Genomic DNA, 55,745 nt, shown 5'->3' on the forward strand with positions numbered 1-55,745 from the left:
CTCCGGGTACGGAGACTGGCGTCCCACCTGGGCATCCCTCCCTGGACCATCAAGATCCATTGTCAGGGTGTCCACTCCAAAGGATCAGCCTCAGTCCGGCACGATTACGCCTGGCTGGAGGAGTTCATGGGGGCTGCCTGGGACTGGGACGTGCACCAGGCCGAGTTCGCCGCTGGGATCGCGGAGTCCATCGAGAAGGACTTCTCGGCGGTCAACGAACTCTACGAAGCGGGCAGGCTTCTCCCCGAGGGGCAGGGCGGAATGTGGGAACTGCCGGTTTTCGGCGGTCACTCCGTCGATCACCCCGCCTGCACGCGGCCCCCCTTCGTCCACCTGACCCCGGCCGAGACGCGGCAGGCGTCGGCCTTCCTCACGGACGTCTCCTTCGACGCCCTCTGGGAGTCGAGCCCCGAACTCCACACCGGGTTCGGCCCGGATTGGGCGGTGGAGGACGTCAGGGACATCCATCTCCAGCACCATACCGGCCTGCGCGCCTTCTACGACCGCACTGCCACGGCCGGAAAGGCGGTCGTCAAGGCGTTCTGGTACTAGGCGAGAGCGACTGCGCTTCGTGCACGGCCGACCGGGCGTGCAGGGCGGCTGCGTAGGGTCTCCGCTCGTGAACGTTCCTGTGGACATCGTGGTGGTCTTGTCGGTCGTACTCGCCCTCGCGCTCGCCCCGCGTGTCGTACGTGCCCACGCTGCCCCCGGGGCAGGTCGCCCCATGCCGCCGCTCGCCGCGCTGGTGGTGGTGACGGGGCTGATCTACGTCAACCAGGTGCTGTTCACCGTGTACGTGCTGCGCGTGCACGGCGGTGACCCGTCCTTCATCTCCCGGTATCTGCCGACCGGGTGGTTCGACCTTGCCTCCGCGAATCCCGTGCTGCGGCGGCTGGCGTTCGACTTCCCCGCACCCTCGTTGCTCGCGCCGTCCGTCCTGCGTGTCCAGGCCTTCCTCGAACTTCCCTTTGTGCTGCTGGCGTTCGCGGCGGTCGTGCGGTGGCTCGATGCCGATCTGTGGCGGCGGATCGCCCGGTCCGCGCTGCTGCCGCTGGCGTCGGTGTCGTACACCGTCGTGTTCTGCCTGGTGGAGTGGGATCTGCGGAATCCGTACACGGTGGACGACCTCGTGGTGCGGGGTGTCTCGGCGGTCGTCACGCCGTACGTCCTCGCCCGCCTCGCCGCACGCGACACGGGTGCGTCACGCACCCCGGCCTCCGTGCCCGGACTGCTGGTGTTCATCGGCTCGTTGGGGGCACTCGGCGTGCTCGTCCTCGTCGTGTACGACACCGCGCTGCTCTACAACCTGGGGCGGCTGGGCGAGCGCCTGCCGATGGCGGTGGGGGCTGTCGGCGTGCTGATCGTGCTCCGCCGGGTCGCGGGGCGGCTCGCCGAGCCGTCAACACCCGGCCCCACGCTGGCCTTCGTACGCCATGTCCTCAGCCACTGGCTCGCGCTGTTCTTCCTCCCTGCGCTCGCGGTGCGCTACGGCGTCATGTTCGGGACACCGCAACTGGCCGCGGTGGCTGGGATGGTGATGGTCGTGATCGCCGGCGTCCTCGCCTGGCGGGATGCGACGGTCGACGCGTGGCGGCTCGGGGCGGCCGCCCTCGCGGCCGCCGTCGGGGCCTGCGCGGCCGCCTGGGTGACCCCCGAGTCGTACTACGAAGTCACCCTTCTGTCGGCGACAGCCGCGTTCCTGGTGACGGGTGTCGTGGTCGGCGGCCTGGTCGACGGCACCCCCAAGTCCGCCTAGTCCGCCGTGACTCCCCAGTAGCCGATCTGCGCCGGCTCTCCGCCGGCGTACAGCACCGTGCATCTGCCCTGCGCGCGGCCGGGAAAGTCGAGCCGTTCGGAGTTCAGGGCGTCCAGCCAGTCGGCGTGGGTGGGGCGGCCGTCGGGGGACCAGGCCCGGATCTCCGCATCCGTCAGCGGGCGCATGAAGGGGCCGTCCTCGGGGTCCTCGGGGTCTATGAGCAGGGGGAAGTCCAGGACCGAGTACGTGCCACCGGTGAAGATGTACTCGTGCCAGGCCGGGTCCCGCCACAGCTCCTCGATGGTCCGGCCGGGGAATCCGTGGTCGTCCCGCGCCAGTTCCGCGTCCTGGGCCTGCCGGAACGCCGCCGCCAGGTCACGCTGGTACGGGCCCGTGTTCAGCCAGCAGTCGCCGCCCATGCCGATGCCTCCGCTCCAAGATCTTCGGTTGGTGGGGCAGCAGCGTAGGAGACACCGCTGACATCGGCCGGGGCCGGCGGGACGGCCGGAGCTGTGACAGATCTGTGAGCATCGGCGCTGAGAAACGTGGGACGTGGGATACGCCTGTCGTGTCCCACGGCACGGATTCGCTGCTGGCGCGAACACGAGCGCGAGCTCGGTACGGACGAGGACGGTTCTTGGGCCAGGGAGGGGAACCCCGTCGCGGTCAGGCGTACGACGGGGAGCTGGGCGCGGCCGTCGCGCGGGCCCAGGAGGGCGACGAGGCAGCCTTCGCGGTCGTGTACCGGCTGGTGCAGCCCGGTCTGCTCGGCTATCTGCGCGGTCTGGTCGGCGACGACGCCGAGGACGTGGCCTCGGACGCCTGGCTGGAGATCGCCCGGGACCTGGGCAGGTTCAAGGGCGACGGGGCCGGCTTCCGCGGCTGGAGCGCGACGATCGCCCGGCACCGGGCGCTCGACCATCTGCGCCGCCAGCGGGTACGGCCCCGGGCGACGGCGCTGGAACAGGACGTACTGGAGCTGCCCGGCCGGCACAGCACCCATGAGCAGGCGCTGGAGGCCATCTCGACCGAGGACGCGCTGAGCCTGCTGCGCGAACTGCCGCGCGACCAGGCCGAGGCCGTCCTGCTGCGGGTGGTCGTCGGCCTCGACGGCCCCGCGGCGGCACGGGTCCTGGGCAAGCGCCCCGGTGCCGTGCGCACCGCCGCGTACCGGGGGCTGAAGCGGCTGGCCCGGCGGCTCGGCGCCGGGGACGAGGCGGAAGGTGTGACGGAAGACGGCTCTCGCACGCTGGGGGAGTCGACATGAACAAAAGCGGCGGCACACCGCCGGACAGGGATGGATGCGGACATGGGTGAACGGCGAAGCGGCGGCGGTCTCTCCGGCCGTCGGCGCGTGCACCCGGACGGCGCCGACCCCCGTGGGACGTTCGAGCCCGAGAACCTGGAGGTGCTCCTCGGTGCCGCCCTGCGGGCGGGTGCCGTCGACCCCGAGGCCGAGCAGCGTGCCGCGGCCGCGTTCCGGGCCGCCCGTGACGCCGGGGCGCACCGGGCGGGGACCCGGCGCCGGGACGACTGGCGGCCCCGTGAGCGTGGGCGCGGACGGCGCTCGGTGAGGACCACGGTGGCGATGGCGCTGGCGAGCCTCACCCTGGGCGGCGTCGCGGTCGCGGCCATCGGCACGGTCGCCTCCCACGGCGGGAACGACGACGGGCACCGTCCGGCACCGGCGACCGGCACCACCGACGGGCCCGCCGTCCGGCCGTCCCGCACGTCGCTCGCGCCGTCCGGCCCCGGGGCCCACGGCCGCCCGGACACCGCCAAGGACACCCTTGCCCACTGCCGTGCCTATGAGCAGGTCAAGGGCCGTGGCAAGGCGCTGGGTTCGACGACCTGGCAGCGGCTGGTGCGGGCCGCGGGCGGCGAGCAGAACGTCGCGGCGTACTGCGCCGGGCAGTTGGCGCAGGCGGACGACAAGACGGCGAACCAGTCCGGCAATCCGGGCAAGGGAAACAAGGGTGACGAGTCGGGCGATGCCGCGAAGGGCAGTCCGAACCCGAACTCCACCAAGAAGAAGTGATTCCCGCCGGGAAGAAGTGATTCGGCTCACCCTGGATTCGGCCGTGGTTTGACCGCGGGTGGCCGGATTTGTGCTGCCGAGGCAACGGCCGGAGCCGCCACCCCCCACAGGAGAGGCCCCGGCCGTCGCGCGGCACGGGCCGCGCGGCGACCCGTACTCCCTACAGCGCCATGAGTGCGTTTTCTGTCACACCTCGGTGCGTCACGAGTTAGTTGCATCTTGTACGGACATGGACGAGGAGCGGTTTCAGGTCGTAACGTGCCTTTCGCGTCGAGCGCAGATGCATGACCAGTGCATCGATCGGCGGACTCGAAGCCGCGACCATCTACTGAAGACGCGACCATCTACTGAGGAACCACGGGTGCTGGGGGACGACGCGGAGCTGACCGCCGCGGTGCGTGCGGCACAGGACGGGGACGAGACCGCTTTCCGGACTGTGTACCGCGCGGTGCATCCGCGGCTGCTCGGTTACGTACGGACGCTGGTCGGCGATCCGGACGCCGAGGACGTGACGTCCGAGGCCTGGCTGCAGATAGCCCGTGACCTGGAGCGGTTCAGCGGGGACGCGGACCGGTTCCGCGGCTGGGCGGCCCGTATCGCCCGCAACCGCGCGCTGGACCACATACGGATGCGCGGCCGCCGCCCCGCGATCGGCGGCGACGAGACCGAACTGACCGGCCGGGCAGCCGAGTCCGACACCGCGGGCGAGGCCATCGAGGCCCTGGCCACCGGCAGCACCCTCTCCCTCATCGCGCGGCTCCCGCAGGACCAGGCCGAAGCGGTCGTTCTTCGGGTGGTCGTGGGACTCGACGCCAAGACCGCGGCCGAGACGCTCGGCAAGCGCGCGGGCGCCGTACGCACGGCCGCGCACCGCGGGTTGAAGCGGCTCGCGGAGCTGCTCGGGGAGGATCCGGAATCGGCCGGAGTGCTCGACGCACTGCCCGCCCAGCGAGAACCACGCCGCCGCCCGGTGACGTCCGCCACTGTGACGCATACGCGAGCGCGGACGCAGAAGGACATGTGATGGCCGACGAGCAGTACAAGTGGCTGGACCGGGAAACGGCGGAACATCTGCTGCGCGGTGAGTCGCTGGAAGCCGTCGACGCCGCCGCCCGCGAGCAGGCCGAGCGACTCGCCAAGGCCCTCGGCGCACTCGCCCCCGACGCCACCCCGGCCGGTGCCGAACTCCCTGGTGAGGAAGCCGCGTTGGCCGCCTTCCGCAAGGCGCGCGAGGCCACGGCCGCCGAGGAGTTCGCCGTCGGCCACGGCACCGAGTCCACCACGCGCCGCACCGGCCGCTCCTCCGACGTCGGCCTGATCCGCATCGGCGGCCCGTCCCGCGCCGTCCGACGGCCGCGCTCCCGCCCGCGCTGGGCCCGCCCCGCACGCCTGGGGCTCGCCGCCGCGCTGGCCGCGGGCATGGTCGGCGGGGTCGCCGTGGCCGCCGGAACCGGAGCCCTGCCGACGCCCTTCGGCGACGAGAAGTCCGGGCCCGGGGCCTCGGTCTCGGCCGCCGCGACGCCCGACCGCCCGGCCGGCTCGCCCTCGCGGGACAGCGTGCAGGGCGGTACGTCCGGTGCGCCCACGCCCGGCGGCACGGCGGGCGGCCCACCGAGCGGCGGCTCCTCGCGCGGCACGGCGGGCAAGGACGGCGAGAACGGCAAGGACGGCAAGGACGGCAAGGGCACGGACAAGCACGGCACCCCCGGCACCGCCGACGGGACCGGCACCTGGTGGCGCAGCGTGGCCGAGGCCTGCCGCGACATCCGGGACGGCAAGACCCTGGGCTCGGACCGCAGGCGCGCCCTGGAAGGGGCGGCGGGCGGCTCCGCGCGGGTGTGGAAGTACTGCGAGGCCGTTCTGGAGGCCGCCGCCGACGCCCCCGGCGAGAACGCCGACGGCAAGGGCGACGACGGCGACGGCCACGGCGACCAGGGAGACCAGGGCGACCGGGACGGCCACGGACGGGACGGGCACGGCCGCCATCGCCGCGGCGGCAACGACCACCACCAGGACGGCGGGGTCGGCCTGCCCGCACCGACGGCCTTCGGCCCGCAGCGGCCCACCGGGCCCGACCGGACACCCCTCCCGTCGCCGAGCCCGACGTACAGCGCGCTCTGACCTCTTTGACCTCTCTCTCCGCCTCTGACCTGCGTTTTTATAACTCGCAGAAGTTTTTTCGCGCGGGGTGTGACGTTTTCAGCAGCTCGCACGCAGTAATGAGTGAGCCGACTGGTCATCGGCCGTCGCACTGAGCCGGGGTTCCCCCCGTACCTACGGCTCGTGCACCTGGCGCGGGCGGGACACGTTCCCCCGGTCCCGCCCGCGCCCCAAATCTCCCCGGTCTCGGAATCTCCCTGGTCTCACCAGTAGACGACGACCTTGTCGCCGGTCCGCACCTGCGCGAAGAGCTTCGCGATCGCCGCCTCGTCCCGCACATTGACACAGCCGTGCGAGCCGCCCGCGTAACCGCGCGCCGCGAAGTCGTACGAGAAGTGCACCGCCTGGCCGCCGCTGAAGAACATCGCGTACGGCATGGGGGAGTGATAGAGCGTCGACACATGGTGGCGCGACTTCCAGTAGATGCTGAACACGCCCTCCCGGGTCGGGGTGTACTGCGCGCCGAAGCGCACCGACATGGTCGACACCGTTCGGCCGTCCACCATCCAGCGCAATGTCCGGGTCGTCTTGCTGATGCACAGCACCCGTCCGGTCAGACAGCGCGGGTCGGGCGCGGCGGCCGGCTGACCGCCCATCAGATACAGCTCCCAGGTGCCCGGCTCGTGCGTCATCCGCAGCAGCCGCTGCCAGGTGACGATGTCGGTCTTCCCGGTCCGCGGCAGCCCGCGCTTGCCCTGGAAGCCGCTGACCGCCTTCTCCGTCAGATCGTCGTACGTACCCGTCGGCCCGTCGAAGAGCCAGGCCACCTGGCGCAGGCGGGCCTGCAGTTCACGCACGGCCGTGCCGGTGTCGCCGCGGGACCACAGCACACGGGCGGGCTGCGGGGCGGGCCGGTTCCCGGCCGGGGTCGCGGTGGGGCTGGGACTGGAGCGGGGGGTGGGATCGGCCGGCAGCTGGACGTGCACCGGCGAGCGGTGCTTGCCGTCCGCGTCCGGGACCTGCACGGTGCAGCCGCACAGCGCGGCGAGTGCGGCGGCCGAGGTGAGTGCGGCGGTTGTTCTTCCGAGGCTCCCCATGCCGGAAATGCTTCCCAGCGTGACCGCCGGCGAACTACGGGGCATCGTAAGGAGTGACGAACGTTATGCGGAGGCACAAACCATGGCGCGTGAGTCGGAGTCCGGACTGCCCATCGAACCCGTCTACGGTCCGCGGGATCTCGCGGGCCGCGACCCCGCCGAGACCCTGGGCGAGCCGGGTGCGTACCCCTTCACCCGCGGGGTGTATCCCACGATGTACACGGGCCGCCCCTGGACCATGCGGCAGTACGCCGGCTTCGGCACGGCGACCGAGTCCAACGCCCGCTACAAGCAGCTGATCGCGCACGGCACGACCGGTCTGTCCGTCGCCTTCGACCTGCCCACCCAGATGGGCCACGACTCGGACGCGCCGCTCGCCCACGGCGAGGTCGGCAAGGTCGGGGTGGCCATCGACTCCATCGACGACATGCGGGTGCTGTTCGGCGGAATCCCGCTGGACAAGGTGTCGACGTCGATGACGATCAACGCCCCGGCCGCGCTGCTGCTGCTCCTGTACCAGCTGGTGGCGGAGGAGCAGGGTGTGCCGGCGGACCGGCTGACGGGCACGATCCAGAACGACGTCCTGAAGGAGTACATCGCGCGCGGGACGTACATCTTCCCGCCCAAGCCGTCCCTCAGGCTGATCGCGGACATCTTCAAGTACTGCCGGGCCGAGATCCCGAAGTGGAACACGATCTCGATCTCCGGCTACCACATGGCGGAGGCGGGCGCGTCCCCCGCGCAGGAGATCGCCTTCACACTCGCCGACGGCATCGAATACGTCCGTACGGCGGTATCGGCGGGCATGGACGTCGACGACTTCGCGCCCCGGCTGTCGTTCTTCTTCGTCGCCCGGACCACGATCCTGGAGGAGGTCGCCAAGTTCCGCGCCGCCCGCCGGATCTGGGCGCGGGTGATGCGGGAGGAGTTCGGCGCGAGGGACCCGAAGTCCTGGATGCTGCGCTTCCACACCCAGACGGCGGGCGTCCAGCTCACGGCCCAGCAGCCCGAGGTGAACCTGGTGCGGGTGGCGGTCCAGGCGCTGGCCGCGGTGCTCGGCGGCACCCAGTCCCTGCACACCAACTCCTTCGACGAGGCGATCGCGCTGCCCACGGACAAGAGCGCGCGACTCGCCCTGCGCACCCAGCAGGTCCTGGCCCACGAGACGGATGTGACCGCGACGGTGGACCCGTTCGCCGGTTCGTACGCCGTCGAGCGGATGACGGACGACGTGGAGGCGGCGGCGCTGGACCTGATGCGCAGGGTCGAGGACCTCGGCGGCGCGGTCGCGGCGATCGAGCGCGGCTTCCAGAAGGAGGAGATCGAGCGCAACGCGTACCGCATCGCCCAGGAGACGGACGCGGGCGAACGGGTCGTGGTCGGCGTCAACCGCTTCCAGCTGCACGAGGAGGAGCCCTACGAACCCCTCCGCGTGGACCCCGCGATCGAGGCCCAGCAGGCGGAGCGGCTGGCGAGGCTGCGCGCCGAACGGGACCAGACAGCGGTGGACGCGGCACTGGTGGCCCTGAAGAAGGCGGCCGAGGGCGAGGACAACGTCCTGTACCCGATGAGGGCGGCGCTGCGGGCGCGGGCGACAGTGGGCGAGGTGTGCAACGCGCTGCGGGAGGTCTGGGGGACCTACGTGCCGTCGGACGCCTTCTGAGAGGCGGGGGCCAGGACAGCTCGTCGGCCGCGTGCGGCACGGGGGCGAGCACATCTTGATCAGTGAGTACGGCAAGCCTGCGGCGGCTCTGGTCCCGATAGAGGAACTGCAAGAACTGGAGCGCCTTCGTGATCAGGCCGACCTCGCCGAGGCGCGCGCCCGTGAGGCGGCTCCCACCGGACCGGCCATGGCACATGACGAGTGCATGACCCAGTTGGAGGCCGAGGACCGGCAGGCCGAGCGGTGAGCTACGCCGTCGTGGGGGAGCGGCCCAGGCGGTCGGCGGGCTTCTGCGCCGCGCCGCCGCTCGGACCACCGGCCACGGCCACGTCGTGCAGCGGACGGGCGCTCCGCGCCGGGGCGGACTCCGGCTGGGCGACCGCGTTCGGCGCCACGGCCAGTGCGCTGCCGACGAGGGAGACGGTCATCAGGTTCTTCGTGCTGAGCGGGAATTTCCTGAATACGGCTGTCAGGTCCTCCGGTCAGATGTGCGTCGATTGTTTGTTCGACGCAGCGGAGGGCCGAGTGCGTCAGCCGGACACGGCTTTCAGGTGGCGGAACGCTTAATTCACTTTCCGTCTGCAATGTCATGCCGTGTTCACCTGGAAGTCGTCGTCCGGTCGTGTCCGGGCGACGGAGCCGTCCCAGGATCGCGGAGATATTTCCGAAGCGAGCACGGGTGTGCACACGTGGCCAACGAACCGACCCTGTCCGTCATCGTCCCCTGCTACAACATCGAGACCTATGTCGCCGACACGGTGACCAGCCTCGTCAACAACGCACGGGACGACTTCGAGTTCCTCTTCGTCGAGGACCGGTCCACCAAGGACCGGACCTATGAAGCGCTGCTGACGCTGACGAAGAAACTGAAGAACAGCAGGGTGATACGGCACGAGCAAAACGGTGGACTGGCCACCGCGCGCAACACCGGCATCGACGCGGCCGAGGGCCGCTACCTGACCTTCCTCGACGGCGACGACTGGCTCGCCCCGGGCTATCTGGCCGACCTGGTCGACTGCGCCGAACGCTTCGACGTCGACTTCGTCCGCACCGACCACGTCCAGGTCACCGGCGTCGAGCGAGCCGTCCACCGGGCCCCGGAGGGGCGCCGGCACACCCCGCTCGACCCGCGGACCTCGATCCTCCCCGTCGACGACACCACGATGGTCGACTACCCGTACGCCTGGGCCGGTGTCTACCACCGCCGGCTGCTCGACCGCGGTCTGCTGCGCTTCCACGACGGGCTGCGCACCGCCGAGGACCGCCCCTGGATCTGGGAGCTGCACCGCAGGGCGGACTCCTATGTCGCCGCCAGCCTGCGCGGCGTCTTCTACCGCCGGGGCGTGTCGAGCTCGCTGACCCAGATCGGCGACGTCCGCCAGCTGGACTTCTTCCGCTCCTTCGACCTCGTGCTCAGCGAGCTCGCCGGCGACCCCGAGGCGGACCGGCTGCGCAAGAAGGCGCTGCGCAACTACTGCGTGGTCATCGCCCACCAGCTCCTCGACCGCGGCAGGTTCGAGCGCAGCGTCGCCGCCAAGCTGCGGCAGCTGGCCGCCGAGGCCCTGGGCCGGATGACCGAGGAGGAGCTCAACGAAGCCCTCGTCGGCATGGGCGAGGAACGAGTGCACATACTGCGGCGCATCCGCGGCGGCATGAAGGGAGTCGCCGCATGAGCGGCACGGAACCGAGCACGGGTACGAGCATGAGCACCAGCACGACGAAGACCTCCGGCGGCACGACGCAGATCTTCTTCTCGGCCACGCAGTACGCGGCCGCCACCGTCACCGCCGCCCTCCGCGCCGGGCTCTTCGGCCCCCGCGCCGCCCACCGGCGCATCCTGGTCGTCAGCAACACCGCCGCCGTCCCCGAGGTCGGCACGCCGCTGGACCGGATGGCCGGCTTCGAGAAGCTGCGCCCCGAGTTCGACGAGGTGCGCTCCTGGAACGAGTTCATCTCCCCGCACCACCCGGCCGGCTGGTCCCCGCGCGCCCAGGACGCCCTCCTGTGGGAGAAGGCCGTACGCCTCGCCTGGGACCTGGGCGACGAGCCCGTCGAGATCGCCTGCGAGTCCATCCAGGCCAACCCCTCCCGCGCGGTCGCCGAGATCTTCGCCGACAGCCCGATCCACGTGTACGCGGACGGCCTGATGAGCTACGGCCCCACCCGCAACCGGATCCCGCACGGCATGAGCAGCCGCATCGCCCGCGTCCTCCACCTGGACCTGATACCCGGGCTGCGCCCGATGCTCCTGGCCGAGTACGGCGTCGAACCCCAGCCCGTGCCGGGCGAGGCCATCGTCGACGTCCTCGCCCAGATCGGCGAGGAGGGCGCCGGCATCCTCGCCGACCGCATCCCCGTCGAGGGCCGCCCCACCGCCGTGCTCCTCGGCCAGTACCTCTCCGCCATCGACCTCATCACGCAGGACGAGGAGGAGGAGCTCCACGTCCGTATGCTGCGTGCCGCCGCGCGGGCCGGGCACCGGAGCGTGCTGTTCAAGCCCCACCCCAGCGCGCCCTCCGTCTACGGCAGGTCGCTGGAGGAGGCCGCCGAACAGCTCGGGGTGCGGCTCAGCGTCCTGAGCGAACCCGTGCTCGCCGAGACCGTGTTCGCGCATCTGAAGCCGGAGCTGGTCATCGGCTGCTTCTCCACCGCGCTGATGACCGCCGCCGCCTTCTACGACATCCCCGTCGCCCGCGTCGGCACGGAGCTGCTCCTCGAACGCATCACCCCGTACGAGAACAGCAACCGCGTCCCCCTCACCATCATCGACGCGGCCCTCCCCGACGCCGAGAGCGCCACCCTCGGCACCCCGCTCGAACTCGCCTCCCTGAGCGCCGAGCTGGGCCCGCTGGTGCGCACCGTGGGCTACTGCATGCAGTCCCGCAAGCACCCGGGCCTGCACGAGGAGGCGGCCGCCTGGCTCACCGCCCACCTCGCCGAGTACCCGCAGTACTTCAAGAAGCGCCGGCTGACCAGCCTCCGCCTGCCCGGCGGCAGCCCCATCCGGGCCGAGTCCCTGCGCCGCCACCCGGCGGTGCGGCGGGCCGTACGGCAGATACGGGCACGCCAGAGCTGACGCACGCACGCACGCGGACCCGGAGGCCGGTGGGACATCAACGTCCCACCGGCCTTGGGCCGTTCACCGCAGCGCGAGGACCCGAGGCCCGTGTGTCACCAGCGCCCTCTTCAGCCGGGGCCCGAACGGCCGCTCCACCCAGCGGTGGATCAGCCAGGCCAGGCCCAGCAGCACGGCGACCGTGACCGCGAGCGTGGGCCACGGCCCCAGCCCCAGGGCCCGGTGCAGCGCCCGGATGACGAACCAGCCCAGATGCTCGTGGATCAGATAGAAGGGGTACGTCAGCGCCCCGGCCACCGTCAGCCAGCGCCAGTTCGCCCAGCGCGTCCAGCCCAGCGCCACCGCGGCCACGGCGGCGAAGGCCAGTGTGACGACGAGCAGGATGACGTACGGATCGCGGTGGAAGGCGCCGCCCTGCGCGCCGGGGTGCCACAGCCCGGTCGTCGAGTAGCGCTGGCCCAGCAGCCAGGAGACGGCGACGATGCCCCACAGGAGCAGATCGCTGCCGTAGCGGTGGATGAGATAGAGGGCGAGGCCGCCGATGAAGAAGGGGGCGTGGTCGCGCATCACCAGCGCGTCGGTGAGCGGGTGGTCGGCGATCCGCGCGAACACTCCGGCCAGGGTCCACAGGCAGCAGAAGATCACCACCCGGCGGTAGGTGACCCCGCGCCAGACCACGAACAGGGCGAACAGCGCGTAGAAGCGCACCTCGACCCAGAGCGTCCAGCACACGCCCAGGACCCGCGGCACGCCCATCGGCTGCTGGAGCATCGTCAGATTGACCAGGAACTCGTCGAGCCGCACGGGATGGACGACCACCGGCAGCAGCAGGGAGGCGCCGGTGATCAGGAACAGCGCGGCCCAGTACGCCGGGTACAGCCGGGCGACCCGGGAGCGGAAGAACTGGCCCAGGGTCCGGCCCCAGCTGCTCATGCAGATCACGAATCCGCTGATGACGAAGAAGAACTGGACGCCGAGACAGCCGTACGTGGCCGCCTGGGAGAGCGCGGGGAAGAGACGGGCGGGGGACCCGTGCCAGGAGCCGGCGACCGGGCCGCCCTTCCCGGCGAAGTGGTAGAGGCAGACCATCAGCGCGGCCAGCAGCCGCAGGCCGTCGAGGGCGCGCAGCCGGTTGTCGGTTCTGCGCGGGGGCGGGGTGGGAGGGACAGGGTTCGGGCGGGTCGGGACCAGGGTGGGATTGGACGCGTTCATCCGGGGCTTTCTTACGGGGGAGGTGGGGAATGTGTCGCGATGTGGGGTCGCGAGGCGTCGGACGCCTACCCTCGGGTGCGCACTTCACGCAGACGCCCCCGGCCCGATGAGAGGCACGGGGGCGTGGCGGCGGTGGGCCGGGTTCAGCGCTTGGCGCTCTGCCGCAGTGCCCTGGCCCGGCGGGCCAGTCGGCGCACGGTCGCGTTGCGCGGGATGAACGACAGCTGGGCGGGTACGGCGCCCGGCAGGGCCAGCGAGGTGAGCCGGCGGCGTTTGAAGTAGCGCCAGGTGTGCGGGTTGAGATGCCGGGACAGATAGCGCTCGGCGTCCTCGCGCAGCCGCGGGTAGATCTTGGGCTGCATGGCGAAGCCGACCGCCTTGAGCAGCGCGGCCAGCTCGTCCACCCGCTCCGGCGACGGCATCGACCAGTCGGTCACCGCCTTGCGGTCGCCCAGCTCGGGCAGCAGCGCGTCGACGAGGGTGACCGGCACGCGGTTGCTGTTCTGGTACGGCGCCAGACGGGCCAGCACGGCCTCGGTGCCGATGCGGGCGACAGGCAGTCCGTACAGCCCGGCAGCGGTGAACAGGGCGGTGGAGAAACAGCCGACGACCAGGGCGGGGCGCATCAGCTGGAACGCCACCTCGGCGAGCACCGGCCGGTCCAGCACGGTGAGTTCGGCGCCGAGCCGGGCCGCCTCGTCCTCCAGGAGCCGGGACCAGCGGGCGGGGGCGACGGGATGCGGCTTGAAGACCAGCCTGCGATGACCGAGCGCCACGGCACCGCGCACCATCTTCAGATGCAGCTCCTCCTCCTCGGCGTCCCCGAGGATCTCCAGCGCCGAGAGGTACTGGCCGAGCAGCAGGGCGGGCCGCGGGTCGCCGGTGCCGGGCAGGGCGGCCTCCCCGCCGGCGAGTTCCTCCAGCACCTTGAGGAACGCCTCCGCCGGCACCAGCTCGGGCCGCACGTCGAACTCGGTGAGCAGCAGCGGGGTCAGCCCGGGGACGAGGTCGAGGTGGAGCAGGCGGCCGATGCGGGTGCCGACCAGCGGATCGATCTTGTCGCGGGTGGGGCCATAGCTTATGAGGCCGTCGGCGTAGACGTCGACGGGAGCGCCGGTGAACAGCTGGCACAGCGCGAGCGACGGGTTGACCTGCACGGACTCCACGGTCAGCCGGATCTCGTCGTCGCCGAGACCCCACAGCAGCCGTACGTACCGCTCCCACATGGGGATGTCGTCGGCGCGCGGGCCCCAGCCGCTCGGGTGGAACGGGGCGATGGTGTCGTTCCAGGACAGCACCCCGTCGAAGCGCTCGCGCACCCGGGCGAAGCCCGGCATCCGGTCGACCGGGGGCGTGGTCTCCGGGTTGGACGCGTTGTTGGTGACGAGCAGCAGCCGCCGGTCGGCCGGCTCGAACAGTCCGGCGTCGAGAGCCGCGGCCAGGGTCGCGGCTCCGTACAGCGTCGACGCACAGAAAATATGGGTGGTACGGCGCATCAGGCGGCCACCGTCCGGGCGGTCGACGGCCGCCGGCGCAGCCGCCGCAGCCTGCTCGCCCGCTGCGGGTCCATCGTGTCCATTACCTCCGTCAGCAGGTCCTGCGGCAGTCGTTTCAGGGCCGCTGAGCTGAGAGAACGCAATTTTCGAGCCACGGCGGGTTCGAACCTCTCGATCGATCCGAGGTGATGGGCCATGATTGCGCAATAGGTGCGCACTGCTTTCGGCAGCAGCTTATCGGCCTCGGGATCGCGTGAGGTTTCCTCGATTACCTGGTCGAACGCGCGAATGAAATCGAGTTGTCGCACGTCACCGATTTGAGTGAGCGAGGAGGCGACACCGCGACGGTAGTACACGCCGAGCAGACCCACCGCGGCGAAGGATTCCGCCTCCCGGTGCAGCTTCCAGATCCAGGGCCGGTCCTCCGCCGTGCGCAGCCCGTGGGTGAAGTGCAGCAGCCCGCGGTCGATCAGCCGGCGGTGGTAGACGCCCGCCCACGCGTACGCGTAGTCGACGGAGGTGGACCGGTCGGCGGGCAGGATCGCCCCGCGCGGGTCCATCACCACACCCCGGCGGCCGTGCGGCACCCGGTGGATCGCGCGTGCCCTGGCCGTGCACTGCACATGGTCCGTGCGCACGAAGTCGCAGCCCAGCTCCTCGATGGCGGCGACCAGCTGCGGATAGTAGCCGGGGGCGAGCCAGTCGTCGCCGTCCAGGAACGTCAGATACTCGCCGCGTGCCCGGTCGATCCCGGTGTTGCGCGCGGTGGCCAGCCCTCCGTTCTGCTCATGTCTGACCAGCACGGCGCCGGGCAGCTCCCGCTCCGCGCGTTCGAGAATGTCCGGCGTCCCGTCGCGCGAGCAGTCGTCGACGAGAATGAATTCGAAGTCCTCACGCGCGTTCGCACGCAGGCTCTTCAGCGTGTCCGGCGCGTATTGCTGGACGTTGTAGAACGGCACGATGACCGAGAGCTTCACCACGCGGTTGACGTTAGAGGGCGGCCCGTCATTCGTTCTGGCCGTCTCCTTGATGTCAGGTGAACTGCTGGTGGCGAAGCTGTGAACCGGGCTGTTTTGCTGTGCCTTCCCGGCCCGATTCGCCATTCGTCGATGTGCTGTTAACCGTTTGTTGCATTCGGGTTGGGCAGAACCTAGGAATGGCTTCCTAGCGTCTTCGACGTGCCAGCAAGTGCAACGAACTCCCTCAGGGTCGCCGTTCTCGCGGATTCCGACACCCGGTGGAAATGGGGCGCGCTCACCGCGCAACGCGCCATTCCCGCCGAATCGGACATCCGGCTCGACGGCTATCTCCTGCGGGGCCGTGCCACCCCGACCGCCCGCCAGCTGCAGGAAGTCGGCGTCCACGCGGACTCGCTCCGCGAGGTGACCGCCGTGGAATTCCTGCGCGCGATGCGTGCGGAGTCGTACGACGTCCTCGTCCTCGCCCTCGTCGGCGGCGCCGTACAGGCGATGCTGCACGGGCTGCGGCGGGTCTGGGACGGCGCCGCGAAGCGACCCGTCGTCGTCACCGGCTATGTCGGTGTCGTCTACGAGAAGCTCGCGGACGGGCTGCTGCTGCGCCACGGCGCGGACCTCGTCCTCGCCAACTCCCGCCAGGACGCGGACCGGTTCCGGGCCGTGTACGAGGGAGTGGGCGCCGACGCCTCCTCGGTGACCGAGGTCGCCCTGCCGTTCCTCGGCGGGGAGCCCTACACCGGCGAACACGACCCGTACACCGTCGTGTTCGCGGCTCAGCCCTCGGTCCCCGACAGCCGCAAGGACCGTACGTACCTGCTGAACCGGCTGATCGAGCACGCCCGCAAGCACCCCGAGCGCGAGGTGCTGCTCAAGCTGCGCTCCAAGCCGGGCGAGCACACCACGCACATCGAGGAGCTCCCCTACCAGAAGCTGGCGCAGGGCCAGGACCTGCCCGCCAACTTCCGTCTGGTGTACGGGCACATGGGCGAGGTCCTCGACCGCACCGACCTGCTCGTCACGGTCAGCTCGACGGCCGCGCTGGAGGCCCTGCACCGCCGGATCCCCACCGTGATCCTCACCGACCTCGGCGTCCGCGAGGTGCTCGGCAACCACCACTTCGTCGGCTCCGGCTGCCTCGCCTCCTGGGACCAGCTCGATGCCGGCCACCGGCCGGCGCCCGACGAGGAGTGGGTCGCCCGGCAGGGCGTCGCCGCCGACGGGTCGTACGGCACCGCCTTCGACCCGGCGCGCGAGCGCATCGCCGAGCTGCTCGGCCGGCCCGGCGGCCTGCCGCCCCTGAACCCCTACTACACGACCGAGACCGCGCCCGGCTATCTGCCGGGGATTCTCGCCCGCCACCACCTCGGCCCCGACGGCTCCCCGCTGCCCGGGGCGCCCGCCGCCGACAAGGCGCCGGGACCGGTCCGCCAGATCGTGCGCCGTGCGGCGCGCGGCGCCTACCGCCACGGCGTCCAGCGGGTGGCACCCGTGATCCGACGAATGGGAGAGCTGTGAGCGACCGGATCCCGCGTCAAGCGTCCGAAGGAACAGAGCCGATGTCCCACCCCGAAGCGGCCGTTGTGCGCCGTGTGCTCGCTGTGATTCCCGCGCGTGGCGGCTCCAAGGGAGTGCCCGCGAAGAACCTCGCCCCTGTCGGCGGAGTCCCGCTGGTCGCCCGCGCCGTGCGCGAGTGCCGGGCCTCCCGTCTGGTGACCGACGTCGTCGTATCCACCGACGACCAGGCGATCGCGGCGGCGGCCCGGCAGGCGGGGGCGGAGGTCGTCCTCCGTCCGGCCGCCATCGCCGGTGACACCGCCACCTCCGAGGCCGCCGTCCTGCATGCCATGGACGCCCACGAGGCGCTGCACGGCACCCCGGTCGACGTCGTCCTGCTGGTCCAGTGCACCAGCCCGTTCATCGTCCGCGAGGACATCGACGGCGTGGCCGGAGCGGTCGTCGAGAACGGTGCCGACACGGCCGTGACCGTGGCCCCCTTCCACGGCTTCATCTGGCGGGACGGGGCGGACGCGCCGGTGCCGGTTCCGGTCACCGGGGAGGCCGACGGGGTTTCCGTGGGCGGCTACGGCGTCAACCACGACAAGTCCTTCCGCCCCCGCCGCCAGGACCGCCCCCAGGACCTGCTGGAGACCGGCGCCGCCTACGCCATGGAGGCCCAGGGCTTCCGTGAGCACCAGCACCGCTTCTTCGGCCACACCGAGCTCGTACGCACCGACCCCGCGCGCGTGCTGGAGATCGACGACCCGCACGATCTCGCCCGCGCCCGCGCCCTGGCCCCGCTCTTCGACGCGGACCGCCCCGGCGCCCTCCCCACCTACGACGACATCGACGCCGTAGTCCTCGACTTCGACGGCACCCAGACCGACGACAGGGTGCTGATCGACTCCGACGGACGGGAGTTCGTCTCCGTGCACCGCGGGGACGGACTCGGCATCGCCGCGCTGCGCAAGAGCGGCCTGAAGATGCTGATCCTGTCCACGGAACAGAACCCGGTCGTCGCCGCCCGGGCCCGGAAGCTGCAGATCCCGGTGCTCCACGGCATCGACCGGAAGGACCTCGCACTCAAGCAGTGGTGCGAGGAGCAGGGCATCGCGCCCGAGCGCGTGCTCTACGTCGGCAACGACGTCAATGACCTCCCGTGCTTCGCCCTGGTGGGCTGGCCCGTGGCGGTCGCGAGCGCCCACGACGTCGTGCGCGGCGCCGCACGCGCGGTCACCACCGTCCCCGGTGGCGACGGCGCCATCCGAGAGATCGCCAGCTGGATCCTCAGCCCCTCTCTCGATTCCCTCACCAAGTAAGGACACCCCCTGTCATGAGCAACTCCCGCATCCGCCAGTTCGGTTCCCGCACTGCCGGCCCCGGCCACCCCGTCTACATCTGCGGCGAGATCGGCATCAACCACAACGGTGAGCTGGAGAACGCTTTCAAGCTGATCGACGTGGCCGCCGAGGCCGGCTGTGACGCCGTGAAGTTCCAGAAGCGCACGCCGGAGATCTGCACCCCGCGCGACCAGTGGGACATCGAGCGCGACACCCCCTGGGGCCGGATGACCTACATCGACTACCGCCACCGCGTGGAGTTCGGTGAGGACGAGTACCGCCAGATCGACGAGTACTGCAAGGAGAAGGGGATCGACTGGTTCGCCTCCCCGTGGGACACCGAGGCCGTCGCCTTCCTGGAGAAGTTCGACGTCCCCGCCCACAAGGTGGCCTCCGCCTCCCTGACGGACGACGAGCTGCTGCGCGCCCTGCGCGCCACGGGCCGCACGGTCATCCTCTCCAGCGGCATGTCCACCCCGAAGCAGATCCGCCACGCGGTCGAGGTCCTGGGCAGCGACAACATCCTTCTCTGCCACGCCACCTCGACGTACCCGGCGAAGGCCGAGGAGCTCAACCTCCGCGTCATCAACACCCTGCAGGACGAGTACCCGAACGTGCCGATCGGCTACTCCGGCCACGAGACCGGTCTGCAGACCACGCTGGCCGCCGTCGCCCTCGGCGCCACCTTCGTCGAGCGCCACATCACCCTCGACCGCGCCATGTGGGGCTCCGACCAGGCCGCCTCCGTGGAGCCGCAGGGCCTCACGCGCCTCGTCCGCGACATCCGCACCATCGAGGCCTCCCTCGGTGACGGCGTCAAGAAGGTCTACGACTCCGAGCTCGGCCCGATGAAGAAGCTGCGCCGTGTCGCCGGCGTCGTCGCCGAGGCGGAGATCGCGGCCGCGGCGGGCGAGCCGGTCGCGGTCTGAGCAACCCGAACACCGACAACGCCATACACCACGCCTTACGACGGGACGGTCCGACGGCGATGAGCCCCCGCGCCGGGAACACCGGCACCACCCCCCGCACTCTCGCGTTCGTGGAGAGCCCGGTACAGCTGCTGAACGTGCTGGAGTGGGCGCACGTCCACGCCCTGCGAGGGGCGGGAGAGGCCGGCGCGGGGTCGCTGCCGTCCGTGCCGTCCCAGGTGAGGCGGTCCGCCGACGGCGGACCGCCGCCGGCGGGCGCGGAGCTCACCGTCGTCGTGCTGTCCCCGACCGACCCCATGACCCGGGGCCAGCTGCGCCGTATGGCCGACCTGGCCCGGGACGAGGGGTACCAGGTCCGCTGGGAGGAGGCGCGGGGCGGTACGACCGCGCCCTTCCACACGATCGGCGGGCTCGCCGGGGCACTGCGCCGGGCGGACCGCATCGTCATGGGAGACCCGTTCTCCCGCTATGTACAGCTGCTGCTGACGATCACCCGGGCCAAGGACCTGGTGGTGGTCGACGACGGCACGGCGACGATGGAGTTCGTCGCCCAGCTCGCCCGTGGCGAGCGTCTGGTCCGCTGGCACCGCAAGGGCGGCCGCCCCGGCCCGCGCGACCTCCTCTTCGCCCCCGTGTCGTCCTCGGCCCGGCGCCGGCTGACCCCCAGCGGCAAGCGCCGGGTGGAGGTCTTCTCCTCGATGCCGATGGAGGAGACCCCGCAGGGCGTCACGGTCACCGCGAACGACTTCGGCTGGACCCGGGCCCGCTTCGGCCCGCCGCGCATCACCAAGGGCGCGGACATGGTGGGCACGTCCCTGGTCGAGACCGGGGTGGTGGACGGGGACCGCTATCTGGAGGCGGTGCGCAGCCTGGCCAAGGCCCACGGGGCCCTGCGGTACTTCGCCCATCGCCGCGAGAGCGCGGACAAACTGCACCGGCTCGCCGCCGCGACGGGACTGGAGATCGTCCGCCCCGACCTCCCGCTGGAGCTGATCGCCCGGCGCGGGCCGATCGGGCGGACGATCCTCAGCTTCCCGTCCACGGTCGTCCACACCCTCCCCCTCGCCCTCGTCGGCACGGGAGTACGGGTCGCCGTGTGCGACATCGACCCGGCCTGGCTGACGGAGAACGCCTCACCCCGGGCCCAGGGCTTCCTGTCCGGGGTGACGGGCACGGCCCGCGACGTCCACCGCCTGGCGGCGGTGAGCGCGGTCTGACGCCGGTCCGACGCCGCTGTGACCCCGGTCAGGTCCGGGTCTGGCGCCGGTCACGCCGGGGGCTGACCCCGGCGTTCGAGCCGGTCGGCCGGGGCCTTGCGGGCCAGGACGAAGCCGCGGGGGAGTTTTTCCTCGTCCAGGGGTTCGCGCACGGTTCGGGCGAATGGGTGCAGGCCCGCCTCGGTCAGCAGGGCGGCGACCGTGTCCGGGGTGCGCCAGTGGTAGTCGAGGCTGATCTCGTGGCCGAAGCGCTCCGTGAGGTGCAGGCCGTCGCCGTCGCCGTACTGGAAGGCCAGCAGGACGTGGCCGCCGGGGACGAGGGTGCGGTGGAACTCCGCGAACGTCGCTGGCAGGTGCTCGTCGGGCACGTGGATGATCGAGTAGAGGGCGGCGATCCCGGCGAGCGTGGCGTCCGGGAGGTCCAGGGACGTCAGCGAGCCCACGTGGAAGCGCAGCTGCGGGTGCGCCTCGCGGGCCAGGGCGGTCATCTGGGGCGAGATGTCGACCCCGAAGGTCGGCACCCCGAGGTCGTGCAGACGGGCGGTGATGTGGCCCGGGCCGCTGCCGAGGTCGGCGACGGGCGCGGGGGCCGCGGCTCTGGCCAGCTCGGCGAAGGCGGTGAGCATGGCCCGGTCCACGGGGCGGTCCGCGAGGTGGTCCGGGTAGCGGTCCGAGTACTCCTTGGCGATGGCGTCGTAGGAGGAGCGGGTGGCCTGGATGAAGTCCGGTTCCGTCACGTCGGCGCACGTTACCGGCGCGGCCGCCGGGCCGTCCCGCGCTTCTCCCGGTCCGGTGGGTGGACAGCTCCAGCCGTGCTCGGGCGGGGCGTGGTATCCGTGGAGGAAAAGGGACGAGGAAGGGTTCAGGGGTGCGGCCGGGGTCGCGCGCCGTGGAATTTCGTGATCGACTTGGCTTGAAGTCGGACGAGTTTACCCATCTCCGTCGATAGCTATGCGTCCGGTGGTCAGATTTTCTTCCCCTAACGGGTTGAACTTTTGTTGATCGAGGGTCAGTTGACCGTCCGGGCGTCCTACCCTTCAGAGGGTGAACCAATTGATGTCCCGAGAGTCCGAGGCCGATCTGCCCGGTGATGTGCTGCCCGGCGTGCTGAGCGAAGCGCTGTACGACGAACTCGTAGCGTTCCGGCGCGACCTGCACATGCACCCCGAGCTGGGCAACCAGGAGTTCCGCACCACCGCCGCGATCAAGGAGCGGCTGGAGAAGGCCGGGCTCAGCCCCCGCGTCCTCGCCGTCGGAACCGGGCTCGTATGCGACATCGGCGTGGCGGAGGCGGGCGGCGGCGACGGCGGCGGCATCTTCGCCCTGCGGGCCGACATCGACGGCCTGCCCATCCCGGACACGAAGAGCGACTGCCCGTACCGCTCCACCGTGCCCGACCGGGCCCACGCCTGCGGACACGACGTGCACACGGCCGTGGTGCTGGGCGCCGGGCTCGTCCTCGCCGAGCTGCACCGGCAGGGCCGGCTGCCCCGGCCCGTGCGGCTGATCTTCCAGCCCGCCGAGGAGGTGCTGCCCGGCGGTGCCACCGACATCATCGAGTGCGGGGTGCTGGACGGGGTGCGGCGCATCATCGCCGTGCACTGCGATCCCCGGGTGGACGTCGGGAAGGTCGGCCTGCGGCACGGCGCCATCACCAGCGCCTGCGACCGGCTGGAGGTCGCGCTGGACGGCCCCGGCGGGCACACCGCCCGGCCGCATCTGAGCACCGACCTGGTCACCGCCGCCGCCCGCGTCGCCATCGACGTGCCCGCGCTCGTCGCCCGGCGCGTGGACAGCAGGAGCGGGCTCGCCGTGACCTGGGGACGGATCGAGTCGGGACACGCGCCGAACGTGATCCCGCAGCACGCGGAGCTCTCGGGCACCGTGCGCTGTCTGGACATGGAGGCCTGGCGGCAGGCGCCCGACATCGTGCACGCGGCGATCGACGAGGTCGCGACCATGCACCGGGCGAAGTCGGAGATCAACTATGTGCGGGGGGTCCCGCCGGTGGTCAACGATCCCGTCGTGACCGAACTGCTGCGGGACGCGATGGTCGCGCGGCGCGGCCCGGAGTCGGTCGAGGGGACCGAGCAGAGCCTCGGCGGGGAGGACTTCTCCTGGTATCTGGAGCATGTGCCCGGAGCCCTGGCACGGCTCGGGGTGCGCACCCCCGGCGAGCGCACGGTGCGTGACCTGCACCAGGGCGACTTCGACGTCGACGAGTACGCCATCGTGGTCGGCGTGGAGCTGTTCACCGCCGCCGCGCTGCTCGACGCCGCGCAGTAGCGACCGGAGGGCGGAGGGGTGCCCTATTGGTACCTCTTCGCCTCTTTGTGTCACCCTGTTGTAACCGCCGGATTCCAGCTGTAACCCGGAGTCGGCACGAATCGATAACGGCCCGGAGAAACCCCGTTCCCCTCGCCTTCTACGCGCGTTACTGTGCGCCGAAATCGCCACCTGAGGCGGCACATTGGGGAAGCGGGCCGGCGACGGTGCCGTGGGGATGAAGGGTGCTTGCTGTGCGTCTGAACTCTCGGAGGACCAGGTTCTCCCAAGCTGCGGTGACCGTCGCGGTCGTCGCCCTCGCGGCCGCCGGGTGCGGCAAGTCCAGCAGTGATTCCACGAGCACGTCCGAGAGCGGCAAGTACTCGGGCAAGGGCATAGGGCTCGCCTACGACATCGGCGGCAAGGGCGACCAGTCCTTCAACGACGCCGCCTACTCCGGCTTCCAGAAGGCGGACACCGAGTTCAAGATCGGCGGCCGGGACGTCGAGCCGAGCGACAACGAGACCGACGCGGACAAGGTGCAGCGCCTGGAGCAGCTGGCCAAGTCGGGTTACAACCCGATCATCGGCGTCGGCTTCGTCTACGCGCCGGCCGTCAAGGAGGTGTCGGCGAAGTACCCGAAGATCACCTTCGGCATCATCGACGACAACAGCATCACGTCGAAGAACGTCGCCGACATGGTGTTCCACGAGGAGCAGTCCTCGTACCTGGCCGGTGTCGCGGCCGCCAAGGCCACCAAGAAGAACCACGTCGGCTTCATCGGCGGTGTGGACATCCCGCTGATCCACAAGTTCGAGGCGGGCTTCATCCAGGGTGCGCAGTCGGTCAACCCGAAGATCAAGATCGAGGAGCAGTACCTGACCCAGACCCCGCAGGAGGGTGGCTTCTCCAGCCCGGACAAGGGTGAGAACGCCGCCAACGGCCAGATCGACTCGGGCGCCGATGTGATCTACGCCGCCGCGGGCCTGTCCGGCCAGGGTGTCATCAAGGCCGCCGCCGAGCACAAGATCTGGGCGATCGGCGTGGACTCCGACCAGTACAAGCAGGACGCGCTGGCCAAGTACAAGGACTACATCCTCGGCTCCGCCCTCAAGAACGTCGGCGGCGCGGTGTACGACCTCACCAAGTCCGTCGTCAACGGCAAGCCCCTGACGGGCGAGGTCCGCGGCGACCTCAAGTCGGGTGGCGTGGGCTTCGCCGACTCCAACCCGAAGTACCAGGCGATGAAGGACGTCGTCACCGCCGTGGACAAGGCCAAGCAGGACATCATCGACGGCAAGGTCACCGTCAAGACGCAGTGAGTCTCCGACCGCTGACCAGGAAGCCCCGGTCGGCTTGGTGAATTCCAGGGGTCGTTGCAACACAAGTGATCAACTGGCTGTGGCCAGGAGTTTGGCGAGGCGCTCGGCTGGGGTTTCCCAGCCGAGCGTTTTGCGTGGGCGGCCGTTCAGCTCAGCAGGGCTTTAGTCGCTGCATTCGTGCGTGACGGTCTGGCAGCCGACCGGCCCGACAAGTTCCGAACACCCGTCAAGCGGAAGGAAGTTGCGCCGTGACCACCGTTCTTGAACCGCCCGCCGCATCCCCGCTCGCCGGTATCCGCTCTCTTGAGCTGGAGATCACCGGTAAGTGTCAGCTCACCTGCACGCACTGTCTGTCAGAGTCCAGCCCGCAAGCGAGCCACGGCACGATGACGCCCGCCGACTGGCGCGCGGTCATCACGGATGCTGCCGCACTCGGCATCCGTACCATTCAACTCATCGGCGGTGAGCCGACCGTTCACCCGCACTGGCGGGAGTTCACGGAACTCGGGCTCTCGCTCGGGATGCACGTAGAGATCTACAGCAACCTGTTTCACGTCGCCCCCGACTGGTGGGACGTGTTCACCCGCGAGGGCGTGACGCTCGGGACGAGCTACTACAGCAACGACCCCGCCGAACACGACAAGATCACCGGGCGTGAGGGCAGCTACGTTCGTACCAGGTGCCACATCCGCGAGGCAGTCAACCGAGGGGTCACGGTTCGCGCCGGAATCGTGGACATCCTGCCGGGGCAGCGCGTTGCCGAAGCACGTACCGAGCTGGAATCCATGGGCGTGAAGCACATCAACACGGACCGGGTGCGCGCCGTGGGCCGTGCCGCTCTGCCGGGACAGTCGACGACGTTGGACGAGATGTGTGGCCGGTGCACCCGCGGACGCGCTGCCATCCTCCCGAACGGAGACCTTGCCGGGTGCGTGCTCTCGCGCGACTTCCCGGCGGGCAACGTCCGGGAAACCCCCCTCGCCGATCTGTTCGGCGGAGCGGCGTGGGCGGAACTGGCCGCGAGCGTCCCCCGCTGCGTGCGAACGCGTGCACACCCAACGACTCCGGTGACTGTGACCCCGCCAACACGGAAGCCTGTGACCCCGCGTACTGACCTGAAAGGCTCGACAACATGGATTGGGAGAACAAGGCACACGCTCTCGCGGATCAGGTGACCGACCCGGATTCACGATGGCTCGCCCCCGTGGCGCGCGTCGCGCGTCACCAACTTGTCCCGCGCTGGTGGGACGTGGACGACTCGGAACGATGGGTACTGCGAGACGGGCCAAGCGACCCGGAAGCGTGGGCGGAAGCCGCCTATGCGGACCGCTCGCTGATCACTCGGGTGGGCACGCTGCACGCCGACCGGGCCGAGCCTGACGCCCAGCCCGAGGGACAGCCCACATCCTCCGCCACGTTGCCGAGCTTGATCGTACGGATGCTGCGGCACGGCCGACTCGGCGAGGGGCTGTCTCTGCTGGATTTGGGGACGGGCGCCGGCGGGCTCACGGCATACGCCTGTCACCGGTTTGGAGACGCGTACGTGACGAGTCTGGACGTGGACGCCTACCTAGTCAGCGTGGCAGGCGAACGGCTTGCATCCATGGGCTATCACCCGAAGATGATCACGGCGGACGCCACCGAACACGTGCCGGGATCGTACGAGCGGATCGTGTCGACAGTGGCACTGTCTCCGGGGCCGGGGCTCCGGGCAGTCCTCGGCGCGCTGGAACTCGGCGGGCGGATCGCAACGACGCTTGCGCGCACTTCCCTGATCATCACCGGATGGAAGCATCCGAACGGGGATGTGGTCGGGCAGGTGGAGCGGGATATGGCGGGCTTCATGATCACCCGGTCCGGCGACGACTACCCGCCCGCCCTTGCCGAGTTGTTCGCTCTCGCCCACGACGCGGACGGGGAGCAGACGAGCACCGGCCGCTACCCCGTGGTGGACGTGGCCAATGCATGGGAACTCCGTTCGATGCTGGAAGTAGCCGCGCCCGGCGTCGAACTCGGCTACGCGACCAGCGGGCGACAGAGGACTGCCTACCTGGTGCACTCCGATGGTTCATGGGCACGCGCGTCCGCCCATTGGACCGACCCGCCCGAGGTGCACCAGAGCGGCCCCCAGCGGCTTTGGGATGCGTTGGAACGCATCCGGAACCGACTGAATGCCGAGGGCGCGTTGCCGCTCCTCGGTGCGCAAGTCCGCATCACGCCCGATGGCGTGTGCCATCTATCCCGCGGCCGGTGGCACGTCTCCATGGGCGCTCTGTAAAGCCCGGCACACCGCAGTCACGAGCCGCCCCCTACAACCAGCCCCTCGGGACGAGACGGCACCGTGGAAAAGGTCACACCCGGAGGTGGATCTTGACCGCTGAACAGCACTGATACGTGACACCGGCGAAGCTGGCCGGAAAGTTCAAAACGGTCGGATAACACTCTGGCAAGGTGGGGTTCTCTCGCCGGTCTACGCGCGTTACGCTGCGGCGGAACCAGCGCCTGGTATGGGCGCTTGCACAAAGGAGTCACGTTCCATGCGCCGGGTGTCCCGTATCGCGATCGCAGGCGCCGCAACCGCGGCCCTCGCCGTCACCATGTCCGCTTGTGGCAGCAGCTCGACCAGCTCCTCCTCCTCTTCCGCTGACGGCGCCAAGAGCAAGGGCATCGGTCTGGCCTACGACATCGGTGGCAAGGGCGACCAGTCCTTCAACGACGCCGCCTACGCCGGTTTCGAGAAGGCGCAGACGGAGTTCAAGATCGGCGGCCGGGACGTCGAGCCCAGCGACAACGAGACCGACGCGGACAAGGTGCAGCGCCTGGAGCAGCTCGCCAAGTCGGGCTACAACCCGATCATCGGCGTCGGCTATGTGTACGCGCCGGCCGTCAAGGAGGTCGCGGCCAAGTACCCGAAGATCACCTTCGGTGTCATCGACGACAACACCATCACGTCGAAGAACGTCGCCGACATGGTGTTCCACGAGGAGCAGTCCTCCTACCTCGCCGGTGTCGCGGCCGCCAAGGCCACCAAGAAGAACCACGTCGGCTTCATCGGCGGTGTGGACATCCCGCTGATCCACAAGTTCGAGGCCGGCTTCATCCAGGGCGCTCAGTCGGTCAACCCGAAGATCAAGATCGAGAAGCAGTACCTGACCCAGACCCCGCAGGAGGGTGGCTTCTCCAGCCCCGACAAGGGTGAGAACGCCGCCAAGGGTCAGATCGACTCGGGCGCCGACGTGATCTACGCCGCCGCCGGTCTGTCCGGCCAGGGCGTCATCAAGGCCGCCGCCGAGCACAAGATCTGGGCGATCGGCGTGGACTCCGACCAGTACAAGCAGGACGCGCTGGCGAAGTACAAGAACTACATCCTGACCTCGGCCCTCAAGAACGTCGAGGGTGCGGTGTACGACCTCACCAAGTCCGTCGTCGACAAGAAGCCCCTGTCGGGCGAGGTCCGCGGCGACCTCAAGTCGGGTGGCGTGGGCATCGCCGACTCCAACCCCGCCTTCAAGAACAACGCGGACATCCAGGCCGCGATCAAGAAGGCCGAAGCGGGCATCAAGAACGGCACCATCGTGGTGAAGACCTCCTGACGGGAGTGTCGTAGGCCTGTCGTAGGCATGGCCAAAAGAGCGCTGTAATGGCAGCGTTACGGCCGCGGAACGGGGCACGGGAAGGATCGGCCCTGGCGTCAACCGCCAGGGCCGCCCGCGCCCCGTTCGCGCGGCAGAATGCTCGGAACGGATCGAGTCGGGTACGAAACGAGATCGGTCAGGTCCGGGCACTATTTAAAGCAGGGGCGCTACGCGCGTAGAGCGGCCCCTTTCCCGAGGAGAGTGCGCCATCGACGCGTCCAGCAGCCCTCCGCTCACCGCAGAGTCGACAGTCGCGGTCGAGCTGGCGGGGATCACCAAGCGATTCCCCGGTGTCGTTGCCAACCACGACATCCACCTGACTGTCCGAAAGGGCACCGTCCACGCCCTCGTCGGCGAGAACGGCGCCGGCAAGTCGACTCTGATGAAGATCCTCTACGGCATGCAGAAGCCGGACGAGGGCACCATCGCGATCAACGGCGAGCAGGTCACCTTCTCGTCGCCCGCCGACGCCATCGTCCGGGGCATCGGCATGGTCCACCAGCACTTCATGCTGGCCGACAACCTGACCGTCCTGGAGAACGTGGTGCTGGGCAGCGAGAAGCTGTACGGCATCGGCGGCGGCGCCCGCAAGAAGATCAAGGAGCTGTCCGACCGCTACGGCCTCGGTGTCCGCCCCGACGTCCTCGTCGAGGACCTCGGCGTCGCCGACCGCCAGCGCGTCGAGATCCTCAAGGTCCTCTACCGCGGTGCCACGACCCTGATCCTCGACGAGCCGACCGCCGTACTCGTCCCGCAGGAGGTCGACGCGCTCTTCGACAACCTGCGTGAGCTCAAGGCCGAGGGCCTCTCCGTCATCTTCATCTCGCACAAGCTGGGCGAGGTGCTCTCCGTGGCCGACGACATCACCGTCATCCGCCGCGGTACGACGGTCGGTACGGCGATCCCCTCCGAGACCACCTCGCGCCAGCTCGCCGAGATGATGGTCGGCAGCGAGCTGCCCACCCCGGAGACCGCCGAGTCGACGGTGACCGACCGGGCCGTCATCGAGGTCAGGGGACTCACCGTGTACGCCCGCGGCGGCGCCTCCCTCGGGGAGGCCGGCGCGCAGCCCGAGACCGCCACGGTCGGCTCGGCCGGCGCAGCGGCGGGCGCCGACGTCCTCACCGAGGCCACCACCCCCGGCCAGGCCAAGCGCGCCCTCGACGACGTCACCTTCACCATCCACGCCGGTGAGGTCATGGGCATCGCCGGTGTCGAGGGCAACGGCCAGACCGAGCTCATCGACGCGCTGATCGGCCTGAAGAACGCCGACTCCGGCTCCGTCCACTTCCTCGGCGAGGACATCACCGCCTGGTCCACCCGCAAGCGCCGTGAGTCGGGCGTCGGCTACATCCCCGAGGACCGCCACCGCCAGGGCCTGCTCCTCGAGGCCCCGCTGTGGGAGAACCGCATCCTCGGCCATGTCACCGAGCGGCCCAACGCCAAGGGCTTCTGGCTGGACCCCAAGGGCGCCCAGGCCGACACCCGCCGGATCGTCGAGGAGTTCGACGTCCGCACCCCGGGCATCGACGTCACCGCGGCCTCCCTGTCCGGCGGCAACCAGCAGAAGCTGATCGTCGGCCGCGAGATGAGCCACGACCCCAAGTTCCTGATCGCCGCCCACCCCACCCGCGGTGTGGACGTCGGCGCCCAGGCGCAGATCTGGGACCGCATCCGGGAGGCCCGCCGCGAGGGCCTGGCCGTGCTGCTGATCTCCGCCGACCTGGACGAGCTGATCGGCCTGTCGGACACCCTACGCGTGATCTACGACGGCAGGCTGGTCGCGGATGCCGACCCCGCCACCATCACGCCGGAGGAGCTGGGCTCGGCCATGACGGGCGCCGCGTCCGGCCACCTGGAACACGTAGACACCGCCACAGAAGACGAGGCAGACGCCGGTCCGGAGGACGAGGCCCGATGAAGAAGTTCGACAAGGAGCGCATGCTCCTCGCGGTGGCCGGCCCGGTCATCGCGCTCGTCCTCGCGATCGTGCTGACCTCGGTCGTCCTGATCGCCTCGGGCAAGAACCCGGTCGAGCCGTACACGCTGATGCTGGAGCAGCTGCCGTACTCGGACGTCCAGGTCCTGATCATCAACCAGGCGTCGCTGTACTACATCGCCGCCATCGGTGTCGCCCTCGGCTTCCGGATGAACCTGTTCAACATCGGCGTCGACGGCCAGTACCGCCTCGCCGCGGTGATGACCGCCATCGTCGGCGCGCACCTCGCCCTGCCGGGCTTCCTCCAGGTCCCGGTGCTGCTGCTGGTCGCCATGTGCACCGGCGCCTTCTGGGCCGGCATCGCGGGCGTCCTGAAGGTCACCCGGGGCGTCAGCGAGGTCGTCGCGACGATCATGCTGAACGCGATCGCCACCAGCGTGATCGGCTACGTCACCCTCACCAGCGTGTGGGGCGTGCAGGTCGGCAACAACGCGACCACCGGCGTCATGCACAAGTCCGGCTGGGTCCCCGGTATCAACCTGGGCTCCGACGTCGGTGAGATCTACGGCCTGGTCTTCCTCGCGGTGCTGCTGGGCGTCCTGTACTGGCTGGTCCTCAACCGCACCCGCTTCGGCTTCGACCTGCGCGCCACCGGCGCCTCCGAGACCGCCGCCGCGGCCTCCGGCGTCAGCGCCAAGCGCATGGTGCTGGTCTCCATGCTGATCTCCGGCGCGGTCGCGGGCCTGGCCGGTCTGCCGCTGCTGCTCGGCGAGAGCCACACCTACAGCCTGAGCTTCCCGACGGGCCTCGGCTTCACCGCCATCGGCATCGCCCTGCTCGGCCGCAACAACCCGGGCGGCATCGCGTTCGCCGCCCTCCTGTGGGCCTTCCTCGACAAGGCCTCGCCCGCCCTCGACTACGCGACCCCGGAGGCGTACCCGAAGGAGATCGCCACGATCATGCAGGGCCTGATCGTCTTCGCGGTCGTCATCTCCTACGAGTTCGTCCGCCAGTGGGGTCTGCGCCGTCAGCAGAGCCGGGTCGGCGCCGAGCTGGCCGCCGCCGCCCGCAACACCAACAAGGAGGTGGCGGCCTGATGAGCACCGCGACCATCGCCAAGCCGCAGGCGAAGCGGCCCGCCCCGGGAAGCCGCCGTGTCTCGCTCCCGGTACTCCTGCTGATCATCGCGGGCGTGCTGGTCCTGACCTCCGCCGTCCGCCTCATCACCGGCGCCGACGGCATCACCTCGACCGGCCAGATGTCCACCGCGCTGCGCCTCGCCGTGCCGATCGGCCTCGCCGGTCTCGGCGGCCTGTGGTCGGAGCGCTCCGGCGTCGTCAACATCGGCCTCGAGGGCATGATGATCCTCGGCACCTGGTTCGGCGCCTGGGCCGGCTACCAGTGGGGCCCGTGGGCCGGTGTCGTCCTCGGTGTCGTCGGCGGTGCCCTCGGTGCCGTGCTGCACGCCATCGCCACGGTGACCTTCAACGTCAACCACATCGTCTCCGGTGTGGCCCTGAACATCCTGGCCCTCGGCACCACCCGCTATCTGTCGAAGTTCACCTTCGAGAACGCCCCGCAGGGCTCCTCCAAGCAGTCCCCGCCGATCGACTCGCTGGGCTCCTTCGACATCCCGGGCCTGTCCGACTGGCTGAACACGCTCAACGAGAAGCACTGGTTCGTGATCTCGGACATCGCCGGCCTGGTCGGCGGTCTGGTCACCGACCTGTCGCCGCTCACCGTCATCGCGGTCGCCCTCGTCCCGGTCACCTGGTGGGTGCTGTGGCGCACCGCCTTCGGTCTGCGGCTGCGCTCCTGCGGCGAGAACCCGGTGGCGGCCGAGTCCCTCGGTGTCAACGTCTACAAGTACAAGTACATCGCGGTGATCATCTCGGGTGCCTTCGCCGGCCTCGGCGGTGCTTTCCTGTCCATCGTGGCCTCGAACGTGTACCTGGACGGCCAGACGGCCGGCCGCGGTTACATCGGTCTCGCCGCGATGATCTTCGGTAACTGGATGCCGGGCGGCCTGGCCCTCGGCGCGGGGCTGTTCGGCTACACCGACAGCCTCAACCTGCGCGGCGGTACGGTGAACGTGCACGCGCTGATCCTGCTGCTCGCGATCCTGCTGGTGTTCGGCGCGGCGTACCTGGCCTGGAAGAAGAGGTTCGTCCCGGCCGTCGTCACCGTCGTGATCTCGGCGCTGATGTTCCTCTGGTACGCCACCACGAACGAGGTTCCGCGTCAGCTCGTCACGGCGACGCCGTACGTCGTCACCCTGCTGGTGCTCTCGCTGTCCGCGCAGAGCCTGCGGATGCCGAAGGCGGACGGCCTGCCGTACCGGAAGGGACAGGGCAAGTGACCTCGGCCGCCGACTTCGACTGGGAGGCGCTGCGTGCGGAGGCCCGCGAGGCGATGTCCCACGCGTACGCCCCGTACTCCGGCTTCCAGGTCGGTGTCGCGGCCCTGGTCGACGACGGGCGCATCGTCACCGGCTGCAACGTCGAGAACGCCTCGTACGGCATCAGCCTGTGCGCCGAGTGCGGGCTGGTGTCCCGGCTCGTGCGCACGGGCGGCGGCCGGCTGACGCACTTCACCTGTGTGGACGGCACGGGTGGCCTGCTCGTCCCGTGCGGCCGCTGCCGCCAACTGCTGTACGAGTTCGGCGGGCCCGGCCTGCTGGTGGACACCCCGGAGGGCGTGCTGCCGCTCTCCGCGATGCTCCCGCAGGCCTTCGGCCCGGACCATCTCAGCAAGTAACTCCACCGCGGCCCCTCCGAACAGATCCGATCGGAGGGGCCGCGTGTTTCGCACCTCCCGGAAGGAACGCACGCCATGGCCATGGACGCCATCTCCGTCATCCGCACCAAGCGGGACCGCGGTGAGCTCAGCGACGAGCAGATCGACTGGGTCATCGACGCGTACACGCGTGGCGAGGTCGCCGACGAGCAGATGTCGTCGCTCGCGATGGCCATCCTGCTCAACGGCATGAACCGCCGTGAGATCGCCCGCTGGACGGCGGCGATGATCGCCTCCGGCGAGCGCATGGACTTCTCGTCCCTGTCCCGTCCGACCGCGGACAAGCACTCCACGGGCGGCGTCGGCGACAAGATCACGCTCCCGCTGGCACCCCTCGTGGCGGCCTGCGGCGCGGCCGTCCCGCAGTTGTCGGGCCGGGGCCTCGGCCACACCGGCGGCACGCTGGACAAGCTGGAGTCGATCCCGGGCTGGCGCGCGCTGCTCTCCAACGAGGAGATGCTGCACGTCCTCGACACCACCGGCGCGGTGATCTGCGCGGCCGGCGACGGCCTCGCGCCCGCCGACAAGAAGCTGTACGCCCTGCGCGACGTCACCGGCACGGTCGAGGCGATCCCGCTGATCGCCTCCTCGATCATGTCGAAGAAGATCGCCGAGGGCACCGGCTCACTGGTCCTGGACGTGAAGGTCGGCACGGGCGCCTTCATGAAGACGATCGAGGACGCGCGCGAACTCGCCTCCACGATGGTGGGCCTGGGCACCGACCACGGCGTGAAGACGGTCGCCCTCCTCACGGACATGTCCACCCCGCTCGGCCTCACGGCGGGCAACGCCCTGGAGGTCCGTGAGTCGGTCGAGGTCCTGGCGGGCGGCGGCCCGGCGGACGTGGTCGAGCTGACGATCGCGCTCGCCCGCGAGATGCTCGACGCCGCCGGCGTGAAGGACGCGGACCCGGCGAAGGCCCTGGCCGACGGCTCGGCGATGGACGTCTGGCGCCGCATGATCGCGGCCCAGGGCGGCGACCCGGACGCCACGCTGCCCACGTCGAAGGAACAGCACGTGGTGAAGGCGGGCGCCTCGGGCATCCTGACCCGCCTCGACGCCTACGACATCGGCATCGCCGCCTGGCGCCTCGGCGCGGGCCGCGCCCGCAAGGAGGACCCGGTGCAGGCGGGCGCGGGCATCGAAATGCACGCCAAGCCCGGCGACACGGTGACGGAGGGCCAGCCCCTCCTGACCCTGCACACCGACACCCCCGAGCGCTTCGACTACGCGCTCCAGGCGGTGGAGGGCTCGTACGACATCGCGACCCCCGGCACGGAGTTCTCGGCGACCCCGGTGGTGCTGGAACGTATCGCCTGACCTGGTGTTTCCTCTTTCGGGCGAACGGGATCGGTGGACCCCCACCGGTCCCGTTCGGCATGCTGGGATCGGTGACGCACCGATAGGAGACGCCATGAGCGCACTCACCGTCAGCCAGGACCCCGAGCAGAGCTGGGACGACCTCGTCCGGTTCTGGGAGGAGATGGAATGGCCCGAGGGCAGCAAGGTGGAGATCATCGAGGGGATCATCACCGTGTCACCTGCTCCCGCGTACCGCCACAACGTGATCGCGGAACGCATCCAGCGTCGCCTCTACTCACGGTGCAGGAACGCCCGGAGGCGGACTCCCACATCCCGGCCGCCCTGGCCGAACTGGTCGTCGAGGTGACCTCCAAGTCCAACGCCCGCCACGACCGCGTCAGCAAGCCCGCTGCCTATGCCACCGCGGGCATCCCGCTCTACCTCCTTGTCGACCGCTGGGCCCCCGATGGCCCCACCGTGACGCTCTACGGAGAGCCCAAGGGCGACGTCTCCCGCCCACTGAGCACCGCCAAGTTCGGCGAGGCCATCAAGCTCCCCGCTCCCTTCGACCTCGTCATCGACACCAGCGAATTCCCGGCCGAGTAGGCCTCACCGCACCCGATGAGTTACGGGCGTCCACCCGGTCTACAGCACGTGGACGCCAAGACACCCGCTGTACTCGTGCTGCCCGGCCCCGTCGCAAAGGACGAGGTGAGCGGGCTCTGTGACGACGTGCGGGCGCTGCTGGAGGGCACCGGAGTCGGGGTCGTCGTATGTGATGTGGGTGGGCTCGGGCCGCCCGGGCTCGGGGTTGTCGATCTGCTTGCCCGGCTGGAGCTGGCCGCGCGGCGGACCGGGGGGCGGATACGGCTGCGGGATGCCGATCCGGCGCTATACGCCCTCCTCGACCTCGTCGGGCTCCGCTTCGAGGTGGAGGGGCAGGCCGAACAGCGGGAACCAGCGCTTCGTGTCGAGGAAGAAGTGGAACCCGGTCAGTCGGCCGTCTGATATTTCCAGGACCTGGATGGACCAAGGGGTGAAGCCGCCCGCGTCCGGGTCCGGCTTGTACTGGGCGAAGCCGGGCAGGCCGTTGACCTCGACCGGCAGCAGCCGGGAGCCCGCGCAGGCGGAGCCCAGGGTCGTCATGAAGCCCGTGATGTCGTCGTGCCCGGTCAGCCACAGGTCGAACGGCGGCATCGTCATGACGGCGTCGTCGTGCAGCAGCGCCGTCAGCGCCGTCATGTCGTACCCCTCGAACGCCTTCACATAGCGCTCCAGGAGCCTTTGCTGCTCCTCGTCCAGCGGGTCCGACACCACCGCCCCGCCGCCCCTGTCCTCCCGCTCCGCGAGCGTCGCCCGCGCCCGCTGCAGCGCGCTGTTGACCGAGGCCACCGTGGTGCCCAGCAGCTCGGCGACCTCGCTCGCCCTCCAGGCCAGCACCTCGCGCAGGATCAGCACCGCCCGCTGCTTGGGCGGCAGGTGCTGCAGGGCCGCCATGAAGGCGAGCCGGATCGACTCCTTGGCGACCGCCGCCTCCGCCGGGTCGCCGACCGTGGGCAGCACCCGGGCGTCCGGCACCGGCTCCAGCCAGGTGTTGTCCGGGCGGGGGGAGAGGGCCGCCTGGGCCAGGGGCGTCGAGTCCGACAGATCCACCGGCCTCGCCCGCTTGTTGCCCGCCGTCAGCATGTCCAGACAGACGTTCGTCGCGATCCGGTACAGCCACGAGCGGAGGCTGGAGCGGCCCTCGAACTTGTCGTAGCTCCGCCAGGCCCGGACCAGGGTGTCCTGCACCGCGTCCTCGGCCTCGAAGGCGGAGCCGAGCATGCGGTAGCAGTAGCCGGTCAGCTCGGTGCGGTGCTTCTCCAGTGCGATGTCGAGGTCCGTCGTCGCCGTGCCGTTGCCCATCGTCCACCCACCCCTGTGGCCTTTCCTGTGGCGCGCCTTTGCGCTCCAGCACTTCGGAAGCTACCGCGGCCCACTGACAATGGCCCCCGCGGCCGGTAAAGGGCCAGGTCAGCGCCGTCTCAGACCAGTTGCTTCACGGACATCAGCAAATGCCGGTGAGCGCTGCCGGACCCCGCGTCCGCCCCGCCCGCGCTCAGCAGCGCCCGCTGCCCCGCCCCCAGCAGCTCCACCGTGAGCCGCTGCTCCCCCTCGAAGGAGTTCAGCGCGTCCAGCAGATACGCCGGGTTGAAGGCCACCGTCACCTCCTCGGCACCCGCCAGCGTCACGGGCAGCCGTTGTGCCGCCACGTCGTCCCCGTACCCGGCCCGCACCAGCACGGAGCCGTCCGCGGCCGAGAAGTCCAGCCGCAGGGGACTGTTCACCTCCGCCACCACCGAGACCCGTCGTACCGCCTCCGTGAGCGCCCCGCACTCCACCTCGGCGACCGCCGCCCCCGCCATCTCGAACAGCGTCCCGTACCCCGGCAGCCGCCCGTCCAGCCGCCGTACGACCGTCCGCATCCGCCCGCCCGCGAAGCCGACCGGACCGGCACCCGCCGAGTCCGAGGAGTCCAGCCCGATCCGTACGACCCCGCCCCGCCCCAGTGCCCGCGCGACATCGAGCAGCCGCCGTGCGGGCAGCAGCGCCTCCACCGCGCCCCCGGGAGCGACCCCCGCCTCCGGCTTCCACTCCAGCCGTCGTACCGCGTACCGGTACCGGTCCGAGGCGGACAGTGTCATCTCCTCGCCGTCCAGGCGCAGTTGTACGCCGGTCAGCACCGGCAGCGTGTCGTCCCGCCCCGCCGCCACGGCGACCTGTGCGACGGCCGTCGCGAACGCGGCCGCGTCCACGCCGCCGCACACCTCGGGCGGAGTGGGCAGCGCCGGGTACTCCTCGCGGGGCAGCGTCGACAGGCCGAAGCGCGTGCCGCCCGCCTCGACCGTGAACCGCGTCCCCTGAAGGACACAGCTCACCGGTCCGTCCGGCAGCACCCGGCAGATGTCCAGCAGCCGGCGCCCGAGCACGAGCACCTGGCCGCCCACCGTCGTCTCGGCGTCGGCCTCGACGCGCGCCGCCGTCTCGAAGTCGAACCCGGACACACTCAGCCGCCCGGCCCCGGCCTCCAGCAGCAGCCCGCCCAGCACCGGCACGGGCGTACGGGCGGGCAGTGCGCGCGCCGCCCACCCCACGGCCTCGGCGAGGTCCCCGCGCTCGATTCGGAACTCCATGCCACAAACCCCCTGCTGCTCGGACCGGTTGCCGGGCGGACGCTATCGGCGACCACTGACAACGGGGGTCCGCACAGGGGGTTCGAGGGAGCGGCTCAGTGCGCGACGGCCGGCTCCCGCCGCACCGCGACCCGGGCCGCCCGCGACCCGAGCACCGTGATCGTCACGACGCCGAGCACCGCAAGGACACCCACGCCGACCGCGCCGGCCCAGCCGCCCGCGTGGAAGGCCATCGCGCCCACCGTGCTGCCGGTGCTGGAGCCGACGTAGTACGCGGACTGGTAGAGGGCGGCGGCCTGGGCGCGGCCCTCGGTGGCCGTCTTGCTGACCGCCGAGGACGCCACCGCGTGGCCCGCGAAGAAGCCCGCCGTGATCAGGACCAGCCCCAGCAGCACCAGCGGCAGCGAGTCGGCCAGGGACAGCAGCAGGCCCGTCGCCGTCGTACCGGCGGCCAGATAGAGCGCGCCCCGGCGGCCCAGGCGGCCGACCAGCCGCCCCGCCGTCGACGCCGAGACCGTGCCGACCAGATACACCAGGAAGATCGAGCCGACGACGCCCTGCGGCAGCCCGAACGGCTCCTGCGTCAGGCGGTAGCCGATCACCGTGTACACACCGCCGAACACCGTCATGAACAGCGCGCCGATGGCGTACAGCCGGCGCAGCAGCGGGTCGGACAGATGGTCGCGGACCGTGCCGGCGAGCACGCGCGGGCGCAGCGAGCCCGCCGTGAAGTGCCGCGGAGCCGGCAGGAGCAGACGGAAGGCCACCGCGCAGCCGACCGCGATCGCGCCGATCACGCCGACGGCCACCCGCCAGCCCCACTCCTGCGCCACCCAGCCGGTGATGACCCGGCCGCTCATCCCGCCGATGCTGTTGCCCGCGACGAACAGCCCGATCGCCGTCACCAGGGCCCTCGGCCGGACCTCCTCCGCCAGGTACGCCGTCGCCGACGCCGGGAGCCCGGCCAGCGCCGCGCCCTGGACCGCCCGCAGCATCACCAGCGCGCCGATCGAGGGCGCGAAGGGGACCAGCATGCCGACGGACACCGCGACCGCCAGCGAGGCCGTCATGACCGTACGGCGGCCGAAGCGCTCCGACAGCGCGCTCATCGGCAGGACGAACAGCGCCAGACCGCCCGTCGCGGCGGCCACGGTCCAGCTCGCCTCGCCCGCCGCCACCCCGAACTCGCCGGAGATCAGCGGCAGCAGCGCCTGCGTGGAGTAGAGGAGCGCGAAGGTCGCGACACCGGCGAGGAAGAGGGCGAGGCTCATCCGGCGGTAGCCGGGGCCACCGGGGGCCATACGGGAGTCGGGAGCGGAAGCCGTACGGGAGTCGGAGGCGGAGACGGACGGGACGGCGCCCACGACGGTGGACGCCCCGGTACTGGCGGGAGACATGCCTCGAAGCTACGTACGCCCCGACTCATCCGTCCAATGCACGGACTCGTCATAATCGTTCCCATGGTGCATCAGCAGAGGTCACAGTCCCGTCTGTCACCGTCCAGTGACACAGAAGACACGGCCGACATGGCGCGGCTGCTCGCCCCGCGCCTCGCCTACTTCGCCGCCGTCGCCCGCACCGAGCACGTCACCCGGGCCGCGCACGAGACCCAGGTCCCGCAGTCGACCCTGTCCCGGGCCATGGTCCGCCTGGAGCGCGACCTGGGCGTCGATCTGTTCGCCCGCCGCGGCCGCACGGTCTCCCTCACCCCGGCCGGCCGCACCTTCCTCACCTCCGTCGAACGCGCCCTCGCCGAGATCGAGCGCGCAGCCGACGAGGTCCGCGCCGACGCGGACGCGGGCACCGGCAAGGTCGCCTTCGGCTTTCTGCACACGATGGGCGCCGAGACGGTCCCCGGCCTCCTCCACGCCTTCCGCGCCGACCATCCGCGCGTCCGCTTCAGCCTCGTCCAGAACTACGGCGAGGCGATGCTCGAAGGCCTGCGGGCGGGCGAACTGGACCTGTGTCTGACCTCCCCGGTCCCGGACGCCCCCGACCTGGTGGCCCGCCGCCTGGACGAGCAGAAACTCCGGCTGGTCGTCCCCGCCGACCACCCGCTGTCCGGCCGCAGACGCATCCGCCTCGCCGAGGCCGCCGAGGAAACCTTCGTCACCCTGGAGCCCGGCTACGGCCTGCGCCGCATCACCGACGACCTGTGCCGGGAAGCCGGCTTCAAACCGAGGGTCGCCTTCGAGGGCGAGGAGGCGGAGACCCTGCGCGGTCTGGTCGCGGCGGGCCTCGGCGTCGCCCTGCTGCCCCCGCCGCCCTTCCCCCGCCCCGGGGTCGTGGAACTGACGGTCACGGCTCCGCGGGCGGTACGGGAGATCGGCGTGGCCTGGCTGGACGGCCATCCGGACACACCACCCGTGGCCGCGTTCAAGAAGTTCCTGCTCTCGAAGCGGGGAAACCTGCTCGCCTGAGCGTCACGCCCGGTGCAGCGAACGCCCGAACCCCACGGCCAGCGGCATCCGCAGCCCCAGGGGCGGCGGAGCGGCCAGCGCGTCCTCCACCGGGCGGGAGAGCGGATGCCCGAACAGCGCGCCCATCACGAAGTCCGAGGCGAGCGCGTGCACCTCGTCGCGGTACTGGTGCAACGCGTGTCCGTCCGCATGCACCTCGAACCGGCACACCTCCCGGTTCGCCTTCTTCGCCCTCGCCGCCAGCCGGAACGACAGCTCGGGATCGGTCCGCTCGTCATTGGTGCCGTGCACGATCAGCACCCGGCGGCCCGCGAGCTGCTTCACGGGTTCCGGCGCGGCCGCGACATCGTCCTCCGGCAGCCAGGGGGCGATGGCCACCACGGAGTTGACCGCCTCGTGCCCGCTCGCGCGCAGCGCCGCCCGGCCGCCCATCCCCACGCCGACCAGGCAGACGGGGACGTCGCCGTAGCGCCGCAGGACCTCGTCCACGGCCCAGGCCGCGTCCGCCGCCAGGTGCGCCTCGCTGCCGTTCCAGCCGCGATAGCGGTAGTGGACGACATGCGTGGCCAGCCCCTCGCCGCGCCCCGCGCGCGCGAGTGTCCTGCCGAGGGAGCGGACGGAGGCCGTCGCCCATACGGAGGACGGCTTTTTGGCCGAGACCTCCTCACCGCCGGGCAGCAGCAGCGCCACCCCGCTCACCGCCGTCGGCTCCTGGCCGACTGCCCTTCCCAGCCTGGCCGTTCGCACCGGCGCCGATTGGTGTGCCATGACAGAACAGTGTCAGAAGTAAGGGTGTACGCGACCCGTCCGTGGGGTCACTGTTACGTATCGACAAATTCGTACACCGAGCCGTCTACGCGCGTAGGCGTTAGAGTGCGAAAATGACGAGCCAGACTGCCCAGACCGGGACCATCCCGACGCCGGACCAGATCCGCCGGGCGCCCAAGGTTGTGCTGCACGATCATCTCGACGGCGGTCTCCGTCCCGGGACCATCGTCGAACTGGCCCGGGAAGCGGGCTACTCCCAGCTCCCCGAGACCGATCCCGGCAAACTCGGCGTCTGGTTCCACGAAGCGGCCGACTCCGGCTCCCTGGAGCGGTACCTGGAGACCTTCTCGCACACCGTCGGTGTGATGCAGACCCGCGACGCGCTGGTCCGGGTCGCCCGCGAGTGCGCAGAGGACCTCGCCGAGGACGGGGTCGTCTACGCCGAGGTGCGCTACGCGCCCGAACAGCACCTGGAGGGCGGGCTCAGCCTCGAAGAGGTCGTCGAGGCCGTCAACGAGGGCTTCCGGCAGGGGGAGCGGCTCGCCCGGGAGAGCGGCCACCGCATCCGGGTCGGCGCCCTGCTCACCGCCATGCGGCACGCGGCCCGCGCCCTGGAGATCGCCGAACTCGCCAATCGCTACCGCGACCTGGGCGTCGTCGGCTTCGACATCGCGGGCGCCGAGGCCGGCTACCCGCCCACCCGGCACCTCGACGCGTTCGAGTACCTCAAGCGCGAGAACAACCACTTCACCATCCACGCCGGCGAGGCCTTCGGACTGCCGTCCATCTGGCAGGCCCTCCAGTGGTGCGGCGCCGACCGGCTCGGGCACGGGGTGCGCATCATCGACGACATCCAGGTCCACGAGGACGGCTCGGTCAAGCTCGGGCGGCTCGCCTCGTACGTACGGGACAAGCGCATCCCGCTGGAGATGTGCCCGAGCTCCAACCTCCAGACCGGAGCCGCGGCCTCGTACGCGGAACACCCGATCGGGCTGCTGCGCCGGCTGCACTTCCGGGCCACCGTGAACACGGACAACCGGCTGATGTCCCACACCAGTATGAGCCGGGAATTCGAGCACCTCGTCGAAGCATTCGGTTACACGCTCGACGACATGCAGTGGTTCTCCGTCAATGCGATGAAATCAGCGTTCATTCCTTTCGATGAACGGCTGGCCATGATCAATGACGTCGTCAAGCCGGGATATGCCGAGCTGAAATCCGAATGGCTGTTCCAGCAAACCGCCTCCACCAGGGGTTCTGTCGATTCCGAGGGCTGATCGGAGGCAGGCGGGGTGCACGGAATGCGGACGGGCTTCACCATCCGTCCGCATTTCGGTGTTTGCGGCGGGCGGCCCGGCGTGTTTACGGTCGTGGACCGCTCGGAACATTTTTTGATTCCCCGTCATCGCATTCAAGGACGCATTCACCATGAAGCAGTCTGCTGCCAAGACCCTCGGTGTCGCCGCCCTCGGTGCCGCCTTCGCTGCCGTGGGCGCCGGCGCGGCCAACGCGGCCCCGGCCGTCCCGGACGCCACCCAGGCCCTGGACGGCGTCACCAAGACGCTGCCGGCCGAGAACGTCGGCAAGGCACTGCCCGGGGCCGGTGAGGCACTCACCCAGGGCCAGGCCGTGGTCGGCACGGGCCTGGCCGCCGCCCAGCCGGCCGCCGAGCGGGTGCTCGCCCAGGGCCCGACCGCGCCGGTCAAGGGCCTCCTCGGCGGTCTGCCGCTGCAGGGGCTGCCCACACACGGCCTGCCGGTGAACGGGATCCCGCTCGGCTGACCCGAACCCCCACACGCCGTTGGGGCGCACCCGGACCCTCCGGTGCGCCCCAACGGCGTTTACCGGGGGGGCTCACCAGGCCGTCCGTGCCTTGTCCTCCGACGGGAACAGGATCCACAGCGCTATGTAGAGCAGGAACTGCGGGCCCGGCAGCAGGCAGGACACCAGGAAGATCACCCGCATCGTCGTCGCGGAGGTACCGAAGCGCCGTGCCAGCGCGGCACAGACTCCGCCGATCATGCGGCCTTGGGTGGGGCGGGCGAGGGAGTTCATGTCGGCGCGCTCCTTTTTTGGGTCCGCTGGTGGGCCCTTGGCGTTGGATGGTGTGGGCGGGTTGGCTGCCCATCTGCCATCTACGTTACGGAGACGAAGCGGACATGGCGTCGCTCTATGGGGCGATCCCGACCCTGGGAATCGTCGGGGTGCGCCCCTGAGGTGCCTCCTCCTGGAGGGCTGTCGAGCGGCTCGTCCGCTCGCCCCTGCGGCGGAGCCAGGAGCGGCCCGCCGGGACGACCGCGAGGTGGGCAAGCGCCACGCCCGCCGTGTTCAGCAGCAGCGAGTCGACGTCCACGACCCGGCCCGGCACGCCGGTCTGCAGCAGGGCGATGCCGAGCGAGATCAGGGCGCCCGCGGCCGCCGTACGGATCAGGGAGGCGAGCGGGGAGACGGTGAGCCTGCCGTGGGCCACCGGCAGCAGCACACCCAGCGGCGCCAGCAGGGCGAGGCCCTCGCCGATCCGTCTGGCCGCCTCCGGCCAGCCCAGCGCCAGGTCGGCCCGGATGCCGGCGAGCGGGCGCAGATTGGCGGGCATCACCCAGGGCACGTCCAGCGGCCGCAGCATGAGCCAGGCGACGAATGCGAGGTGTGCGACGAGGAGGACACCTCCCGTCGCACGGATGCGGATCGCGGCACTGCCGCCGATGGAGCCTTGACGCTGCACGCCCCCCTAGACGCACCCGCGTGCACGATCGGTTCCGGATCCGTCACGCGTGCGTACATGAGGCCTCCCACACACCAGGCGTTCGGGCGGCCGTCAGCCCGCCGTCACCTCGCTGGAGGGCGGCTCCGTGCTGCCCGGCCGGGAGCGGACGTCGTCGGTGCACTCGTACCGTCGCAGCGGTTCGTTGCCCGGCCCGCCCAGGATCACCGAGCCGTCGCCCTCGGCCGCCGCCGAGTCGGAGAACGTGCAGACGATCTGGGCGAGGGCGTACGAGGTGAGCTCCTCCGGTGCCGTGCTCAGCCGCAGCGTGTCCTCGGGGTCCTTGGGCCGCGGGCCGCTCACGCTCATCCCGCCGTGGACGTACGTCGTGTACCCCGCGTCCCGCTCACTGGACGAGGGCGACTCGGCGAGCTGGTCCAGCAGCCCCTGTGCCACGATCACCCGCCGCTTGGCGTCGGGCGTGCCGTCCGGGACGCGCACCCACCGGTCCACGGTGACCAGCGACGCCCGGCACAGCAGGAAGACCTGCACGGGCACGCCCCGCGAGGACTGGGCCGACAGATCCGGCTCGGCCAGCGAGCACGGCACCCGTGAGGGCGCCGCGCCGAAGTCGGTCGGCACCTCGGTGGCCCGGATGCCGCACCCGGTGAGCACGGCGGCGAGGAGCGGGAGTGCCAGCAGGCGCCGAGCGTTCATGACGCCTCTTCCTTGGAACCGTCGGACGGGCCGCCCTTGTCGTCGTTCTCCTCGGTGAGCCGCGAGGCGTCCCTGGGCAGCCGGAGCGTGAACACCGCGCCGCCCTCGGGCGAGTTGGCCGCGGTGATCCGGCCGCCGTGGATATGGGCGTTCTCCAGGGCGATGGACAGGCCGAGGCCGCTGCCCTCGGAGCGCGGGCGGGAGGCGCTCGCCTTGTAGAAGCGGTCGAAGACGTGCGGCAGGACGTCCTCGGGGATACCGGGACCGTGGTCCCGTACGGCGATGACCAGCTGGTCGTCGGCGATGCGCACCGACACCCGCACCGGCGAACCGCCGTGCTTGAGGGCGTTGCCGATCAGGTTGGCGAGGATGACGTCCAGGCGCCGTGGGTCGAGGACGGAGTGGATCCCGCGCTCGGCGTCCAGCTCCACCGCGTCCAGCCAGGCGCGGGCGTCGATGCAGGCGGTGATCTGGTCCGCGATGTCGACGTCGTCCAGGACGAGCCGAGCGGTGCCCGCGTCGAAGCGGGTGACCTCCATCAGGTTCTCGACGAGGTCGTTCAGCCGCCGGGTCTCGCTCACCACCAGCCGTACGGCGGGCTCGATCATCGGATCCATGCTCCCGGCCTCCGAGTCCAGCTCCTCCTCCAGCACCTCCGTGACGGCGGTGATGGCGGTGAGCGGCGTACGGAGCTCATGGGACATGTCGGCCACGAACCGCCGGGACGCGTCGTCCCGCGCGGCCATGTCGGCGACCCGTTTCTCCAGCGCCTCGGCCGCGTTGTTGAACGTCCGCGACAGATCCGCCAGTTCGTCGGTGCCCGACACCCTGAGCCGGGTGTCCAGCTTGCCCTCGCCGAGCCGCCTGGCGGCGACCCCGAGCCGGTGCACCGGCTTGAGCACGGTCGTCGCGGCGGCCTGGGCGAGCAGCGCCGAGCCGATCAGCGCGAGGCCGGTGGCGATACCGAGCGACCAGGCGAGGGAGTTGAGGTCCTTCGCCTCCGGCTCCAGGGACTTCACCATGTAGCCGGTGGGACCGCCGCCGATCACCCTCGTACCGGCCACCAGATACGGGGTGCCGCGCTCGACGACCCGCTGCCAGTACAGGTGGTACGGCGACTTGTTGCTGCCCGTCACCTCCTGCTGCTTGTTCACCGCGGCGCGCAGCGACCTGGGCACGTCCTCCAGCGCGAACCCGTTCAGGCCGCCGGAGTTGCCGTACACCGTCTTGCCGTTCGCGTCCTCGCCGACCAGCAGCACGCTGAAGCGCTGGCTGCTGTTGGCCATCTGGCCCGCGGTGCGCTGCAGTTCGTCCTGGGTGGGGTGCACGGGCAGCGCGCCCGCGCGGTTCTGCATCTCCTGCTGGAAGTCGCGCAGCACCGCGTCCTGGGTACGGGTGAGCACGGCCTCCCGGTTGAGCCAGTAGGCGATGCCCGACGCCGACACGGCGGCCGTCAGCGCCACCAGCCCGAAGACCACGACCAGACGCAGCCGCAGACTGGTGAAACGCAGCCGTGACACGGTTCCCTTGCGACCCGCGGCCCAGCCGCGGATACCCCCTTGCGCGTCGGTCACTGAGGCGTGTCCAGGCGGTAGCCGACACCACGCACGGTACGGATCAGCGTCGGGGACGACGGCACGTCCTCCACCTTGGCGCGCAGCCGCTGCACGCACGCGTCCACCAGCCGGGAGTCGCCCAGATAGTCGTGCTCCCACACCAGCCGCAGCAACTGCTGCCGGGACAGCGCCTGACCGGGCCGCCGGCTCAGCTCCAGGAGCAGCCGCAGCTCGGTCGGGGTGAGCTGCAGGTCCTCGCCGTTCTTGGTCACGGTCATCGCCGAGCGGTCGATGACGAGGCTGCCGAAGGTCGCCGAGTCGCTGGACTCCCGTTCCCCGCGCCGCAGTACGGCCCGGATCCGGGCGTCCAGCACACGGCCCTGCACGGGCTTGACGACATAGTCGTCGGCGCCGGACTCCAGTCCGACCACCACGTCGATGTCGTCGCTGCGCGCGGTCAGCAGAATGATCGGCAGCTGGTCCGTGCGCCGGATGCGCCGGCACACCTCGAACCCGTCGATGCCGGGCAGCATCACATCCAGCACGATCAGGTCCGGACGCTGCTCGCGCAGCAGTTTCAGTCCGTCCTCACCGGTGGCAGCGGTGGCCACACGGTGTCCCTGGCGCGTCAGTGAGAGCTCCAGGGCCGTGCGGATGGCGTCGTCGTCCTCGATCAGCAACAGGGAAGGCACGGGGCTCATTCTGGCCCATGGAGGGGCTTTCGTACGAGCTGTGGGGCCGGGAGCTGCCCGGAATACCGCTACCGCCACCACCTGTGCACATTCCGTGATTCCCCTGTGGCCGACCCCTGTGACAGGTCTGTGACAGTCGGCGGACACGGCCATGAAGGTCCCCGGGCAAGCTTTTCGGCACAGGCAAGGAAGCAAGCCGAAGCAAGACCGAACACCGTAAGTCCACGACGGGGGGCGCGAGATGAACACGCTGCACAGCCTGAGCACCAGCGCAGTGATCACGCGTCTGCACGACGTGAACCGGGGTTCCGAGAAGTCCGGTGCCGTGAGCGGGCGGGGGTGCGCTCGCGGCACCGGGCGTCAGCACACCACGTTCATGTCGGTGGTTGACGCTCGCACGGGGGGAAGCAACACGGGGGTCACGGGGGCCCACGGGGGAACCGCGTACAGGGAGGACACGGGGGAGCGTCGCTCGCTGACGGAGGCGGAGTTCACCGCCTACGTCCAGGAGCGCCGCGCCTCCCTGTACGCAACCGCCTATCACCTGACCGGTGACCGCTTCGAGGCCGAGGACCTGCTGCAGAGCGCGCTGTTCTCGACGTACCGGGCGTGGGACCGGATCAGCGACAAGGCGGCGGTCGGCGGATACCTCCGCCGCACCATGACGAACCTGCACATCAGCGCCTGGCGGCGCCGCAAGCTCAACGAGTACCCGACCGAGGAACTGCCGGAGACGCCCGGCGACACGGACGCGATGCGCGGCACGGAACTGCGCGCGGTCCTGTGGCAGGCGCTGGCCCGGCTGCCCGAACTCCAGCGCACCATGCTGGTCCTCCGTTACTACGAGGGCCGCACGGACCCGGAGATCGCGGAGATCCTCGACATCAGTGTCGGCACGGTGAAGTCCAGCATCTGGCGGTCGCTCCGCCGGCTGCGCGAGGACGAGGTCCTCAGCTTCGGCCGTGACGAGGAGAACGCCTTCGGCGAGTTGGTCGCCTGAAGGTCGGGGAGGGGTAACGGGGAAACCGGGGGTCCGGGGGGACCCACGGGGGAAGTACGGGGGAAGTACGGGGGAGCTCCACCACGGGGGACGCGGGGGAGCGCAGGAAAGCGGGACTGGAGGGCCGGGGGGTCCGTCCAGTCCCGTTTCCGTGTGTACTGCTCCTGCTGTACGGCTCCTGCGCTCGGTCACGCCACGGCTAGGCCGCCGTCTGCGCCCGCACCTGCCGGCCCGCCGCCGCGGCCGCGAGCCTGCCCAGTGCCTCGTCACGGTCGCAGGAGTGGGCGCCCAGCGACACCTGGCGGGCGACGATCGACCGCTCCGCGCGCATCAGCCGCCAGCCGCGGCGCAGCAGGAACGGCACCGACTTGCGGCCCTCCTTCAGGTCCCGCAGGAAGCGGCGCCGGAAGGTGGTGAACGGCCCGCGGTTCAGACACAGGGCGTCGGCCAGGAGGCCCAGCTCACGGCAGCGCTCCACGATCTCGGCGGCGAAGATGCCCTCCGCGATGAACAGCGGGGTGCGCTCGATGCACAGCGTCTCCTCGCCGGTCCGCGCGCTTTGCGAGATGTCGTACACCGGTATGGTCGTCGACCCCGTGGCGCACAGCCGGGCGATGGCCTCGACCGCGACGTCCGCGTCCCAGGACAGCGGATGGTCCCAGTCGATGTCCGAACTCCCCTCCACCAGCGGCAGCGTCGGGTCGTCGCCCTCCTTGTAGAAGTCGTCGAGGCGCAGCACAGGAAGCCCGGAACGGGCGGCGACGAGTGACTTGCCCGAGCCCGAGGGGCCGCACAGCAGCACGACACGGGCGGGAGACGGGGGATGAATGCTCACGGAACACCAGTTTGACGTATGGCAAGCCTCCTGCCGACCCCACGGGTCGGCTTTGGAACGTGCGTCACACAACAATTCCCCCAGTGCCCGTGTGATCACGGTGCGCAGGGAACGGTCTCGGCGGCCGGCCGCAGCTTTCACGCCGGTCGTCGATCGGCGGATCTGGGCCAGGATCGGCGGCGTCTGCCAAGCCGCACTGGGGCCGCGGGTGGCCCGGAGCCGCCACTTGCCGGCGCGAATCGGCAGTCGCGGGTCGGCTTTTGAGTGCGCGTCACGGTACAACTACCCTATGTGTCGACTCGATTACCTTGTGCACCGGAAGGCGGCACCAGCAATGGCCCGACACGCGTCCCCCCACAACCCGACCGCGCGGCGCGCCCTGATCGCGCTCGCGACCGCCGGAGCGGCCCTGGGGGCGGGCGCGGCGACGGCGTCCGCCGCCGGCCCGCTCGTCGACATGCCGTCGCGTCCCACCTCGCTCGGCAAGGTCGACCCGGCGGCGGGCATGCAGAGCCTGACCGGCACGCTGGGCTACGCCCTCGGCCCGGTCGCCGGCCTCAAGCCGAACCCCCTCGCGGGCACCGGCGCCGACCCGCTCGACAACGGAGTCGGCACCCAGCTCGCCGACTTCAAGCCCGTCACCTCCAAGGCCCTGACCGGCCCGGTGACGCAGGCGGAGTCCCTCGGCGCGGTACCCGTGGTGGGCCAGGCGACGAAACTGCTGGGCGGACTGGGCTGACATCCACCGCCACGAGGAGAGCCGCGCAGCCCCCGGACGGAGGGGTGGCGCGGCTCTCGGTCTGTGTGGGCTCAGTACGGCTCAGTACGAGGAGCCCGAGGCGCCCAGCGAACCCGTCGGGTGCCAGACCGTCTTCGTCTCCAGGAACGCCGTCATGCGGTCGATGCCCGGAGTTGCCGACCAGTCTTCTTCGTCCACAGGCTGTGGACGAAGAATTCGCTTCAGGTTGTCCGCCGCCGCGATCTCCAGCTCCTTCGCCAGTACGTCGTCGGCGCCCGCGAGGTCGATCGCGTTGACGTCCTGGTGCGCGGCCAGCGGGGTGGCGATCTCCGCCGTACGGCCGGAGAGGACGTTGACGACACCGCCGGGCAGGTCGGAGGTGGCCAGCACCTCGCCCAGGGACAGCGCCGGAAGCGGGGACTTCTCGCTCGTGATCACGATCGCCGTGTTGCCGGTGGCGATCACGGGCGCGATCACCGAGACCAGACCGAGGAAGGACGACTCCTGGGGGGCCAGGACCGCGACCACGCCGGTCGGTTCGGGGGAGGAGAGGTTGAAGAACGGGCCCGCGACCGGGTTGCCGCCGCCCACGACCTGGGCGATCTTGTCGGTCCAGCCCGCGTACCAGACCCAGCGGTCGATCGCGGCGTCCACCTGCGCGGCGGCCTTGGACTTGGACAGGCCCTCGGCGTCGGCGACCTCCCGGACGAACTGCTCCCTGCGGCCCTCCAGCATCTCCGCGACGCGGTAGAGGATCTGGCCCCGGTTGTACGCCGTCGCACCCGACCACGCCCCGAACGCCTTGCGTGCGGCGACCACCGCGTCACGGGCGTCCTTGCGCGACGAAAGCGGTGCGTTCGCCAGCCAGTTGCCCTTGGAGTCCGTCACCTCGTACACCCGGCCGCTCTCGGAACGCGGGAACTTCCCGCCGACGTACAGCTTGTAGGTCTTGAAGACGGAGAGTCGCTCAGTCTTTTCGGTCTTGTCAGACATCGAGGTACGCCTCCAGGCCGTGGCGGCCGCCCTCGCGGCCGAAGCCCGACTCCTTGTAGCCGCCGAAGGGCGAGGTCGGGTCGAACTTGTTGAACGTGTTGGACCAGACGACGCCCGCACGGAGCTTGCCCGCCACGGCAAGGATCCGCGAACCCTTCTCCGTCCAGATGCCCGCCGACAGGCCGTACTGCGTGTTGTTGGCCTTGGCGACGGCCTCGTCGGGCGTACGGAAGGTGAGGACCGACAGCACCGGGCCGAAGATCTCGTCGCGGGCGATGGTGTGCGCCTGGGTGACGTTCGTGAACAGCGTCGGGGCGAACCAGTAGCCGGAGGTCGGCAGTTCACAGGTCGGGGACCAGCGCTCGGCGCCCTCCGCCTCGCCCTGCTCGACGAGCGAGGTGATGCGGGAGAGCTGCTCGGCGGAGTTGATCGCGCCGATGTCGGTGTTCTTGTCCAGCGGGTCGCCGAGGCGCAGCGTGGACAGGCGGCGCTTGAGGGAGTCCAGCAGCTCGTCGTGGATCGACTCCTGGACGAGGAGCCGGCTGCCCGCGCAGCACACCTGGCCCTGGTTGAAGAAGATGCCGGTCACGATGCCCTCGACGGCCTGGTCGATCGGGGCGTCGTCGAAGACGATGTTGGCGCCCTTGCCGCCCAGTTCGAGGGTGAGCTTCTTGCGCGTGCCGGCGACCGTGCGGGCGATCTCCTTGCCGACGGCCGTGGAGCCGGTGAAGGCGACCTTGTTGACGTCCGGGTGCGCGACGAGCGCGGCACCGGCGTCGCCGTACCCCGGAAGGATGTTGACGACGCCCTTGGGCAGGCCCGCCTGGCGGCAGATGTCCGCGAAGAACAGTGCCGACAGGGGGGTGGTCTCGGCGGGCTTGAGGACGACCGTGTTGCCGGTCGCCAGCGCCGGGGCGATCTTCCACGCCAGCATCAGGAGGGGGAAGTTCCAGGGAATGACCTGGCCGGCGACACCGAGGGGCCGCGGAGTGGCCCCGAACCCGGCGTGGTCGAGCTTGTCCGCCCAGCCCGCGTAGTAGAAGAAGTGTGCGGCGACCAGCGGGAGGTCCGCGTCGCGGGTCTCCTTGATCGGCTTGCCGTTGTCCAGCGTCTCCAGGACGGCCAGCTCGCGGCTGCGCTCCTGGATGATCCGCGCGATGCGGAACAGGTACTTGGCGCGCTCGGAGCCGGGCAGCGCGGACCACTTCTCGAACGCCTTGCGGGCGGCCTTGACCGCGCGGTCGACGTCGGCCTCGCCGGCCTGGGCGACCTCGGAGAGGACCTCCTCGGTCGACGGGCTGACCGTCTTGAAGACCTTGCCGTCGGCGGCCTCGGTGAACTCGCCGTCGATGAACAGGCCGTACGAGGGCGCGATGTCGACGACCGAGCGGGACTCGGGTGCGGGTGCGTAATCGAAAGCCATGGGGGATCAGTCCACCGTCACGTAGTCGGGGCCGGAGTAGCGGCCGGTGGCCAGCTTCTGGCGCTGCATCAGCAGGTCGTTCAGCAGCGAGGAGGCGCCGAACCGGAACCAGTGGTTGTCCAGCCAGTCCTCGCCGACGGTCTCGTTGACCAGGACCAGGAACTTGATGGCGTCCTTGGTGGTGCGGATGCCGCCGGCGGGCTTCACGCCGACCTGGATGCCGGTCTGGGCGCGGAAGTCGCGGACGGCCTCCAGCATGAGGAGGGTGTTCGCGGGGGTCGCGTTGACGCCGACCTTGCCGGTCGAGGTCTTGATGAAGTCGACCCCGGCCAGCATCCCGAGCCAGCTCGCCCGGCGGATGTTGTCGTACGTGGACAGCTCGCCGGTCTCGAAGATGACCTTCAGGCGGGCGGACGCCCCGCAGGTCTCCTTCACGGCGGTGATCTCGTCGTACACCTTCATGTAGTGGCCTGCGAGGAACGCCCCGCGGTCGATGACCATGTCGATCTCGTCGGCGCCCGCGGCGATGGCGTCACGCACGTCGGCCAGCTTCACGTCGAGGGCGGCGCGGCCGGCCGGGAAGGCGGTGGCGACCGAGGCGACCTTGACGCCGGAACCGGCGACGGCCTCCTTGGCGACGGCCACCATGTCGGGGTAGACGCACACGGCCGCCGTCGCCGGGGTCGTACGGTCCGTCGGGTCGGGATGGACCGCCTTGGCGCCGAGCGCCCGGACCTTGCCCGGGGTGTCCGCGCCTTCCAGCGTCGTCAGGTCGACCATCGAGATGGCGAGGTCGATGGCGTACGCCTTCGCGGTGGTTTTGATGGAGCGGGTGCCGAGGGAGGCGGCGCGCGCCTCCAGGCCCACCGCGTCGACGCCGGGCAGCCCATGGAGGAAGCGGCGCAGCGTGCTGTCGGACGCGGTGACGTCAGCGAGGGCAGCGGGTGCAGTAATGGGCATGGTCACCAGACGAGCATATCTACGCGCGTAGCAGCTGTATAGCCCCGGATGCTCATCGTGTGCTCCGCGACCACGTATGAGCACGGCCGGCGGCGTCGGGCAGAATCGGGAGCATGACGACCCCGGACCACCAGTCACCCGCGCCACAGCCTCCGGTGCCCACCGCGAAGGACCGGATCTACCGCTCCCCCATGGGGATCGCGGGCGGTGTGATGCTGCTCGCCATCGTCTTCTGGCTCGGCGTCGACGCGCTGACCAGGGGGCACGGCCACACGCCCTGGCTGGCGCTGGCCACGCTGATCCTGCTGGTCCCGCTGGTGGTCGCCTTCACCCTGCGCCCGGCCGTGTTCGCCAACGAGGACCGGATGCGCATCCGCAACCCCTTCCGCGTGATCACCGTGCCCTGGGGCGAGGTCGCCTCCCTGCGCTCCGGATACTCCAACGAGGTCGTCGCCAAGTCCGGCACCAAGTACCAGCTCTGGGCCATCCCCGTCTCGCTCCGGGCCCGCAAGAAGGCCACGCGACGCCAGGACCGGGCCGCCGCGGAGGCACGCGGGGGCAGCAGACCGGGGACATCGGCGCGCGGCGGCCTCGGCTACGGCGGGGCACGCGACACCGCCACGCCGAGCGGCCCGACCCGCGCGCAGACCGACCAGGTCATGGACGACCTCCGTCAGCTCCTGGAGACCCGCGAGCAGGCGGAGACGGCACAGGGCGAGGTCACGGTCCGCTGGGCGTACGAGATCGCGGCGCCCGCGGTGGCCGGGGCGGTGTTGCTGGCGATCCTGCTGGCGGTGTGGTGAGCCGACGGCGGGCTTGAGGGTTCACGGCCACAACCGTGATGGCCGGCAGCGGCCGTCGCCGCGACCGTGGCCGCGACCGGTCCGGTCCGGCTCAGGGCGCGCTCGGCCACACCAGCAGCATGTATGCGCCGCAGTACGCCGAGACCGCCACCGCCGTCGTCAGTACCAGTGCGCGGTGGCGGCGGGAGGCGCGGGACAGGTGCAGGGCGAGTGGCAGGAGGAGCGGGAAGGCGGGGAGCAGGAAGCGGGCGCGCGGGAAGTAGACACCGCCGCTGCCCAGGGCGATCGCCAGCAGGACACCGGTGTACACCAGCAGCGGCAGCGGCTGCCGGTCCATCAGCGACAGCGCGAACAGCGCGGCGGACACGAGCAGTGTCAGGGTCACCATGATCAGGAACAGCTCGGGTGTGGAGTCCCGCCCGAACAGCTCCCGCAGCCGGCGCAGGGTCTCCCGGCCGCCGTCCAGCTCGTTGTGCCACAGCCGCTGTACGGCGAAATAGCCGCCCCAGCGGCCCAGGCGCAGGCCCACCCAGCCGACGTACGCGCACCAGCCGAGCGGAGCCAGCAGGGCGCCCGCGAGCGCCCGGGCCGAGAAGCCGCGGCGCAGGGTGAGCAGGGCGGCGACGGCGACCGCGGCCGCCACCGCGATACCGGTCGGCCGGGTCAGCCCGGCCAGACAGGCACCCGCACCGGCCCACAGCCAGCGCCGGCCGAGCACCGCGTACAGCGTCCAGGCCGCGAACGCCGTGAACGGCGACTCGGTGTACCCCATCCACTGCACCAGCCCGACCGGAAGAGCGGCCCACAGCGTGGTGAGCAGGATCCCGACCCGGCGGCCGTGCAACCGCTCGCCCACCGCGAACACGCCCCAGGCCGCGAGGAACGAGGCGACGACGGCGATGCCCAGCCCGGTACTGGCCCGGCTGCCGGGGGTGACGGCGGCGACGGCCTTCACCAGCAGCGGGTAGAGCGGGAAGAAGGCGAGGTTGTTCGAGTCGTACGTGGTGCCCAGCACGCGCGCGTACCCGTGGTCCGCGATCCCGAGGTACCAGCGGGCGTCCCACTGCGTCGCCAGCATCGGCCAGATGCCGTGGTGCCGGCGGTGCGCCCACAGGGCGAGGAACAGCAGCCCCGTGAGCCGTACGGCGAGAAAGGCGCCGAGGGCGGGAGCCGCGAGCCGGAGACTGCGCACCAGCCGCGGTTGGCCGGCGCTCGGGGTGGGGGGCCGCCGGCTGCCCGGGATGTGCCCGCGGGGGGCGGTGTCGGGGGCGGTGGAGGACACGGCGGCGGCTCCGGTGCTCGGCGGGCGGTACCGGTTCACCGTCCCCCGGGGCCGCGGCCGGGTGCGGAGCGCGCATCAACTGTCGCCGTGAAATCACCCGATGGGGTGCCCCCGGCCAGGGGCACCCCATCGGGGGGAACGGGCGTGGCGCCGGCGGCCGCGGCTCAGATGCCGGCGGCCGCGGACAGGTCCCGCTTGATGGCGCCGAGCAGGTCGGCCGCCCGGGCACGGGCGGCCGGCAGGTCCGCGTGCGCGGCGACCGGCACGACGACCTCCAGGTAGCACTTCAGCTTGGGCTCGGTGCCACTCGGGCGGACGATCACGCGGGCGCCGTCGAGGGTGTAGCGCAGGCCGTCGGTGGGCGGCAGCGTCTCCGTGCCCTTGGCGAGGTCCTCGGCCCCGGTGATGGCCAGACCGGCGAGCTCGGTCGGCGGCCGCTCGCGGAGCCGGCGCATCGTGTCGGCGATGACCGACAGGTCCTGCACCCGCACCGAGAGCTGGTCGGTGGCGTGCAGACCGTGTTCCACGGCGAGGTCGTCGAGCAGGTCGAGGAGGGTACGGCCCTCCTCCTTCAGCCCGGAGGCCAGCTCGGTGATCAGGAGTGCCGCGGTGATGCCGTCCTTGTCGCGGACGCCGTCCGGGTCGACGCAGTAGCCGAGCGCCTCCTCGTAGCCGTAACGCAGGCCCTCGACGCGGGCGATCCACTTGAAGCCGGTGAGGGTCTCCTCGTACGGCAGGCCCGCCTTCTCGGCGATCCGGCCGAGCAGGGACGAGGAGACGATCGACTCGGCGAAGGCGCCGCGGGCGCCGCGGCGGACGAGGTGGGCGGCGAGGAGGGAGCCGACCTCGTCGCCACGGAGCATGCGCCACTCGCCCGCGTCCCGGACGGCGACGGCACAGCGGTCGGCGTCGGGGTCGTTGGCGATGACGAGGTCGGGCTCGGTCGCGCGGGCCCTGGCGAAGGAGAGGTCCATCGCCCCCGGCTCCTCCGGGTTGGGGAAGGCGACGGTCGGGAAGTCCGGGTCCGGCTCGGCCTGTTCGGCGACGAGGACGGGCTCCGGGAATCCGGCGCGGGCGAAGGCGGCGACGAGCACGTCCTTGCCGACGCCGTGCATCGCCGTGTAGACGGTGCGGGCGCTGCGCGGGGAGCCCTCGGCGAGCACGGCGTCGGTGCGGGCGAGATAGGCATCGAGGACGGCGTCGTCGAGGATCTCCCAGCCCGCGTCCGGACGCGGGACGTCGTCCAGCGAGACGATCGCGTCGATCTCGGCGGCGATCCCGGCGTCGGCGGGCGGGACGATCTGCGATCCGTCGCCGAGGTAGACCTTGTAGCCGTTGTCGCGGGGCGGGTTGTGGCTGGCGGTGACCTCCACGCCGGCGACCGCGCCGAGGTGCCTTATCGCGAAGGCGAGGACGGGAGTGGGGAGCGGGCGGGGCAGTACGGCGGCGCGCAGCCCGGCGCCCGTCATGACGGCGGCGGTGTCGCGGGCGAAGTCGGCGGACTTGTGCCGGGCGTCGTAGCCGACGACGACGAGGCCGTCGCCCTGGCCCTGCTTCTTCAGGTAGGCGGCGAGACCCGCGGCCGCCCTGATGACGACGGACCGGTTCATCCGCATGGGCCCGGCGCCGAGTTCGCCTCTCAGGCCCGCGGTACCGAACTGGAGGGTGCCGCTGAAGCGCGCGGTGAGCTCGGTGACGTTCCCGGAGCCGATCAGCTCGGCGAGTTCGTCACGGGTCTCCGGGTCGGGGTCCTCGGCGAGCCACGCCTTGGCCCGGGCGATGAGATCGTCGTGCACGTCGGGTCAACCTCTCATGTGTGTCGATGTCACGCCTGGGGGCTCCGCCCCCAGACCCCCCTTTGCCCACCCACCCATCCGATTCGGTCGGCCGGGAGGTGAGGTACGGGGGCGTAGGGGCGGAGTTCCTGACGGGGCCCGGGTGGCGGGTCCGTGGGGACCTGCCCCTTTGCCCAGTCAACCGTCTGGCTCGGCCGGCCGGGAGGTGAGGCGCGGGGGTGGAGGGGCGG

52 protein-coding genes and 2 pseudogenes are annotated in these 55,745 nt (G+C 70.9%); 32 read left to right on the top strand and 22 right to left on the bottom strand.

Annotated elements, in window-relative coordinates:
- The first annotated feature begins 54 nt into the window (after positions 1-54).
- Positions 55-552, top strand: coding sequence for a DUF1877 family protein (locus ACFY1J_RS43380; protein ID WP_390733153.1), 498 nt, complete (start codon positions 55-57; stop codon positions 550-552).
- Positions 553-619: 67 nt separating this feature from the next.
- Positions 620-1,756, top strand: coding sequence for a hypothetical protein (locus tag ACFY1J_RS43385; protein WP_390710060.1), 1,137 nt, complete (start codon positions 620-622; stop codon positions 1,754-1,756).
- Here ACFY1J_RS43385 and ACFY1J_RS43390 read toward each other — a convergent pair.
- Positions 1,753-2,175, bottom strand: coding sequence for a hypothetical protein (locus ACFY1J_RS43390; protein WP_390710059.1), 423 nt, complete (start codon positions 2,173-2,175; stop codon positions 1,753-1,755). The genes ACFY1J_RS43385 and ACFY1J_RS43390 overlap by 4 nt on opposite strands.
- Before the next feature lie 218 nt (positions 2,176-2,393).
- Here ACFY1J_RS43390 and ACFY1J_RS43395 point away from each other — a divergent pair, with 218 nt between their 5' ends.
- From ACFY1J_RS43395 to ACFY1J_RS43410, 4 genes are all read left to right on the top strand, one after another.
- On the top strand, positions 2,394-3,023 hold the full coding sequence (locus tag ACFY1J_RS43395) for an RNA polymerase sigma factor (RefSeq protein ID WP_390710058.1): 630 nt from the start codon (positions 2,394-2,396) through the stop codon (positions 3,021-3,023).
- A gap of 42 nt (positions 3,024-3,065) precedes the next feature.
- Positions 3,066-3,794: a hypothetical protein gene (locus ACFY1J_RS43400; protein ID WP_390733144.1), complete on the top strand. Its 729-nt coding sequence runs from the start codon at positions 3,066-3,068 to the stop codon at positions 3,792-3,794.
- Positions 3,795-4,155: 361 nt separating this feature from the next.
- Positions 4,156-4,818, top strand: coding sequence for an RNA polymerase sigma factor (locus ACFY1J_RS43405; protein ID WP_363293815.1), 663 nt, complete (start codon positions 4,156-4,158; stop codon positions 4,816-4,818).
- The gene (locus ACFY1J_RS43410; protein WP_390733145.1) at positions 4,818-5,915 is read left to right on the top strand and encodes a hypothetical protein; all 1,098 of its coding nucleotides are present in this window, start codon (positions 4,818-4,820) and stop codon (positions 5,913-5,915) included. Before ACFY1J_RS43405 ends, ACFY1J_RS43410 begins: the two co-directional genes overlap by 1 nt.
- 242 nt (positions 5,916-6,157) lie before the next feature.
- Here the strand turns inward: ACFY1J_RS43410 and ACFY1J_RS43415 are convergent, their stop codons facing one another.
- Entirely contained in the window at positions 6,158-6,991 is an 834-nt protein-coding gene (locus tag ACFY1J_RS43415) for a L,D-transpeptidase family protein (RefSeq protein ID WP_390710055.1), read from the bottom strand.
- Positions 6,992-7,073: 82 nt separating this feature from the next.
- Here ACFY1J_RS43415 and ACFY1J_RS43420 point away from each other — a divergent pair, with 82 nt between their 5' ends.
- Together ACFY1J_RS43420 and ACFY1J_RS43425 are read left to right on the top strand one after the other, a co-directional pair.
- Positions 7,074-8,654: a methylmalonyl-CoA mutase gene (locus ACFY1J_RS43420; RefSeq protein WP_390710054.1), complete on the top strand. Its 1,581-nt coding sequence runs from the start codon at positions 7,074-7,076 to the stop codon at positions 8,652-8,654.
- 13 nt (positions 8,655-8,667) lie between these two features.
- Positions 8,668-8,901: pseudogene (locus tag ACFY1J_RS43425) on the top strand (type II toxin-antitoxin system prevent-host-death family antitoxin); the annotation flags it as partial.
- Between the two features lies 1 nt (position 8,902).
- Here ACFY1J_RS43425 and ACFY1J_RS43430 read toward each other — a convergent pair.
- Positions 8,903-9,082: a hypothetical protein gene (locus tag ACFY1J_RS43430; RefSeq protein WP_390710053.1), complete on the bottom strand. Its 180-nt coding sequence runs from the start codon at positions 9,080-9,082 to the stop codon at positions 8,903-8,905.
- 261 nt (positions 9,083-9,343) lie between these two features.
- Here ACFY1J_RS43430 and ACFY1J_RS43435 point away from each other — a divergent pair, with 261 nt between their 5' ends.
- Both ACFY1J_RS43435 and ACFY1J_RS43440 read left to right on the top strand, forming a co-directional pair.
- A complete protein-coding gene (locus ACFY1J_RS43435; RefSeq protein WP_390710052.1) occupies positions 9,344-10,327 on the top strand; it encodes a glycosyltransferase family 2 protein in 984 nt (327 codons plus the stop codon).
- A gap of 29 nt (positions 10,328-10,356) precedes the next feature.
- A complete protein-coding gene (locus ACFY1J_RS43440; RefSeq protein ID WP_390710280.1) occupies positions 10,357-11,730 on the top strand; it encodes a polysialyltransferase family glycosyltransferase in 1,374 nt (457 codons plus the stop codon).
- A gap of 63 nt (positions 11,731-11,793) precedes the next feature.
- Here ACFY1J_RS43440 and ACFY1J_RS43445 read toward each other — a convergent pair whose 3' ends face one another.
- The 3 genes from ACFY1J_RS43445 to ACFY1J_RS43455 form a co-directional block, all read right to left on the bottom strand.
- A complete protein-coding gene (locus ACFY1J_RS43445; protein ID WP_390710051.1) occupies positions 11,794-12,942 on the bottom strand; it encodes an acyltransferase family protein in 1,149 nt (382 codons plus the stop codon).
- 143 nt (positions 12,943-13,085) lie between these two features.
- The gene (locus ACFY1J_RS43450) at positions 13,086-14,438 is read right to left on the bottom strand and encodes a polysialyltransferase family glycosyltransferase (RefSeq protein ID WP_390710050.1); all 1,353 of its coding nucleotides are present in this window, start codon (positions 14,436-14,438) and stop codon (positions 13,086-13,088) included.
- Positions 14,438-15,418 carry a glycosyltransferase family 2 protein gene (locus ACFY1J_RS43455; RefSeq protein WP_390710049.1) on the bottom strand — a complete coding sequence of 327 codons (981 nt, stop codon included), beginning with the start codon at positions 15,416-15,418 and terminating at the stop codon, positions 14,438-14,440. Before ACFY1J_RS43455 ends, ACFY1J_RS43450 begins: the two co-directional genes overlap by 1 nt.
- Positions 15,419-15,616: 198 nt before the next feature.
- On the opposite strand from ACFY1J_RS43455, the gene ACFY1J_RS43460 reads away from it, so the two are divergent.
- From ACFY1J_RS43460 to ACFY1J_RS43475, 4 genes are read left to right on the top strand one after another with little or no spacing between them, the layout of a single operon-like run.
- Complete coding sequence (locus ACFY1J_RS43460; RefSeq protein ID WP_390733146.1) at positions 15,617-16,930, top strand: DUF6716 putative glycosyltransferase; 1,314 nt, start codon at positions 15,617-15,619, stop codon at positions 16,928-16,930.
- Positions 16,931-16,971: 41 nt separating this feature from the next.
- The gene (locus ACFY1J_RS43465) at positions 16,972-18,231 is read left to right on the top strand and encodes a cytidylyltransferase domain-containing protein (protein ID WP_390733147.1); all 1,260 of its coding nucleotides are present in this window, start codon (positions 16,972-16,974) and stop codon (positions 18,229-18,231) included.
- A gap of 14 nt (positions 18,232-18,245) precedes the next feature.
- Positions 18,246-19,181: an N-acetylneuraminate synthase family protein gene (locus ACFY1J_RS43470; RefSeq protein ID WP_363293826.1), complete on the top strand. Its 936-nt coding sequence runs from the start codon at positions 18,246-18,248 to the stop codon at positions 19,179-19,181.
- 59 nt (positions 19,182-19,240) lie between these two features.
- Positions 19,241-20,398, top strand: coding sequence for a hypothetical protein (locus ACFY1J_RS43475; protein ID WP_390710046.1), 1,158 nt, complete (start codon positions 19,241-19,243; stop codon positions 20,396-20,398).
- Positions 20,399-20,448: 50 nt separating this feature from the next.
- Here the strand turns inward: ACFY1J_RS43475 and ACFY1J_RS43480 are convergent, their stop codons facing one another.
- The gene (locus ACFY1J_RS43480) at positions 20,449-21,135 is read right to left on the bottom strand and encodes a class I SAM-dependent DNA methyltransferase (RefSeq protein ID WP_390710045.1); all 687 of its coding nucleotides are present in this window, start codon (positions 21,133-21,135) and stop codon (positions 20,449-20,451) included.
- Positions 21,136-21,454: 319 nt separating this feature from the next.
- On the opposite strand from ACFY1J_RS43480, the gene ACFY1J_RS43485 reads away from it, so the two are divergent.
- The 12 genes and pseudogenes from ACFY1J_RS43485 (at position 21,455) to ACFY1J_RS43540 (ending at position 34,665) form a co-directional block, all read left to right on the top strand.
- Positions 21,455-22,684, top strand: coding sequence for an amidohydrolase (locus ACFY1J_RS43485; RefSeq protein WP_390710044.1), 1,230 nt, complete (start codon positions 21,455-21,457; stop codon positions 22,682-22,684).
- Positions 22,685-22,959: 275 nt separating this feature from the next.
- Entirely contained in the window at positions 22,960-23,985 is a 1,026-nt protein-coding gene (locus ACFY1J_RS43490; RefSeq protein WP_390733148.1) for a BMP family protein, read from the top strand.
- A gap of 248 nt (positions 23,986-24,233) precedes the next feature.
- A complete protein-coding gene (locus ACFY1J_RS43495) occupies positions 24,234-25,160 on the top strand; it encodes a radical SAM protein (protein WP_390710042.1) in 927 nt (308 codons plus the stop codon).
- Positions 25,118-26,263, top strand: a complete 1,146-nt coding sequence (locus ACFY1J_RS43500; RefSeq protein ID WP_390733149.1) for a methyltransferase domain-containing protein — start codon at positions 25,118-25,120, stop codon at positions 26,261-26,263. Before ACFY1J_RS43495 ends, ACFY1J_RS43500 begins: the two co-directional genes overlap by 43 nt.
- 259 nt (positions 26,264-26,522) lie before the next feature.
- The gene (locus ACFY1J_RS43505; protein ID WP_390710040.1) at positions 26,523-27,578 is read left to right on the top strand and encodes a BMP family protein; all 1,056 of its coding nucleotides are present in this window, start codon (positions 26,523-26,525) and stop codon (positions 27,576-27,578) included.
- Between the two features lie 250 nt (positions 27,579-27,828).
- The gene (locus ACFY1J_RS43510) at positions 27,829-29,541 is read left to right on the top strand and encodes an ABC transporter ATP-binding protein (RefSeq protein WP_390710279.1); all 1,713 of its coding nucleotides are present in this window, start codon (positions 27,829-27,831) and stop codon (positions 29,539-29,541) included.
- Entirely contained in the window at positions 29,538-30,656 is a 1,119-nt protein-coding gene (locus ACFY1J_RS43515) for an ABC transporter permease (protein ID WP_390710039.1), read from the top strand. The genes ACFY1J_RS43510 and ACFY1J_RS43515 overlap by 4 nt, the downstream gene beginning before the upstream one ends.
- Positions 30,656-31,918, top strand: a complete 1,263-nt coding sequence (locus tag ACFY1J_RS43520) for an ABC transporter permease (RefSeq protein WP_390733150.1) — start codon at positions 30,656-30,658, stop codon at positions 31,916-31,918. The genes ACFY1J_RS43515 and ACFY1J_RS43520 overlap by 1 nt, the downstream gene beginning before the upstream one ends.
- Positions 31,915-32,316, top strand: coding sequence for a cytidine deaminase (locus ACFY1J_RS43525; RefSeq protein ID WP_390710037.1), 402 nt, complete (start codon positions 31,915-31,917; stop codon positions 32,314-32,316). The genes ACFY1J_RS43520 and ACFY1J_RS43525 overlap by 4 nt, the downstream gene beginning before the upstream one ends.
- Before the next feature lie 75 nt (positions 32,317-32,391).
- Positions 32,392-33,675: a thymidine phosphorylase gene (locus ACFY1J_RS43530; RefSeq protein WP_390710036.1), complete on the top strand. Its 1,284-nt coding sequence runs from the start codon at positions 32,392-32,394 to the stop codon at positions 33,673-33,675.
- Between the two features lie 94 nt (positions 33,676-33,769).
- Positions 33,770-34,263, top strand: a pseudogene (locus ACFY1J_RS43535) (Uma2 family endonuclease).
- A 15-nt stretch (positions 34,264-34,278) separates the two neighbouring features.
- Entirely contained in the window at positions 34,279-34,665 is a 387-nt protein-coding gene (locus ACFY1J_RS43540) for an STAS domain-containing protein (RefSeq protein WP_390710035.1), read from the top strand.
- Here ACFY1J_RS43540 and ACFY1J_RS43545 read toward each other — a convergent pair.
- The 3 genes from ACFY1J_RS43545 to ACFY1J_RS43555 form a co-directional block, all read right to left on the bottom strand.
- Positions 34,549-35,562: a sigma-70 family RNA polymerase sigma factor gene (locus ACFY1J_RS43545; protein WP_390710034.1), complete on the bottom strand. Its 1,014-nt coding sequence runs from the start codon at positions 35,560-35,562 to the stop codon at positions 34,549-34,551. The two genes, ACFY1J_RS43540 and ACFY1J_RS43545, sit on opposite strands and share 117 nt — an antisense overlap.
- Before the next feature lie 119 nt (positions 35,563-35,681).
- A complete protein-coding gene (gene dnaN / locus ACFY1J_RS43550; protein ID WP_390710033.1) occupies positions 35,682-36,830 on the bottom strand; it encodes a DNA polymerase III subunit beta in 1,149 nt (382 codons plus the stop codon).
- Positions 36,831-36,925: 95 nt separating this feature from the next.
- Positions 36,926-38,227, bottom strand: coding sequence for an MFS transporter (locus ACFY1J_RS43555; RefSeq protein ID WP_390733151.1), 1,302 nt, complete (start codon positions 38,225-38,227; stop codon positions 36,926-36,928).
- A gap of 63 nt (positions 38,228-38,290) precedes the next feature.
- Here ACFY1J_RS43555 and ACFY1J_RS43560 point away from each other — a divergent pair, with 63 nt between their 5' ends.
- Positions 38,291-39,250: a LysR family transcriptional regulator gene (locus tag ACFY1J_RS43560; RefSeq protein ID WP_390710031.1), complete on the top strand. Its 960-nt coding sequence runs from the start codon at positions 38,291-38,293 to the stop codon at positions 39,248-39,250.
- A 3-nt stretch (positions 39,251-39,253) separates the two neighbouring features.
- On the opposite strand, the gene ACFY1J_RS43565 is transcribed toward ACFY1J_RS43560, so the two are convergent.
- Positions 39,254-40,018 (bottom strand): alpha/beta hydrolase, encoded by a 765-nt coding sequence (locus ACFY1J_RS43565; RefSeq protein WP_390710030.1) that lies wholly within the window; start codon positions 40,016-40,018, stop codon positions 39,254-39,256.
- A 113-nt stretch (positions 40,019-40,131) separates the two neighbouring features.
- Here ACFY1J_RS43565 and ACFY1J_RS43570 point away from each other — a divergent pair, with 113 nt between their 5' ends.
- Both ACFY1J_RS43570 and ACFY1J_RS43575 read left to right on the top strand, forming a co-directional pair.
- Positions 40,132-41,295 carry an adenosine deaminase gene (locus tag ACFY1J_RS43570; protein ID WP_390710029.1) on the top strand — a complete coding sequence of 388 codons (1,164 nt, stop codon included), beginning with the start codon at positions 40,132-40,134 and terminating at the stop codon, positions 41,293-41,295.
- 151 nt (positions 41,296-41,446) lie between these two features.
- Entirely contained in the window at positions 41,447-41,800 is a 354-nt protein-coding gene (locus ACFY1J_RS43575; RefSeq protein ID WP_390710028.1) for an ATP-binding protein, read from the top strand.
- A 72-nt stretch (positions 41,801-41,872) separates the two neighbouring features.
- Here the strand turns inward: ACFY1J_RS43575 and ACFY1J_RS43580 are convergent, their stop codons facing one another.
- The 5 genes from ACFY1J_RS43580 to afsQ1 all read right to left on the bottom strand — a co-directional run bounded on the left by ACFY1J_RS43580 (position 41,873) and on the right by afsQ1 (position 45,684).
- Positions 41,873-42,073 (bottom strand): PspC domain-containing protein, encoded by a 201-nt coding sequence (locus ACFY1J_RS43580; RefSeq protein ID WP_363293843.1) that lies wholly within the window; start codon positions 42,071-42,073, stop codon positions 41,873-41,875.
- 115 nt (positions 42,074-42,188) lie between these two features.
- Complete coding sequence (locus ACFY1J_RS43585; RefSeq protein WP_390710027.1) at positions 42,189-42,740, bottom strand: VanZ family protein; 552 nt, start codon at positions 42,738-42,740, stop codon at positions 42,189-42,191.
- A 93-nt stretch (positions 42,741-42,833) separates the two neighbouring features.
- Complete coding sequence (locus tag ACFY1J_RS43590) at positions 42,834-43,436, bottom strand: hypothetical protein (protein WP_390710026.1); 603 nt, start codon at positions 43,434-43,436, stop codon at positions 42,834-42,836.
- Positions 43,433-45,010 carry an ATP-binding protein gene (locus ACFY1J_RS43595; protein WP_390710025.1) on the bottom strand — a complete coding sequence of 526 codons (1,578 nt, stop codon included), beginning with the start codon at positions 45,008-45,010 and terminating at the stop codon, positions 43,433-43,435. The genes ACFY1J_RS43590 and ACFY1J_RS43595 overlap by 4 nt, the downstream gene beginning before the upstream one ends.
- On the bottom strand, positions 45,007-45,684 hold the full coding sequence (gene afsQ1 / locus ACFY1J_RS43600) for a two-component system response regulator AfsQ1 (protein WP_263211969.1): 678 nt from the start codon (positions 45,682-45,684) through the stop codon (positions 45,007-45,009). Before afsQ1 ends, ACFY1J_RS43595 begins: the two co-directional genes overlap by 4 nt.
- Before the next feature lie 241 nt (positions 45,685-45,925).
- On the opposite strand from afsQ1, the gene ACFY1J_RS43605 reads away from it, so the two are divergent.
- The gene (locus ACFY1J_RS43605) at positions 45,926-46,684 is read left to right on the top strand and encodes a SigE family RNA polymerase sigma factor (protein WP_390710024.1); all 759 of its coding nucleotides are present in this window, start codon (positions 45,926-45,928) and stop codon (positions 46,682-46,684) included.
- A gap of 199 nt (positions 46,685-46,883) precedes the next feature.
- Here the strand turns inward: ACFY1J_RS43605 and ACFY1J_RS43610 are convergent, their stop codons facing one another.
- Positions 46,884-47,519, bottom strand: a complete 636-nt coding sequence (locus ACFY1J_RS43610) for a uridine kinase (protein WP_390710023.1) — start codon at positions 47,517-47,519, stop codon at positions 46,884-46,886.
- A gap of 334 nt (positions 47,520-47,853) precedes the next feature.
- Between ACFY1J_RS43610 and ACFY1J_RS43615 the strand changes: the two genes are divergently transcribed.
- Positions 47,854-48,258 carry a hypothetical protein gene (locus tag ACFY1J_RS43615; protein ID WP_390710022.1) on the top strand — a complete coding sequence of 135 codons (405 nt, stop codon included), beginning with the start codon at positions 47,854-47,856 and terminating at the stop codon, positions 48,256-48,258.
- A gap of 81 nt (positions 48,259-48,339) precedes the next feature.
- Here the strand turns inward: ACFY1J_RS43615 and ACFY1J_RS43620 are convergent, their stop codons facing one another.
- From ACFY1J_RS43620 to deoC, 3 genes are read right to left on the bottom strand one after another with little or no spacing between them, the layout of a single operon-like run.
- Entirely contained in the window at positions 48,340-49,251 is a 912-nt protein-coding gene (locus tag ACFY1J_RS43620; protein WP_390710021.1) for an aldehyde dehydrogenase family protein, read from the bottom strand.
- Entirely contained in the window at positions 49,244-50,674 is a 1,431-nt protein-coding gene (locus ACFY1J_RS43625; protein ID WP_390710020.1) for an aldehyde dehydrogenase family protein, read from the bottom strand. Before ACFY1J_RS43625 ends, ACFY1J_RS43620 begins: the two co-directional genes overlap by 8 nt.
- 6 nt (positions 50,675-50,680) lie before the next feature.
- Entirely contained in the window at positions 50,681-51,634 is a 954-nt protein-coding gene (gene deoC, locus ACFY1J_RS43630; protein WP_390710278.1) for a deoxyribose-phosphate aldolase, read from the bottom strand.
- Between the two features lie 113 nt (positions 51,635-51,747).
- On the opposite strand from deoC, the gene ACFY1J_RS43635 reads away from it, so the two are divergent.
- Complete coding sequence (locus ACFY1J_RS43635) at positions 51,748-52,437, top strand: PH domain-containing protein (RefSeq protein ID WP_390710019.1); 690 nt, start codon at positions 51,748-51,750, stop codon at positions 52,435-52,437.
- A 91-nt stretch (positions 52,438-52,528) separates the two neighbouring features.
- Here the strand turns inward: ACFY1J_RS43635 and ACFY1J_RS43640 are convergent, their stop codons facing one another.
- On the bottom strand, positions 52,529-53,719 hold the full coding sequence (locus tag ACFY1J_RS43640; protein ID WP_390710018.1) for a hypothetical protein: 1,191 nt from the start codon (positions 53,717-53,719) through the stop codon (positions 52,529-52,531).
- A gap of 164 nt (positions 53,720-53,883) precedes the next feature.
- Positions 53,884-55,515, bottom strand: coding sequence for a phospho-sugar mutase (locus ACFY1J_RS43645; RefSeq protein WP_390710017.1), 1,632 nt, complete (start codon positions 55,513-55,515; stop codon positions 53,884-53,886).
- Between the last annotated feature and the right edge of the window lie 230 nt (positions 55,516-55,745).

Source organism: Streptomyces sp. NPDC001406 (assembly GCF_042895285.1).
Lineage (GTDB): Bacteria > Actinomycetota > Actinomycetes > Streptomycetales > Streptomycetaceae > Streptomyces.

What these genes read in the sequence shown, in the direction of transcription:
- ACFY1J_RS43390 (WP_390710059.1), bottom strand. Translation starts at nt 2,175, where the DNA reads ATGGGCGGCGACTGCTGGCTGAACACGGGCCCGTACCAGCGTGACCTG.
- ACFY1J_RS43400 (WP_390733144.1), top strand. Translation starts at nt 3,066, where the DNA reads ATGGGTGAACGGCGAAGCGGCGGCGGTCTCTCCGGCCGTCGGCGCGTG.
- ACFY1J_RS43410 (WP_390733145.1), top strand. Translation starts at nt 4,818, where the DNA reads ATGGCCGACGAGCAGTACAAGTGGCTGGACCGGGAAACGGCGGAACAT.
- ACFY1J_RS43415 (WP_390710055.1), bottom strand. Translation starts at nt 6,991, where the DNA reads ATGGGGAGCCTCGGAAGAACAACCGCCGCACTCACCTCGGCCGCCGCA.
- ACFY1J_RS43420 (WP_390710054.1), top strand. Translation starts at nt 7,074, where the DNA reads ATGGCGCGTGAGTCGGAGTCCGGACTGCCCATCGAACCCGTCTACGGT.
- ACFY1J_RS43430 (WP_390710053.1), bottom strand. Translation starts at nt 9,082, where the DNA reads ATGACCGTCTCCCTCGTCGGCAGCGCACTGGCCGTGGCGCCGAACGCG.
- ACFY1J_RS43440 (WP_390710280.1), top strand. Translation starts at nt 10,357, where the DNA reads ATGAGCACCAGCACGACGAAGACCTCCGGCGGCACGACGCAGATCTTC.
- ACFY1J_RS43445 (WP_390710051.1), bottom strand. Translation starts at nt 12,942, where the DNA reads ATGAACGCGTCCAATCCCACCCTGGTCCCGACCCGCCCGAACCCTGTC.
- ACFY1J_RS43450 (WP_390710050.1), bottom strand. Translation starts at nt 14,438, where the DNA reads ATGCGCCGTACCACCCATATTTTCTGTGCGTCGACGCTGTACGGAGCC.
- ACFY1J_RS43465 (WP_390733147.1), top strand. Translation starts at nt 16,972, where the DNA reads ATGTCCCACCCCGAAGCGGCCGTTGTGCGCCGTGTGCTCGCTGTGATT.
- ACFY1J_RS43470 (WP_363293826.1), top strand. Translation starts at nt 18,246, where the DNA reads ATGAGCAACTCCCGCATCCGCCAGTTCGGTTCCCGCACTGCCGGCCCC.
- ACFY1J_RS43475 (WP_390710046.1), top strand. Translation starts at nt 19,241, where the DNA reads ATGAGCCCCCGCGCCGGGAACACCGGCACCACCCCCCGCACTCTCGCG.
- ACFY1J_RS43485 (WP_390710044.1), top strand. Translation starts at nt 21,455, where the DNA reads ATGTCCCGAGAGTCCGAGGCCGATCTGCCCGGTGATGTGCTGCCCGGC.
- ACFY1J_RS43500 (WP_390733149.1), top strand. Translation starts at nt 25,118, where the DNA reads ATGGATTGGGAGAACAAGGCACACGCTCTCGCGGATCAGGTGACCGAC.
- ACFY1J_RS43505 (WP_390710040.1), top strand. Translation starts at nt 26,523, where the DNA reads ATGCGCCGGGTGTCCCGTATCGCGATCGCAGGCGCCGCAACCGCGGCC.
- ACFY1J_RS43515 (WP_390710039.1), top strand. Translation starts at nt 29,538, where the DNA reads ATGAAGAAGTTCGACAAGGAGCGCATGCTCCTCGCGGTGGCCGGCCCG.
- ACFY1J_RS43520 (WP_390733150.1), top strand. Translation starts at nt 30,656, where the DNA reads ATGAGCACCGCGACCATCGCCAAGCCGCAGGCGAAGCGGCCCGCCCCG.
- ACFY1J_RS43530 (WP_390710036.1), top strand. Translation starts at nt 32,392, where the DNA reads ATGGCCATGGACGCCATCTCCGTCATCCGCACCAAGCGGGACCGCGGT.
- ACFY1J_RS43540 (WP_390710035.1), top strand. Translation starts at nt 34,279, where the DNA reads ATGAGTTACGGGCGTCCACCCGGTCTACAGCACGTGGACGCCAAGACA.
- ACFY1J_RS43545 (WP_390710034.1), bottom strand. Translation starts at nt 35,562, where the DNA reads ATGGGCAACGGCACGGCGACGACGGACCTCGACATCGCACTGGAGAAG.
- dnaN (WP_390710033.1), bottom strand. Translation starts at nt 36,830, where the DNA reads ATGGAGTTCCGAATCGAGCGCGGGGACCTCGCCGAGGCCGTGGGGTGG.
- ACFY1J_RS43555 (WP_390733151.1), bottom strand. Translation starts at nt 38,227, where the DNA reads ATGTCTCCCGCCAGTACCGGGGCGTCCACCGTCGTGGGCGCCGTCCCG.
- ACFY1J_RS43560 (WP_390710031.1), top strand. Translation starts at nt 38,291, where the DNA reads ATGGTGCATCAGCAGAGGTCACAGTCCCGTCTGTCACCGTCCAGTGAC.
- ACFY1J_RS43565 (WP_390710030.1), bottom strand. Translation starts at nt 40,018, where the DNA reads ATGGCACACCAATCGGCGCCGGTGCGAACGGCCAGGCTGGGAAGGGCA.
- ACFY1J_RS43570 (WP_390710029.1), top strand. Translation starts at nt 40,132, where the DNA reads ATGACGAGCCAGACTGCCCAGACCGGGACCATCCCGACGCCGGACCAG.
- ACFY1J_RS43575 (WP_390710028.1), top strand. Translation starts at nt 41,447, where the DNA reads ATGAAGCAGTCTGCTGCCAAGACCCTCGGTGTCGCCGCCCTCGGTGCC.
- ACFY1J_RS43580 (WP_363293843.1), bottom strand. Translation starts at nt 42,073, where the DNA reads ATGAACTCCCTCGCCCGCCCCACCCAAGGCCGCATGATCGGCGGAGTC.
- ACFY1J_RS43590 (WP_390710026.1), bottom strand. Translation starts at nt 43,436, where the DNA reads ATGAACGCTCGGCGCCTGCTGGCACTCCCGCTCCTCGCCGCCGTGCTC.
- ACFY1J_RS43605 (WP_390710024.1), top strand. Translation starts at nt 45,926, where the DNA reads ATGAACACGCTGCACAGCCTGAGCACCAGCGCAGTGATCACGCGTCTG.
- ACFY1J_RS43615 (WP_390710022.1), top strand. Translation starts at nt 47,854, where the DNA reads ATGGCCCGACACGCGTCCCCCCACAACCCGACCGCGCGGCGCGCCCTG.
- ACFY1J_RS43620 (WP_390710021.1), bottom strand. Translation starts at nt 49,251, where the DNA reads ATGTCTGACAAGACCGAAAAGACTGAGCGACTCTCCGTCTTCAAGACC.
- ACFY1J_RS43625 (WP_390710020.1), bottom strand. Translation starts at nt 50,674, where the DNA reads ATGGCTTTCGATTACGCACCCGCACCCGAGTCCCGCTCGGTCGTCGAC.
- deoC (WP_390710278.1), bottom strand. Translation starts at nt 51,634, where the DNA reads ATGCCCATTACTGCACCCGCTGCCCTCGCTGACGTCACCGCGTCCGAC.
- ACFY1J_RS43635 (WP_390710019.1), top strand. Translation starts at nt 51,748, where the DNA reads ATGACGACCCCGGACCACCAGTCACCCGCGCCACAGCCTCCGGTGCCC.